The 57,671-nt window shown below is 52.5% G+C and carries 54 protein-coding genes (1 of these 54 cut by a window edge); 12 read left to right on the top strand and 42 right to left on the bottom strand.

Annotated features, from left to right (window positions below; translation table 11 throughout):
* Positions 1-464 carry the 5' portion of an acyltransferase gene (locus PSAB_RS04255; RefSeq protein WP_226991765.1) on the bottom strand. It extends 181 nt beyond the left edge of the window, so 464 of the gene's 645 nt are visible here — the first part of the coding sequence; it begins with the start codon at positions 462-464; its stop codon lies beyond the left edge, outside the window.
* 41 nt (positions 465-505) lie between these two features.
* Positions 506-1,684: a nucleotidyltransferase domain-containing protein gene (locus PSAB_RS04250; RefSeq protein ID WP_025333354.1), complete on the bottom strand. Its 1,179-nt coding sequence runs from the start codon at positions 1,682-1,684 to the stop codon at positions 506-508.
* Positions 1,685-2,098: 414 nt separating this feature from the next.
* On the opposite strand from PSAB_RS04250, the gene PSAB_RS04245 reads away from it, so the two are divergent.
* Entirely contained in the window at positions 2,099-2,758 is a 660-nt protein-coding gene (locus tag PSAB_RS04245; protein ID WP_025333353.1) for an acetyltransferase, read from the top strand.
* A gap of 14 nt (positions 2,759-2,772) precedes the next feature.
* On the top strand, positions 2,773-3,099 hold the full coding sequence (locus tag PSAB_RS04240; protein WP_144240471.1) for a hypothetical protein: 327 nt from the start codon (positions 2,773-2,775) through the stop codon (positions 3,097-3,099).
* 772 nt (positions 3,100-3,871) lie between these two features.
* Here PSAB_RS04240 and PSAB_RS04235 read toward each other — a convergent pair.
* From PSAB_RS04235 to PSAB_RS04180, 12 genes are all read right to left on the bottom strand, one after another.
* On the bottom strand, positions 3,872-5,035 hold the full coding sequence (locus PSAB_RS04235) for a DegT/DnrJ/EryC1/StrS family aminotransferase (protein ID WP_226991805.1): 1,164 nt from the start codon (positions 5,033-5,035) through the stop codon (positions 3,872-3,874).
* Positions 5,036-5,040: 5 nt separating this feature from the next.
* Positions 5,041-5,655 (bottom strand): sugar transferase, encoded by a 615-nt coding sequence (locus PSAB_RS04230; protein WP_025333349.1) that lies wholly within the window; start codon positions 5,653-5,655, stop codon positions 5,041-5,043.
* Positions 5,656-5,660: 5 nt separating this feature from the next.
* The gene (locus PSAB_RS04225; RefSeq protein WP_025333348.1) at positions 5,661-6,404 is read right to left on the bottom strand and encodes a glycosyltransferase family 32 protein; all 744 of its coding nucleotides are present in this window, start codon (positions 6,402-6,404) and stop codon (positions 5,661-5,663) included.
* Between the two features lie 12 nt (positions 6,405-6,416).
* Positions 6,417-7,490, bottom strand: coding sequence for an EpsG family protein (locus tag PSAB_RS04220; protein ID WP_025333347.1), 1,074 nt, complete (start codon positions 7,488-7,490; stop codon positions 6,417-6,419).
* On the bottom strand, positions 7,487-8,434 hold the full coding sequence (locus PSAB_RS04215) for a glycosyltransferase family A protein (RefSeq protein WP_025333346.1): 948 nt from the start codon (positions 8,432-8,434) through the stop codon (positions 7,487-7,489). The genes PSAB_RS04220 and PSAB_RS04215 overlap by 4 nt, the downstream gene beginning before the upstream one ends.
* 5 nt (positions 8,435-8,439) lie before the next feature.
* Positions 8,440-9,558, bottom strand: a complete 1,119-nt coding sequence (locus tag PSAB_RS04210) for a glycosyltransferase family 1 protein (protein WP_038596516.1) — start codon at positions 9,556-9,558, stop codon at positions 8,440-8,442.
* Positions 9,461-10,636, bottom strand: a complete 1,176-nt coding sequence (locus tag PSAB_RS24435; protein WP_025333345.1) for a glycosyltransferase — start codon at positions 10,634-10,636, stop codon at positions 9,461-9,463. Before PSAB_RS24435 ends, PSAB_RS04210 begins: the two co-directional genes overlap by 98 nt.
* Positions 10,599-11,774 carry a glycosyltransferase family 4 protein gene (locus tag PSAB_RS04200; RefSeq protein WP_025333344.1) on the bottom strand — a complete coding sequence of 392 codons (1,176 nt, stop codon included), beginning with the start codon at positions 11,772-11,774 and terminating at the stop codon, positions 10,599-10,601. Before PSAB_RS04200 ends, PSAB_RS24435 begins: the two co-directional genes overlap by 38 nt.
* A gap of 23 nt (positions 11,775-11,797) precedes the next feature.
* Entirely contained in the window at positions 11,798-13,642 is a 1,845-nt protein-coding gene (locus tag PSAB_RS04195; RefSeq protein ID WP_025333343.1) for a polysaccharide biosynthesis protein, read from the bottom strand.
* Between the two features lie 52 nt (positions 13,643-13,694).
* Positions 13,695-14,333 (bottom strand): CpsD/CapB family tyrosine-protein kinase, encoded by a 639-nt coding sequence (locus PSAB_RS04190; RefSeq protein WP_025333342.1) that lies wholly within the window; start codon positions 14,331-14,333, stop codon positions 13,695-13,697.
* Between the two features lie 10 nt (positions 14,334-14,343).
* Positions 14,344-15,090 (bottom strand): YveK family protein, encoded by a 747-nt coding sequence (locus tag PSAB_RS04185; protein ID WP_025333341.1) that lies wholly within the window; start codon positions 15,088-15,090, stop codon positions 14,344-14,346.
* Positions 15,091-15,293: 203 nt separating this feature from the next.
* Positions 15,294-17,432, bottom strand: a complete 2,139-nt coding sequence (locus tag PSAB_RS04180) for a right-handed parallel beta-helix repeat-containing protein (protein ID WP_158442553.1) — start codon at positions 17,430-17,432, stop codon at positions 15,294-15,296.
* Between the two features lie 257 nt (positions 17,433-17,689).
* Here PSAB_RS04180 and PSAB_RS04175 point away from each other — a divergent pair, with 257 nt between their 5' ends.
* Positions 17,690-21,808, top strand: a complete 4,119-nt coding sequence (locus PSAB_RS04175) for an S-layer homology domain-containing protein (protein WP_025333339.1) — start codon at positions 17,690-17,692, stop codon at positions 21,806-21,808.
* Between the two features lie 32 nt (positions 21,809-21,840).
* Here PSAB_RS04175 and PSAB_RS04170 read toward each other — a convergent pair whose 3' ends face one another.
* Entirely contained in the window at positions 21,841-22,158 is a 318-nt protein-coding gene (locus tag PSAB_RS04170; RefSeq protein WP_025333338.1) for a hypothetical protein, read from the bottom strand.
* Between the two features lie 299 nt (positions 22,159-22,457).
* Here PSAB_RS04170 and PSAB_RS04165 point away from each other — a divergent pair, with 299 nt between their 5' ends.
* Entirely contained in the window at positions 22,458-24,161 is a 1,704-nt protein-coding gene (locus tag PSAB_RS04165; RefSeq protein WP_025333337.1) for an ABC transporter ATP-binding protein, read from the top strand.
* Positions 24,162-24,234: 73 nt separating this feature from the next.
* Here PSAB_RS04165 and PSAB_RS26335 read toward each other — a convergent pair whose 3' ends face one another.
* The 4 genes from PSAB_RS26335 to PSAB_RS04150 form a co-directional block, all read right to left on the bottom strand.
* Positions 24,235-24,369, bottom strand: a complete 135-nt coding sequence (locus tag PSAB_RS26335; protein WP_264370891.1) for a hypothetical protein — start codon at positions 24,367-24,369, stop codon at positions 24,235-24,237.
* Between the two features lie 199 nt (positions 24,370-24,568).
* Positions 24,569-25,483 carry a phosphoenolpyruvate carboxykinase (ATP) gene (locus PSAB_RS04160; protein WP_025333336.1) on the bottom strand — a complete coding sequence of 305 codons (915 nt, stop codon included), beginning with the start codon at positions 25,481-25,483 and terminating at the stop codon, positions 24,569-24,571.
* Positions 25,480-27,447: an asparagine synthetase B family protein gene (locus PSAB_RS04155; RefSeq protein ID WP_025333335.1), complete on the bottom strand. Its 1,968-nt coding sequence runs from the start codon at positions 27,445-27,447 to the stop codon at positions 25,480-25,482. The genes PSAB_RS04160 and PSAB_RS04155 overlap by 4 nt, the downstream gene beginning before the upstream one ends.
* Before the next feature lie 127 nt (positions 27,448-27,574).
* The gene (locus PSAB_RS04150) at positions 27,575-29,065 is read right to left on the bottom strand and encodes a class I adenylate-forming enzyme family protein (RefSeq protein ID WP_025333334.1); all 1,491 of its coding nucleotides are present in this window, start codon (positions 29,063-29,065) and stop codon (positions 27,575-27,577) included.
* Between the two features lie 295 nt (positions 29,066-29,360).
* On the opposite strand from PSAB_RS04150, the gene PSAB_RS04145 reads away from it, so the two are divergent.
* A complete protein-coding gene (locus PSAB_RS04145) occupies positions 29,361-30,893 on the top strand; it encodes an acetate--CoA ligase (RefSeq protein WP_420835629.1) in 1,533 nt (510 codons plus the stop codon).
* Positions 30,894-31,001: 108 nt separating this feature from the next.
* On the opposite strand, the gene PSAB_RS04140 is transcribed toward PSAB_RS04145, so the two are convergent.
* Complete coding sequence (locus PSAB_RS04140) at positions 31,002-32,423, bottom strand: NAD-dependent malic enzyme (protein WP_025333332.1); 1,422 nt, start codon at positions 32,421-32,423, stop codon at positions 31,002-31,004.
* 293 nt (positions 32,424-32,716) lie between these two features.
* Here PSAB_RS04140 and alsS point away from each other — a divergent pair, with 293 nt between their 5' ends.
* Both alsS and budA read left to right on the top strand, forming a co-directional pair.
* The gene (gene alsS / locus PSAB_RS04135) at positions 32,717-34,411 is read left to right on the top strand and encodes an acetolactate synthase AlsS (RefSeq protein ID WP_025333331.1); all 1,695 of its coding nucleotides are present in this window, start codon (positions 32,717-32,719) and stop codon (positions 34,409-34,411) included.
* 42 nt (positions 34,412-34,453) lie between these two features.
* On the top strand, positions 34,454-35,170 hold the full coding sequence (budA, locus tag PSAB_RS04130; protein WP_025333330.1) for an acetolactate decarboxylase: 717 nt from the start codon (positions 34,454-34,456) through the stop codon (positions 35,168-35,170).
* A gap of 105 nt (positions 35,171-35,275) precedes the next feature.
* Here the strand turns inward: budA and PSAB_RS04125 are convergent, their stop codons facing one another.
* Positions 35,276-36,418, bottom strand: coding sequence for a S1C family serine protease (locus PSAB_RS04125; RefSeq protein ID WP_025333329.1), 1,143 nt, complete (start codon positions 36,416-36,418; stop codon positions 35,276-35,278).
* A gap of 13 nt (positions 36,419-36,431) precedes the next feature.
* On the bottom strand, positions 36,432-37,667 hold the full coding sequence (locus PSAB_RS04120) for an FxLYD domain-containing protein (RefSeq protein ID WP_025333328.1): 1,236 nt from the start codon (positions 37,665-37,667) through the stop codon (positions 36,432-36,434).
* Positions 37,668-37,814: 147 nt separating this feature from the next.
* On the opposite strand from PSAB_RS04120, the gene PSAB_RS26515 reads away from it, so the two are divergent.
* Positions 37,815-38,003: a DUF6544 family protein gene (locus tag PSAB_RS26515; RefSeq protein WP_420835622.1), complete on the top strand. Its 189-nt coding sequence runs from the start codon at positions 37,815-37,817 to the stop codon at positions 38,001-38,003.
* Here the strand turns inward: PSAB_RS26515 and PSAB_RS04115 are convergent.
* From PSAB_RS04115 to PSAB_RS04065, 11 genes are all read right to left on the bottom strand, one after another.
* The gene (locus PSAB_RS04115) at positions 37,963-38,226 is read right to left on the bottom strand and encodes a zinc ribbon domain-containing protein (protein WP_025333327.1); all 264 of its coding nucleotides are present in this window, start codon (positions 38,224-38,226) and stop codon (positions 37,963-37,965) included. The genes PSAB_RS26515 and PSAB_RS04115 overlap by 41 nt on opposite strands.
* A gap of 30 nt (positions 38,227-38,256) precedes the next feature.
* Positions 38,257-38,784, bottom strand: coding sequence for a GNAT family N-acetyltransferase (locus tag PSAB_RS04110; protein WP_025333326.1), 528 nt, complete (start codon positions 38,782-38,784; stop codon positions 38,257-38,259).
* A gap of 31 nt (positions 38,785-38,815) precedes the next feature.
* Entirely contained in the window at positions 38,816-39,202 is a 387-nt protein-coding gene (locus PSAB_RS04105; protein WP_025333325.1) for an iron chaperone, read from the bottom strand.
* A 34-nt stretch (positions 39,203-39,236) separates the two neighbouring features.
* Positions 39,237-39,992: a CPBP family glutamic-type intramembrane protease gene (locus tag PSAB_RS04100; RefSeq protein WP_025333324.1), complete on the bottom strand. Its 756-nt coding sequence runs from the start codon at positions 39,990-39,992 to the stop codon at positions 39,237-39,239.
* A 122-nt stretch (positions 39,993-40,114) separates the two neighbouring features.
* Positions 40,115-41,296, bottom strand: coding sequence for a YhgE/Pip domain-containing protein (locus PSAB_RS04095; RefSeq protein WP_025333323.1), 1,182 nt, complete (start codon positions 41,294-41,296; stop codon positions 40,115-40,117).
* 13 nt (positions 41,297-41,309) lie between these two features.
* On the bottom strand, positions 41,310-41,813 hold the full coding sequence (locus PSAB_RS04090; protein WP_025333322.1) for a hypothetical protein: 504 nt from the start codon (positions 41,811-41,813) through the stop codon (positions 41,310-41,312).
* A gap of 142 nt (positions 41,814-41,955) precedes the next feature.
* The gene (locus PSAB_RS04085; RefSeq protein WP_025333321.1) at positions 41,956-43,908 is read right to left on the bottom strand and encodes a DUF4077 domain-containing protein; all 1,953 of its coding nucleotides are present in this window, start codon (positions 43,906-43,908) and stop codon (positions 41,956-41,958) included.
* A 118-nt stretch (positions 43,909-44,026) separates the two neighbouring features.
* The gene (locus tag PSAB_RS04080) at positions 44,027-44,332 is read right to left on the bottom strand and encodes a hypothetical protein (protein WP_025333320.1); all 306 of its coding nucleotides are present in this window, start codon (positions 44,330-44,332) and stop codon (positions 44,027-44,029) included.
* A gap of 177 nt (positions 44,333-44,509) precedes the next feature.
* Positions 44,510-45,073, bottom strand: coding sequence for an NAD(P)H-dependent oxidoreductase (locus PSAB_RS04075; protein WP_264370890.1), 564 nt, complete (start codon positions 45,071-45,073; stop codon positions 44,510-44,512).
* Positions 45,024-45,224: an NAD(P)H-dependent oxidoreductase gene (locus tag PSAB_RS26330; protein ID WP_038595536.1), complete on the bottom strand. Its 201-nt coding sequence runs from the start codon at positions 45,222-45,224 to the stop codon at positions 45,024-45,026. Before PSAB_RS26330 ends, PSAB_RS04075 begins: the two co-directional genes overlap by 50 nt.
* 16 nt (positions 45,225-45,240) lie before the next feature.
* Positions 45,241-46,158 carry a DMT family transporter gene (locus tag PSAB_RS04065; RefSeq protein ID WP_025333319.1) on the bottom strand — a complete coding sequence of 306 codons (918 nt, stop codon included), beginning with the start codon at positions 46,156-46,158 and terminating at the stop codon, positions 45,241-45,243.
* 124 nt (positions 46,159-46,282) lie between these two features.
* On the opposite strand from PSAB_RS04065, the gene PSAB_RS04060 reads away from it, so the two are divergent.
* Positions 46,283-47,158 carry a LysR family transcriptional regulator gene (locus PSAB_RS04060; RefSeq protein ID WP_025333318.1) on the top strand — a complete coding sequence of 292 codons (876 nt, stop codon included), beginning with the start codon at positions 46,283-46,285 and terminating at the stop codon, positions 47,156-47,158.
* Positions 47,159-47,355: 197 nt separating this feature from the next.
* Here PSAB_RS04060 and PSAB_RS04055 read toward each other — a convergent pair whose 3' ends face one another.
* The 4 genes from PSAB_RS04055 to PSAB_RS04040 all read right to left on the bottom strand — a co-directional run bounded on the left by PSAB_RS04055 (position 47,356) and on the right by PSAB_RS04040 (position 50,196).
* Positions 47,356-48,411 (bottom strand): LLM class flavin-dependent oxidoreductase, encoded by a 1,056-nt coding sequence (locus PSAB_RS04055; protein WP_025333317.1) that lies wholly within the window; start codon positions 48,409-48,411, stop codon positions 47,356-47,358.
* 508 nt (positions 48,412-48,919) lie between these two features.
* Positions 48,920-49,339: a GNAT family N-acetyltransferase gene (locus tag PSAB_RS04050; protein ID WP_025333316.1), complete on the bottom strand. Its 420-nt coding sequence runs from the start codon at positions 49,337-49,339 to the stop codon at positions 48,920-48,922.
* 102 nt (positions 49,340-49,441) lie between these two features.
* Entirely contained in the window at positions 49,442-49,858 is a 417-nt protein-coding gene (locus tag PSAB_RS04045; protein ID WP_025333315.1) for a hypothetical protein, read from the bottom strand.
* Positions 49,855-50,196, bottom strand: a complete 342-nt coding sequence (locus PSAB_RS04040; RefSeq protein ID WP_025333314.1) for an antibiotic biosynthesis monooxygenase family protein — start codon at positions 50,194-50,196, stop codon at positions 49,855-49,857. The genes PSAB_RS04045 and PSAB_RS04040 overlap by 4 nt, the downstream gene beginning before the upstream one ends.
* Before the next feature lie 108 nt (positions 50,197-50,304).
* Between PSAB_RS04040 and PSAB_RS04035 the strand changes: the two genes are divergently transcribed.
* Both PSAB_RS04035 and PSAB_RS26055 read left to right on the top strand, forming a co-directional pair.
* Complete coding sequence (locus tag PSAB_RS04035) at positions 50,305-51,306, top strand: phosphotransferase enzyme family protein (protein WP_025333313.1); 1,002 nt, start codon at positions 50,305-50,307, stop codon at positions 51,304-51,306.
* A 129-nt stretch (positions 51,307-51,435) separates the two neighbouring features.
* The gene (locus PSAB_RS26055) at positions 51,436-51,558 is read left to right on the top strand and encodes a putative holin-like toxin (protein ID WP_338045071.1); all 123 of its coding nucleotides are present in this window, start codon (positions 51,436-51,438) and stop codon (positions 51,556-51,558) included.
* Positions 51,559-52,094: 536 nt separating this feature from the next.
* On the opposite strand, the gene PSAB_RS04030 is transcribed toward PSAB_RS26055, so the two are convergent.
* Both PSAB_RS04030 and PSAB_RS04025 read right to left on the bottom strand, forming a co-directional pair.
* A complete protein-coding gene (locus tag PSAB_RS04030) occupies positions 52,095-53,561 on the bottom strand; it encodes a DHA2 family efflux MFS transporter permease subunit (protein WP_025333312.1) in 1,467 nt (488 codons plus the stop codon).
* Entirely contained in the window at positions 53,561-54,433 is an 873-nt protein-coding gene (locus PSAB_RS04025; RefSeq protein WP_025333311.1) for an SDR family NAD(P)-dependent oxidoreductase, read from the bottom strand. The genes PSAB_RS04030 and PSAB_RS04025 overlap by 1 nt, the downstream gene beginning before the upstream one ends.
* A 192-nt stretch (positions 54,434-54,625) precedes the next feature.
* Between PSAB_RS04025 and PSAB_RS04020 the strand changes: the two genes are divergently transcribed.
* On the top strand, positions 54,626-55,081 hold the full coding sequence (locus tag PSAB_RS04020) for a MarR family winged helix-turn-helix transcriptional regulator (protein ID WP_038596502.1): 456 nt from the start codon (positions 54,626-54,628) through the stop codon (positions 55,079-55,081).
* A gap of 234 nt (positions 55,082-55,315) precedes the next feature.
* On the opposite strand, the gene PSAB_RS04015 is transcribed toward PSAB_RS04020, so the two are convergent.
* From PSAB_RS04015 to PSAB_RS26050, 3 genes are all read right to left on the bottom strand, one after another.
* On the bottom strand, positions 55,316-55,942 hold the full coding sequence (locus tag PSAB_RS04015; protein WP_025333309.1) for a type 1 glutamine amidotransferase family protein: 627 nt from the start codon (positions 55,940-55,942) through the stop codon (positions 55,316-55,318).
* A 113-nt stretch (positions 55,943-56,055) separates the two neighbouring features.
* Positions 56,056-57,018 carry a helix-turn-helix transcriptional regulator gene (locus PSAB_RS04010; RefSeq protein WP_025333308.1) on the bottom strand — a complete coding sequence of 321 codons (963 nt, stop codon included), beginning with the start codon at positions 57,016-57,018 and terminating at the stop codon, positions 56,056-56,058.
* 325 nt (positions 57,019-57,343) lie between these two features.
* Positions 57,344-57,511: an NAD(P)H-dependent oxidoreductase gene (locus tag PSAB_RS26050; RefSeq protein WP_226991764.1), complete on the bottom strand. Its 168-nt coding sequence runs from the start codon at positions 57,509-57,511 to the stop codon at positions 57,344-57,346.
* Positions 57,512-57,671: the final 160 nt, after the last annotated feature.

Genomic DNA, 57,671 nt, shown 5'->3' with positions numbered 1-57,671 from the left:
TTCGCTCCAATCCATACATGGCTGCCGATAATGACCTCATCCTGAATCAGCGGGCTATCCGAATCCGGCTTGTAATTGTGGTCATGATCGTTAATGCAGACGTTAGGAGCGATCTTCACATAATCGCCGATCGTGATGCGGTGAACACAGTTGATCGTGCAGTTATCGTTGATGAACGTTTTGTTCCCCAGCGTCAGCTCGCCGCCGTGATCCAGCCGGATGCTGACATTTTTGCGGATAAATACGAAGCTGCCGAGCTTCAGCCTGGATTTCCGGTTGAAGATTTCGATGGTGCTGTTGCCCTGCATGGAGAACGGAGCATAGGAAATGCTGCCGAAATACAAGAGCTTATAGAACAGCCCCCGCAAAAATCCGGTGAAATGAGACAGGTTCATGGCCAGCGTACTTAACAGACCCCGTTCGCGGTACTGGCTGCGGACCGTCCTTAGCACTTTTCCAATCATCTGAAGCCTCATCTCCCTTCGGTAAACGGCCAAAGCCGAAATCAGGTAAAGCGTTTGCTCTTTCGCCAAGCCCATAGAAAGGGCCGGAGCGGAACATACAGGAAATGCAGCGGTTTGGGCAGCGGCAGCGTTTCGGCATCCTCCGGATAAGGAAAGAGGAAGCTCAGGACGAACACGAGCTTCTGGACCGGTGAGAACAGCGCGAATTGATGCCGCTTGTGATAAGACGCCACATCCTCGGGAACGGGAAGCGAATGCAGGTTAATCATCCGTTCCAGATAAAACATCGCGCCCTGCGCCATCGCCCGCGATTTCGGAGCGCGTTCCATTCGCTCAAGGCCTTCCGCGATCTCGGCGTCCAGCAGCTCCCGGGCCAGGGTCAGCGCCTGCCCCCCGACATGGTAGTAGCGGTGCTTGCGGAGCAGAGCGGTCAGCCTTCTGGCGTCCGGCCGCTGCAGCAGCAGCTGCTTAATATCGAGCAGCCACCGCAGTCTCGACCAGCCGTGCCTCGCCCCGTGGGAGACGAGGAACAGGAACAGGTCTTCCTTCCCCAAATAGGCAACCGGCCGGCCAGTCAGCTTGCTTAGGCGTCTTCGTTCCCACAGCTCCTCGAAATCGGGTTCGCCGGAAGGTGCCGGATTCAGCCTCCAATGAAGCTCCACCTTGACCCCTTTTTTCGGATGGGTGAAGGTCGTGTGGTGATGCCGCCATTTCCAGTCGTTCAGAACGGTATGGATATAATCGTCCTTGATATACCCCAGACTGGTCAGCATCATCTCCGCGCCCGGCAGCTGGGCCAGCGGAATCAGGAGATCCAGATCGCAGGAGGTGCGCATGGAGATGTCCCCGTACAGATCTTTGGCAATGACCGGCCCCTTCAGAAAAAGCGCGCGGATATTTCTCCGGGCCAGCTCCCCACCCAGAAATTCCATTTCAGCGCTTAGATGAAGCATCTGGAACGTGTTCCGGCTGTAGTGGGCATACAGGCAACCTGTCACTTCCCCCGGCACCGCCTCCCCCAGACTCTTCATCCGGGGATAGAGATTGGGATATACGCGATGATGCAGCGCAAGCTTGACGAACTCCTCCCAGTCCGCCTCGCGGAACAAGTCTGGGAAGCGGACCGGCAGATCCTCGGCCTTCTCCGCCGCGAGAATCGCCAGGAGAAGACGCATTTCGGTTGACAGGGCTTCCGTCTTCAGCGCAAATGGATTTCCCATGGGATATCTCCTTACCATCGATAACATAGCGAATGAGTACATAACGAACGAGAATATGGAATGAGAGCATAGCGAACGAGTGCATGGAATGAGAGCATAGTGAACGAGTTCATAGAACAAGAGCATAGTGAACGAGCACATAGAATGAGAGCATAGCGAACGAGTACTTAGAATGAGAGCATAGCGAACGAGTACTTAGAATGAGAGCATAGCGAACGGAAATCGTTATTTTTGTTCTATTTAACGAACGCAAGTAAAGCGTAACACTCCTGCCTGAAAGTTGTCAATTGCTAAGTTGCAAAAACCGTAAATTGGCCCGGAGCGTGTGCTATATTGAAACTAGAAGAAATATAAGACCAAATGATAAGCGCCCGGCTTATAAATTCTTATATTTTAAAAAGGGGGACTTGAGCCTTGAAGAATAACATTGTCGTATTCGGAGCGGGAGGGCATGCCAAAGCGGTAATCGATACTGTTGAGCGGCATGGGCAATACCGGATCGCGGGGCTGCTCGACAGCTACAAGGCTGCTGGCACCGACGTGTACGGATACCGGATTCTTGGAAGCGAACAATACCTTGCCGATCACCGGGAGGAAATAGACGGCGTCATCGTCGCCATCGGAGACAACTGGGCCCGCGCGGGCATCGTCGCCCGGATCACTTCCCATTGCCCGGATATTCCCTTCGTTACCGCTGTCCATCCGGGCGCCTGGATCGCAAGGGGAGCCGTGCTGGGACAAGGCACCGTTCTGATGGCGGGGGCGGTCGTTAACAGCGACACGGTCATCGGCGAACACTGCGTGCTGTATCCAAACGCATCGGTCGATCACGACAGCCGGACCGGGGATTATGTCACGCTGGCTCCGGGCGCCACGACGGGCGGGAATGTGACGATCGGCGATTTTTCCGTGCTCTCGCTGGGAGCGAACGCCATTCACTCCGTCCGCATCGGGGAGCACACAGTCATTGGGGCGGGGGCGACTGTTCTCTCCGATATCGGCGGGTACGCGGTGGCCTACGGAACGCCTGCCGTCGTCGTAAGATCGCGCGCCGCGGGCGAGCGGTATTTGTAGTTGTAGCGGCGGGGGTGCATGGGGCGGGTGAGGCCGTAGGCGAGATGCGCGGAGCGGGGATGTACGGGACGGCGGGGATGTACGGGTGGCTCCGCAAGATCCGGTTGGTGTCGTTATGTTTAGTGCTCCATCAAGATCGTGCGCCGCGAGCGGACGGGATTTGTAGTTGGGGCGGCGGGGATAGCGGGGCGGCTGCACCGCAGGAGTCCGCAGACGAGATGCGCGGGGTGGCTGTACCGCAGGAGGCCGTAGGCGAGGGCGGCTGCACCGCAGGAGGCCGTGGCTGCAAAGATGCACGGGGCGCGGGGCCGTACCGCAAGATCCCGTGGGTTACGGATTAGTTCAGCGCTCTTGCTTGCAAACCAGCGAATGTGCAGGTTTTTTCAGGCAAAAACGTGGGTTAGTGGGAAAAACCTGCTATCGTGCAGGAACTTCAGGACTATGCCTCCTGCAATGGGTGTTGAACCGGAAATAACTGCATAATAGCAGGTATCCCAGCCAGTGAAAGCTCCAAGGCCGGCAAAAGATGTACAATTTCAGGTTTTCAGGGTCATTTGGTTCGTTTGGGTCATTTGGTTCGTTTCATTCAAGTGGTTTGTTCGGTCCATCACGCCTCGCTGCTGCTCGTACCGGATACATTTTTGCTCGTTGCTCCGTTTCCCACTTCCGCCCCGGTACGATTCTGTCCATCCCCGATCCCGCAAGTTCCCGTTTCCGCCCCTCCCGGCCTCCGCACAGCGGGTTCGACCCGTCGCTATTCCGCATGTCCGGGATTCCGCCCATGCGGATTTAGTCCGTTCCCGGTGTCCACCTGCTACGAACTCCACCCTCCCGGTCTCTTCTCAGCGGGTTCGACCCGTCCCCTAATCCGCATGTCTGGGCTTCCGCCCATGCGGATTTAGTCCGTTCCCGGTTTTCACCTGCTACGAACTCCCCTCCCTGGCTCCACACAGCGGGTTCTGCCCGTCCCTGACTTCCGCCCCTCCCCGCTTCCGCCAGCCACTTCCGCCCCTCCCGCGCCCGCTGCCGATTCGGCCGGTCCCTGCCCATCGCTTCCGCCAGCCACGGCTTTGCTCCTCACGGTCTTCACGCGCCTGTACATCCCCGGCACGCCTAACGGGCAGGGTTCGCTACCTTTTCCAGCGAGCGCCAGATGCTGTCGATCACCCGCTGCTGCTGCTCTGCGCTCAGGCTCGATCCGGAAGGAAGGCAAATGCCGGATTGGAACAGGCGCTCGGACACGCACAGCGTCCCGCTGTGCGGATAGAAGCGCGAGCCCGCGAAGACCGGCTGAAGATGCAGCGGCTTCCACAGCGGCCGGGCTTCGATATTGTCAGCGGCAAGCGCCGCAAGCAGGTCGCTGATGTTCACCCCGGCTTTCTCTTCATCAAGGGTGAGGGCGGTCAGCCACCGGTTCGAGCGCGTACTCGGCAGTTCCGGCATGAACTCGATGCCCTTCAGCTCGCCGAAAGCCGTCCGGTAGTTCTCGAACACGGCTCTCCTGGCCTCCACCCGCTCTTCCAGAACCTGAAGCTGGGCCCGGCCCACTCCCGCGAGGAGATTGCTGAGCCGGTAATTGTAGCCCATGACGCTGTGCTGGTAATGCGGCGCCTGATCCCTTGCCTGCGTCGCCAGGAAGCGCGCCTTGTTTAGCGCCTCCTCGTCGTCAGATACGATCATGCCTCCGCCGGAGGTCGTAATAATTTTGTTGCCGTTGAACGAGTAGATGCCGAACTTGCCGAAGGTGCCGCTCGCCTTGCCTTCATAGGTGGAGCCCAGCGATTCCGCGGCATCCTCAATCACCGGCACCTCATACCGGTTGCACAGGGCCAAAATCTCCTTCATCCGGGCGCTCTGCCCGTACAGATGAACGACGATGACCGCCTTGGGGAGACGGCCCTCCCGGTCGGCGTCCTCGAAGGCTTTTGTCAGCGCATCGACAGACATGTTCCAGGTCTCCGGCTCCGAATCGATGAAGACCGGCTCAGCCCCGACATAAAGCACGGGATTGGCGCTCGCTATGAAAGTAAAGCTGGAGCAGAATACCCGGTCGCCGGGCCCGATATCCAGCAGGCGGAGCGCGATATGAATGGCTGCCGTGCCCGAACTCAGCGCAGCGGCTCCGAGAGAGCCGGTATATTCGGCAATCTCCCTTTCGAAGGCGTCGACATTGGGGCCGAGCGGGGCAATCCAGTTCGTATCGAACGCTTCATCGATATATAATTGCTCCCGGCCGCTCATATGGGGCGGGGACAGAAAGATCCGTTCTTGTGCCATTCTCATCAACCTCGACTTCCTTCTTCTTTGTTCACGCCTCCCTGAAATACGGGCATGGTCACATGATTTCCACTGCTGATGCCCTCCGATTTGACGACTTTCAGCAGGGTCAAGGCCAGAATTTTCAGATCCAGAGCGAAGCTCCGGTGATCGACATACCACGTATCCAGCTTGAATTTCTCCTCCCAGGAAATGGCGTTGCGTCCGTTCACCTGGGCCCAGCCGGTGATTCCCGGCTTCACCAGATGCCGCCTGGCCTGCTCTTCCGAATACAGCGGCAGATAGCTCATAAGCAGCGGCCTGGGACCGACAAGGCTGATGTCTCCCTTGACCACATTCCACAGCTGGGGAAGCTCATCAAGGCTGTATTTGCGGAGAAACTGTCCAAACGGCGTCAGGCGGATATGGTCGGACAGCAGCTGCCCCGAACCGTCCCGCTCATCCGTCATCGTCCTGAATTTATAGACATGGAACGGATGGCCGTGCAGACCGGGCCTCTGCTGCTTGAACAGAACCGGCGAGCCGAGCTTCAGCCGGACCAGCAGCGCCGTAACCGCGATAACCGGAGAGAACAAGAGCAATACCGTGAGCGACACGGCGAGATCAAACCCTCTTTTCATCCTCTTCACGACCCTTGAGAAAATAATTTTCGCATTCTTGCGATATTGTCCGGACCTACCACACGGCTGACCGTCCGCTTCACACCGCTCCTGATCCTGACGCGAAGCGGCAGCCAGGACTGCGCGAAATGGTGAATCGTATAGCTGTCCCCGGTCAGATAGCTTCCCCCGTTGATGTAGTCGTATGGGCTGAAGTAGGTCCTCGGGAAAAAGCTCACGCCATTCGCCGTCACCTGATACTGCCCGTTCAGCTCCAAACCGTGCCGCGTGCAAATCCCGCTGATTACCGCTGTGTTCGTCGTCGTATCGGGTGAGCCGTCCGGCAGCAGAAAGCTCCGAGTCTCGTAATAATCCAGAAGCTCCTTGATCCAGGGATGCCCCGCGACCGCGCCCATCGTGCCGGATTGCAGAAAATGCCCGTCCTCGAAGCCCGAGAAAGCCCCCAGCTCCAGAAAACGGTCCAGCGGTCTGATGACCTCAACATCCGTGTCCAGGTAGACTCCGCCGTGGTCGTATAAGGCCTGCAGCCGGGCGTAGTCGCTGACAAACGCGTATTTTCGCCGCTCATAGGCTTCCCGCACATACCGGTTGACCGTGACATCGAAGTTGTCCTCGTTCCATTCCACGAACTTATATTCAGGCAGGTGCTTATGCCAGCTTCTAATGCACTTCCTTAGCTTTCCCGGCTTCTCGCCGCGGCCGAACCAGCAGTAGTGGACAACCTTGGGGATTTTCTCCGAAGAATTCATCCGGCTGCCTCCTTAATTGAACCAAGTAATGAAATTGCTTCGATATTCGATGCCGAGCGTAAGCACATTTTCATAAAAGAAATAGACCAGATACACGCCAAGCAGCAGCATATAGACCAGCTTCTGATCCTTTTTCCGGAACGCCTTGACGATCCAGGCCACAAGCAAAACCTGATAAAGGTTAAAATAGATCGCCAGCCTTGCGAAAATCCAGTTCTGGGTAGAAATCAGCATCAGGACAAAGCCGATCAAAGACATGTTGACGATCACATCGCTATCGGAAAAGATGGCTCTCAGCTTCTGCCTACCGAGATAAGCGGCCACCAGCGGCAGTCCGTAGAAGAGCACCCGCAGCATGTTGGCGCCACCCTCCGAGAACGTTTCATACTTGCCGTAGTTCGTGTCCTTGATCGCCGAGAACAGCAGCTCCGAAAATTGATTGAAGCCAAAGACGATAATAACCGCAACTCCCAGCAGCAGCAGGGTCGACAGGGTCCAGGCCTTCCGGCGGACTAGAAAATAAATGGGAATAAGGACCAGGGCGCTCTGGTGAAACAAGGCGGCGAACAGGACAACCGGGAAATACCGCTTCCAGTCCCCCGCAAAAAGATATTTCGAAGCCGCAAAGACGATCGAAGCCGCCAGATACTGCCGGATTCCGTTCATCGAGACAATAAACGAGCCGGAAGTAATATAGATAAACACGCCAAGCTCGAACAGCCGGGCATATTTGTAGAGCACCATAATAATGAGCATGTTGGTGACAAACGCCGTAATCAGGATCATGTATTGCGGGTTGCTCGTGTACATCTTCAAGATTTTTTGAAAAATATTGAACCCGATGTCGCCCGTCTTCCAGATATACTCCCAGGTAAAATCCACGGTCCGGTAGGTACGGATATACGTTTCCGTGTCTCCGATGTTCTTTCTCAGCCCGGAAATGAGGCAGAACCACAGCGCCGTCAGAATGAACAGCAGACGGTTCGGCCTGACGCCTGCCGGCAGCGCACCGCTTGGCATCGAGAAGTACCTGGCCGACAGCGAGAGCAGAAAAGCGAACGCCAAGTGAATCCATAACACGGTCATTGCGCGTCACGCTCCTGCAGCAGCCTGGCCGGGCTCGGAGCTTCCGGCGCGGAGACCGGAGCGGAGCGCTGCGTCCGCCGGATGTACAGGTACAGCAAGAGTCCGAGCGGCGACGCGAGCAGCGTCACTCCCTTGCGGGGCGACTCTGCGACAAACCTGCGGTTCCCCATAATCAGGCTGCTCGACACATAATGAACGGCTTCGCGGAACCGTTCTTTGAACGACGGCGCGTACTGCATCGCCACTTTCCGAAAAAAAGCAAAGCCCTGCGGGTTCCTGCGGTATTGGTTCAGCATGTTCAGGCTGGAGCCGTCGGTCCGGTATTCCACATGGCAGAGCACCTCGTTCATAACCAGCAGCGGAAGCTGCTGATCGATCAGCAAGTATTTATACGACAGCGGAACATACCGCTCGCCCGGAAAAATCGGATACGGCGGAACGCCGCTTGTCACCTGCGTGCGGTAGACCAGCTTTTTGTCGCCCTTGACCTTCCATTTGGCGTACAGGCCGCTCAGCGTCGACGCCTTCAGGTTCCCCGGCATTTCCGTCCCGATCACCTCTCCGTCCGGCGAGGCGTCCAGCCCCACGATGCCCGCATATTCCAGGCTTCCGTGCTTCTTCCAGAACGAAATGATTTGGTCCACCGCGTCATCGGCCAAATAATCATCGGAGTCGATGCATACGTTAAGCTCCGTGTCGATCCGTTCATAGGCGGCGTTATGCGCGCCGTGCATCCCCTGATTGTCCTGGTAGTGGTAGCGGATCGGAACCTTGCCCTCCCAGGTCCACTCCTCAACCAGCTCCCGGGTCCGGTCCGTCGAGCCGTCGTCGATAATCAGCCAGACAAAGTCCCGGCACGACTGCCTGATCAGGCTCTGGTAGCATAAATGCAGCGTATGGGCTCTATTGTAGGTTGGAGTAAAGACCGTTAGCGTTGGCGCCATTGTGCTCACCTCTGATTAAGAATCGGCTGACATTCCGTATGGTAAAAAGAAGCCAGCCACTCCGCGGTCTTCGCGGAGTCATACCCGCTCTCGCGAAGCTGCTCCGATGTATCCGCACGCTCGCAGGAGCTGTCCAGAATCTCCTGCGCCCAGGTATCGACCGGCTCCTGAAGACCGATGAACCGTACCCTGCCCGTCAAATCCGATTCCCGGGTAATCGAGCTTGAAGCGATGCACCTCAGTCCGGCTGCCTGCGCTTCCACCAGAACGACGGGCAGCCCTTCAAACAAGGACGGGAACAAGAACAGGTCCATGCCCTGCATCAGCCTCGGAATATCCGAACGGACGCCCAGGAAGGCGACATGGTCCTGTAATCCGAGCTGTTTAACTTTTTGCCGGATCGCCGGCTCCAGATAGCCCTCACCGACCAGAACGAGAAGCGCATTAGGGTTCCGCAGATAAACGCTGTGAAAAATATCAATCAGAAACGTATGGTTCTTCTGCTCGTTGAACCGCCCGACGTGGCCGATTACGAGGCGATCGCCCGCCTGAAGCTCGCTTCTCACCTGCTCACGGACGCCCGCGTCAAAGGCAAATTCCCGAAGGTTGATCGCGTTATTCATCACGACGAGAGCGCTCTCCCTCGCGGTGCCGAACAGCCAGCGTCCCGCCTTCTTCGAGCAGGCAAAGTACCGGTTCGGATTATCCTTCATCACCGCTTTGGCGTATACGCGGAAGGGAAATTTCAGATCCAGCTTCAGATCGCTAAGGTGGCTGTGGGCAATCCGGCACGGAATCCCCGCTCTTTTGGCGGCCCTCAGTACAAAGCTGCTGTTCTCGTTGATGTGGGAATGAACCACCCGGTATTCCGGGTGCGCGTTAAAGAATTCCCTCAGCCTTCCAAAATACCGCCGGTAATTCCCCGGCTTGATCGGCGGCATCCGGTAGATAACACCGCCCATGGCCTCGATTTCATCGTCGTAATGCCCCCTTTCCTCCCGGTGCACCATGAAATCAAACTGAATATCATCGCGGTCCATCTGGCGATAGTAGTTCATGAGCATCGTTTCCAGTCCGCCCCTGTTCATGACGGTGACGACCTGAAGAATTCGAACGGGCCCCATTGTCCGCACCTCCCGTCTTCCTCATTCGCAATCGGTTGATCGCGATCAGCATGAGATACATTCCTGCAGCCATTTTCCATTTCCCCATCAGAAAGAAGATTTTCCAGGCCCCCGCGCAGTACCGCAGTTCAAATCCGGCAAAGGAGGCGGCGACGTCGGGCTTTGCAACCAGCGCGCGAATCTCTCTGATTTTGCCGAATGCCGAAGCCCTGTTGTCCTCGCTAATGATATTGAGGCCGAGCCCCAGCGTATTGACGCAGATCCGGTTATGCAGCGCCGCCGTATATTCCTCTGGCAGCCCGCGCTCGCGGATATAGGCTTCCATGTGTGCGTACAGATTGTTGAATTTGCTCTCCAGCAAAGGGTTATGGCGTGAGGTGATGGAGGAAGCGTTGACCTTCCAGTAATGATAGAACGGGCGGCCCAGGAAGACGAAGGAACGGGCATGGTGGCATACCTGGATATTGAAGAGCGAATCCTCGTTGGTGCCGATCGTTTCAAGGTTGATAAAAGAGGCCGCCGCCCTCTTGATCAAATCCGCACGGTACAGCTTCCCCCATACGGTGCCCCAGGCGTCCAGATACTCGGGCTCCGCCAATTCCTCTCCCAGCGGGCCGAACAGCCGCCTCGTAATCCGGTCCTGGACCTCTTGGTGACGGTATACCTTCATGTCCGGAAGCGGAAAGATTTTCTCTTTCGCATGCGTCCCGAATTCGCGCATATACGTGCACATGACGATATCCGCCTCTTCCATCTCCGCCGCTTCGCGCATCTTCATGAACATCTCGCGCTCCACCCAATCATCCGGATCGACAAAGGCGATGTACCTTCCTCTTGCGCGGCCGATCCCTTCATTGCGGGCGGAAGATACGCCGCCGTTGTCCCGGTTGACCGGAATGATGCGGCTGTCCCGGCCGGCATAATCCAGGAGGATGGAGAGGCTGCCGTCCGCCGATCCGTCATTGACGGCGATAATCTCCAGATCGCTGAAGGTTTGGTTCAGCAGACTGTCCAGGCAGCGCGGCAAATAGGCCTCCATATTATATATGGGCACGATAACGCTGATTTCCGGTTTCATCGCTCTCCTCCTCCCGCATATGCCCTATGTAGATGGAGCTCAGCTCCCTGACGACCGACTTCAACTGATACGTCTGGATAAGCTCCAGACTCTTGTTCCCCATCAGGCTCCGCAAACCGGCGGACAAGCTGAGCTCAAACATATACTCAGCCAGCCTGTCTTCCTGCCCGGGACCGGGCTCCACAAGATACCCGTTCTCCCCGGGCTTCACAAGCTCCGCATGTCCCCGGTTTCTTGTGGCGATAATGGGGAGGCCGCAGGCCATCGCCTCCATAATATTGACCGGCAGCCCCTCCCGCAGGCTTGAGGAAACCGCCGCGTCGCACAAGGGCAGCAGCCGGTCGATGTCTCGCCGGTAGCCGAGAAACTCGACCCGTCCGGCGACCCCTAGCTCCGCCGCCAGCTGGCGGCACTGCTCCTGCAGCGGCCCCTCTCCCGCGAGCAGCAGCCGGATTGCGGCTCCCTGATCCTGGGCCCGGGCTAACGCTCGGATAAGGAGCTGATGGTTCTTGTTGCCGTTGAACTCCCCGGCGTAGAACATCAGCACATCCTCCGCTGCGTAGGGGGATTGCTGCCGTAGCCTGAGCTTTTCAGCAGGGGCGGCGGGCCTGAATTTGTCGGTATCCACGCCTACGCCGTGCACATGCTCGATCCGCCCGGCTTTGAACCTCCGCCCCGCGGCCAGCCGGTAATCTTCTTCATTGATGGTAATCAGACAGTCTGTCAGCCGCGACAGGCCCCTCTCGACCGGATAATAGAGCAGCCAGCTTGCAAGCGAAGATCCCTTGCAGAAATGAAAGCCGTGGGCGGTGTACAGCATCCGGGTTCCCTTCTTGCGCGAACCCGCCGCGGCCAGACGGGCCAGGACCCCGCCCATCGGCGTATGCGCATGAACCAGGTCATAATCGTTGGTCCTTATAATTTCCTTCAGCTCGCGGTAAGCCGCCCAATTCCCGCCGCGCAGCGGAGACCGTTCAATGGGGATATTGAACTTCCTGTCGGTGAAAGGCAGATCAAGCTCGCCGCGCGCCGCGACATGAACCTCCCAGCCCCGCTGTTTAAACCATTCCATGACAGGCAGATGAAAGGCTCTGAAATGAAAGTCGACGGTTGCGCAAAACAACACTTTTCGGGACATGGGCGGCCTTCCTTTCCTTGGCTCTACACAACCGTCGCTTTTTTCACAGGAACCTTCTCGAAGCGGTTGTTGGCGATATCCAGCAGCAGGCTTCTCAGCTCTTCGATGGACAGCGAATCATAGGCCTCTAGCAGGTGATTGATGGCTTCAAAGTTCACTTCATAGGACTTGCCGACATAAATCTTGGGGTAGACCTGAACATCATGAACCTCTGTATCTCTCAGAAGCTCCTCGTACAGCTTCTCTCCCGGTCTCATGCCGGTGAATTCGATGCCGATTTCCTGGGCGGAGTAGCCCGACATGCGGATGAGATTTTTGGCCAAATCGACAATCTTGACCGGCTCTCCCATATCCAGCACGAAAATCTCTCCCCCGCGCGCCAGCGCGCCCGCCTGTATGACCAGCCGCGATGCCTCGGGAATCGTCATGAAATAACGGACCATATCCGGATGGGTAACGGTCACCGGCCCGCCTTGTTCAATCTGTTTGCGGAACAGCGGGATGACGCTGCCGCGGCTTCCCAGCACATTGCCGAACCGGACGGCGACAAACTTGGTTGCGCTGAACCGGTCCATATGCTGGATAATCATCTCGGCGATCCGTTTGGTCGATCCCATGACGCTGGTCGGATTGACCGCTTTGTCCGTGGAGATCATGACAAACGTTCCCACTCCCGTCAGGCTCGACGCCTCGGCGATATTCATCGTGCCGATAATGTTGTTCTTGACCGCTTCCTCGGGATTGCGCTGCATCAGCGGCACATGTTTGTGGGCGGCGGCGTGATAGACAACATCCGGCTGATGAAATTTCATCAGGGTCATAATTTTGCTCTCATCCTGCAGATCCGCAATCTCGGTATAGAATTGGATGCCCGAGTCCCGGAACATCGCTTTGAGCTCGATTTCAATCGTATAGATGCTGTTCTCCCCATGGCCGAGCAGCACCAGCTTTTTGGGCTTGAATCTGGAAATCTGCCTGCATACCTCCGAGCCGATGGAACCGCCCGCTCCCGTGACGAGCACAACCTTGCCCGTTACATACCCGGAAATACTGTCAAGATCCAGGCGCACCGGCTCTCTGCCGAGCAGATCCTCAACCTGAACGTCCCGGAACTGGCTGACCGCCACTTTGCCGCTCGCAATATCCTCAAGCATCGGAATCGTCTGAGTCTTGGCCGAGGTCTTGGCGCATTCTTCGTAAATCGCCTTCAGCCGGGCTTTGGGCAGGGAAGGAATCGCGATGACGATATGCTCCACCTGATACCGCCCCGCTACGTATTCAATATCCTTGATTCGGCCGGCAACAGGAATCCCCATAATATCAAGGCCAAGCTTGCTCAAATGATCGTCGACAAAAGCGACCGGTTTCAGCTCCTTATCTGCTCCGGACAGAAGCTGCCTGGCAACCATGGTTCCGGCCGACCCTGCGCCGATGATCAGCGTCCGTTTGGCGCCGTCCGGCGCGCTGCCCGTCTCCTGCTTGGCATGTGCGGTTCTGAGCACCCGCCAGCAAAACCGCGACCCGCCGATCAGCATCATATGAAGCATCCAGGTGACCAGCAGCAGCCGGTACTGAACGTCGTACGAGAAGACGAACTGTACGGTGGCCGCCGCAAGCAAGGAGAAGGACACCACCTTCGCAATGAGGAGGCTTTCTTCAACGCCGGCATACTTCCAGGCTTTGCGGTAGAGATGGTACACAAATGCGAAGATGTGATGACTGAGGAGCAACGTAACCGAACTGATAATCACCGGATATGTAAAGACGTCGAGAGTAGCGTTAACCAGAAAGCTGCTTGCGAAGATGGCCGTAAGCACAATAAACGAATCCAGCACAATTAAAACGGATAGCCGATGCTTATAAAGCAACGTTCACCCAACTCCTTCCCCAAAAGAAATGAACTGCGCATTCGTCCTGTTCCTAACTCCGGTTAAGCACGGTGCCCAAGAGGTTCACCTTTCCAAAATCGAGCAGACGCTTCGCTTCAATCGCTTTCTTCTGCTGCGTCTTTCCGCTGCGCAGAACGAGCACGGCTCCGTCGCACCGGCCTGCCAGCGCGATCGCGTCGGGCGTATCGAGTACCGCCGGGCTGTCGATCAGGATGACCGTATATTTGGCTTTGGCCCGCTCCAATAGCTCCTCCATCACCCGGGAGTCCAGCAGATCGGCCGTTCCCGGCATGGGCGACCCGCCGGGAATGACGGCCAGCCCCTCAATGCTCGTCGGATACACGATTTCGTCAAAATCAATCCCGGTAGCCAGCCCGTCGGAGAGCCCGGGCCATTGCTTGATGCCGAACACCTGGTTCAGAACCGGGTTCCTGACATTGCCATCCACAAGGAGCACTTTATCCCCCCGCTGGGCGAAGCTTACCGCCAGGTTCGCGGCCGAGGTCGATTTCCCTTCCCCGGGCGAAGGAGAGGTAATGACCAGCGACAGCCGCTCTTTTTTTCCCGACGCTATCCGAATGTTGTTCCGTATCCTTCTGTACTGCTCGGAAGCCGCCGCGGTGGGAATGTGATGGACGAGAAGACAGCCGTACGCCGCACGCGAATCCAACTTTCTCTCCCTATGAGCCAATAGCCTCACCCCGTATATACTCATTTTTTCTTCGGGAATTGCCCGAGAAGTTCTTACGCTGGAATTTGGAGACCTGACCCAGTGAATCGACGCCAAGTATCCGTTCAATGTCTTCCTCGGAGCGCAGGGTGTCGTCCAGCGAATCCAGAAGGAAGGCCAGCCCCAAACCAATGACAAGACCGGCAAACAGCCCCACCTTCAGCGCACGGTCGCTCGGCGGATTAATCGGCGCAGGATTAGGAGCTTCGGCCGCTTCCGTAAGCATATTGATTCCGGTAAAGCCCATGCGCTTGTTTACTTCATCGGCGAACACGCGAACGACGGCATTGGCGAGCTGCGGCGCGACCGCAGGGTCGGGGTCAACAACTGAAATGAGCGTAATGATGGAATTGTCTACACTGTCCACGCTGATCTGGCCGCGCAGGCCTTCAGGCGATCTCGGGATACCGGTCTCCCGGATCACTCGTTCCAGAACAACAGGCTCCCGAATGAACACTTTGATTGTGCTGAGCTGCTCGGGTGTAGTTGCGGGAATCATGATTCTTGCCGAAGAAGAGTACAGGGGCACTTCCGGCTGAGAGCTGTACAGCCCCCCCAGCACGGCAAAAAGGAGGGTTGGCAGGAGAATAATCCATATTCTCCGTTTGATGACTAAAGCCCATTCTTTCAAGTTGATTTCCTTGACCGGGGCTCTCGCTGGAGGTTCTTTTTCGTATGCCGTGTTCTCATCTTCCATGTTCTCACCCACTTTAAAGAGTAACGTAATAAAGAACGTTGTGCGTTAATTTTAGTTCTTTATATAGAACGTGTCAACTATTATCCCCTTAATTTCGGTGATTTTGTTTGTTATAAAGATCAGTTCCTGTTCGTTCATACGCACCAAAAAAAGCGGCTTCCACTCATCACAGGAATGACAAATGGAGCCGCTTCTTCGCCCGGTCAATATTTAAGCTGCTTCAGTATATTGTTATTGACTCTATCATTCGCTTTCAGAGAGAGCCGCGCATTAACTAGGATATTGCCTTCGATTTGATAGGGAGGCGCATTTACTCCGGCATACTCCGTCGAGATCCCCACGGCCTGCAGGTTGCTCGTAATCTTGTTCTTCCGGATTACCGCGCCCAGCACATCATACGGTTCGTTCCGCTTCCAATAATCGCCTATTTTGATCAACTCCGTGCCCTTGGAAGTCAGATGCTCCGCGTTCACCACATTGTTCTCCACAAGAACGCTCTGCGCCGCTTGAATGCTGACAGCCTGCATGCTGCCCGGCAGCTCGAAGGTAGAATTCTTCACGGCCAGCTTTAACTGCTTGTTCTCGGCGTACAGCGTGCCCGCCCCATCCGTATTCCCTCTAAACGTGCAGCCGTCAAACATGTACTCTCCGGCCAGAACGGCTGAAAGAGTCCCAAATTTCCCGCTTTCCGCCGCCTCGAAGCGGCTGTTCTTGTAGATTCCCGGCGGCAGGGACAGCCCGTAAGCGGCATTGTAGCCAATCACCTTCAACTGATCGAACACGCTTCCCGGGGCGGCGTTCCCCGAAACACTACGTAAAGAGGGCTCCCCGGTAATCGTAACATTGCTGAGGCGCACCGGCTGATTGTTGACGCTAAGCCCTGCATCCACTTTTTGCGTAATGGCGATGTCGACATTGGACACCTTGATTCCGAACGCCTGTTTCGCGCTTAAAGCAAGTGTGCCGTTCGTAATCTTCATTCCATCAATCACAATATTCGGCCCTTCGAAAAAGGTGACGGAATCGTTCATGCTGTTATTTTGCAGGGTTGCATCACGGTAAGCATAAATGCGCGTACCATCAAATTGGTTGCCGGAAATCCAGGCGCCGCGAAACGGCTCGGATACAGCAAGTCCAATGGCTCCCCTGGAGGCAAAATGATTCCCGTCCACCCAGGCGTTCCGCCCGTCGTACAGAATGGCGTCATAGGCGGCGTTGTTGTAGAACTGATTGTTCCTGATCGTAATGTTCGTGTTCAGATTGCCGTTCTCCCCGTATCCGCCCTCCACATCAACGCCGGACTGCGGGGCCGTTCCTTTGATATCGTGGAGCAGATTCCCGGTAATCAGCACATTGTCGGCTCCGCCGACCGTGATGCCCTGGCGCCGGTTGAACGCGGACTCCGAGTTTCGTACCGTAATGTTCCGGCTGACGACCCGGTTCCACACCTCCAGATAGCCGCCCTTGGATGACGCCTGATTCAGCACAAGATGACAATAGGCGGCTTCGGGAGGAATGGCAATTTGATCGCGGGCCTTGGCCGATATTTTCTTGATGAATTTGCCGCCGCTTTGGTAGAAATAGACTTCGAACGTATACGGCAGCTTTTTGACGTTTGAGATTTCGATAGTTTTTTCCGTTTGAAGAATGGGAGCGGTCAGCGGAATTGGTGTCTGGGTGCGAATTTTGTTCTTGTTGTTCACGGCCTGGCCTTTGGCGCCCAGCGCTCCGGAAACAAAGCCTTTCTCATACAGGTCTTTAATCAACGTGCCAACGCCGCCGATCGTCATCCCGTCACCGGTAAAATTAACGGTCTTGACGCCGTCGACCACAACATTGGACGCTCCCTCCATCAAAATGCCGTATCCGTTCTCGTGCGTCCCCGCACTATGCGGGCTGTCCTTTTTGGAGAAATCATGCTGGTTCTTGTCTCCGCTGTAGGTTCCTCCCTTTAAGGTAACATTGTCCACACCGTAGCCAAGATACATCGTTTCGTACCGCTCTTTTCCGTTGGCCTCCTTCTGCAGCACGGCGTCATCCGGCAACACAAACGTCATATCGCTGACCATGTTAATGCGGCTGTCCTTATCAATCAGGTAGGTGCCGGACGGAAGCGTCACAGCTTGAACCCCGCTCTTATGCAGCGTGCTTAAAGCCGCGTTGATGCCTTTGGTCGTTTCCGCCGGATGGGTTTCGTCATTATAAATCTGCCACTTGGACAGCTCGATCATCACCGGAGGCTGCGGTTCGGATGAATCCTGACCATAGATCTGGGGCGGCCCCCCTGAAAGCAGCAGCAAAACAAACAAAGGCAGAAGAAATCTCCATAAAGCTTTGCTCATTCCCATTTCGTCCTCCCACTTCAAGATTCAATGTCTATATCAAACGTTCTTTAAAACGAACTATGCTATTTTAGACTATCACGTTTTTTTTCGAATGGAAAGGCTTAAGTCCCACTCAGCAAAAACGGTTCTTTAGACCTGCTCTTTTTCCTCCAAATCTCCTGTTTTCCGTCTTCAATCCTTTATAGCGAATTCCGATAAACTATGTCAGGCAACAATTCCGATTACAAATTACCTCAACAGAAGGGATAATCCGCATGAAAAAAATAGCAGGAACTCTCACATTGCTTCTGATCGCCGCCCTGCTGACGCCAAGCTTTCCCCGGGCGGAGGCAGCCGGTCCGGCGTTGTTCTCCGACATTTCGTCCAAGCACTGGGCGCAAAAAGAGATCTACCGCCTGAAAGATGAGCGGCTGATCGGCGGGTACAACGACGGAACCTTCCGTCCGGACAATCCAATCACCCGGGCCGAAGCCGTAAAAATCATCGTTCAGGCAAGTCAGCTTGACATCGACCCGAATGATGGCGTTCCGCAGGCGATTTCCGATGTGACGCCGGCCTATTGGGCCTATCCGTACATCGAAGCCGCGAAGAAGTCCAATCTCATCACCGGCTATATGGACGGCTCGTTCCGTCCCGGCGAGACGCTGACCCGGGCCGACAGCGCCGTGCTTCTCGCGCGCGCCTTCGATCTGGACAGCCAGGGGGCGAATGATGCGGCCCTCGCCTCCGACGTCGGCAACCACTGGGCGGCTTCGTCCATCGACAAGCTCTTAACGAACGGCATCGCAGTCGGAGACGAGAACGGCAAATTCCAGCCGTCCAAAAAGGTAACCCGGTCCGAATTCGCGGCCCTGCTCGCAAGAACGCTCTACCAGGATCTGCGGTACGGCGACACCGGATCACAAGAGGCATCGACGGCCTCCAGTCCGTCCGCTTCGCCGGAAGGCGTATCCGCGAGCGAACCTCCCGCCGCTGTTGCGATGGCCGCCATTGGCGGCGGCGGAACCGGAGGCGGGGGTGCTTCGGCTCCTTCGGCTGAACCGTCCCTTGAACCGACCGCAGCCCCGTCGCCCGGTACGACGCCCGGACCCGTACCGACGCCGACTCCCGCGCCGACAGCCGCGCGGACGCCTGCACCGACACTTGCACCGGCGCCTGCACCGACACCGGCACCGACACCGGCGCCTGCACCAACACCGACACCGGCGCCTGCACCAACACCGGCACCGGCGCCAACCCTGGCACCGACGCCTGCGCCAACGCCTGCGCCGACATCTGCTCCCAGCCCAACGACTGTGCTGAAGGAAGTGTACGGATTGAAGCCGCTCAGCGGTCCGACCAGCCTATCTTTTAGCTGGACCAATCCGGCGTATGCCGATTTTAAAGCCGTTAACATTTATAAAGAAGGAAGCCTGAAGAAATCGACAACCGGTACGTTCTACCAGGAAACCGGTCTTCTTCCCGCCACAACCTACCATTTTGTCCTCAAAACCGTTAATCTGAACGGCATGGAGTCCGCAGGCACCGAATTAAGCATGACGACAACGACTGCCAGCCTTCCATCCCCTCCGGCCGGACTGTCCGCCTCCGCTACGGACAGCGCGGCGCTGTTAAACTGGACGGAGAGCGGCGAGAGCGGCATTATCGGCTACAATATCTATGTGGACGACTTAAAGAATAATACCGATACGGTAACCGGCGTCACCTACAAGCTGAACGGATTGAAGAATGGCCAAACCTACAAGATGTATGTGACCGCTGTGAATGACGCCCTGCTGGAATCGAAGCCCTCCATCGCAGTATCGGTCACACCGCTCGCTCCGGATTACGCGGAGCCCGAAGAAATCAGCGGGCTGACTGCTGTGGACGATGGCACATCGGTAACGCTAACCTGGAATAATCCCGTCTCTCCGGGCTTTGACCGGGTGGATATTTACCTGGGCGGCGTGCTGATTGGCTCTTCGAAGGACGGCAGATTCAAAGCGGAAGGACTGTCCGGGGCGACTGAATATTCCTTCACGCTCAAAACGGTCTATACGGTTGTGAAGACTTCAAGCGGCATTGATCTTTCCATCCGGACGAAAGACATTACCCCGCCGGCCGTTCCCGCGGAGGTAACTGCAACAGGCGGTCCAAGCAAAGTTTCCGTCTCCTGGGCAGCCGGCAAGGAAAGCGATCTGGCCGGATACAACGTCTACGTGAACGGGCAAAAAAAGAACGCCGCGCCGCTCGCGCAGAACTTTTACGAAGCGAAAGGCCTGGATTTCGGCGTCTCGTACAGCATCCAGGTCGAAGCCGTTGACACCAGCGGCAACCGCTCACCCCTGAGCGCGCCCGTGACGGCCTCTCCCACGCACTATCTGATTGAACTGGCACGCTGGGGAATCTATAACGACGGCACGCATCCGGTGGAGACCGTCAAGGGCATTAACAACGCCTTGGTCTGGGCCCGCCAGAAAGGCATCACGGCAACAACACTGCCGGCCGGAACCTATCTGATTGACAAGGCAAGCCGGATCAACATGGTCGGCGATATGCTGTTTGACCTGCCGATGGATGCCGTCCTGCAGAAAGAAACCAACGGCAAGGAACGTTACGATGTCATGTATGTCGGGTACGGCGCGAACAATGTAACGCTTCGCGGCGGAACCTACCTTGGCGACAAGCTGACCCACGACTATTCCCAGCGGGACCCTTATAATACGGGCACTCACGAAGGCGGATACGGCATATTCGTCGAAGGCGCCAAGAACACGACGATAGATGGAGTCAAAGCGATGAATTTCACCGGCGACGGGCTGGTGCTTGGCGGCTTTGGCACCATGTTCAAGGATCTCTACGCCGCCAGCTTTGTGTCCGGCGGAATCAGCGCAACCGGCCAGCCGGTCAGCGACAGCGCTAAGGTCCGGACCAAAGACGGCATTTATTTTAACAACGCCATCTTCAAGACCGAGCGGACCTTCGAAATATCCAATATTGCCAATCTGCCTGTCAGCTTCACCGTGTATTTCTATCGCGCGGACGGTTCCTTCATCAAGAATCAGCAAGCTATAGCCAGAGAAATCATGACGATACCGGATGGCGCGGCTTACTTCCACCTTGTCTTCAATAAAGCCACGTCCAACGGCGCTTACCTGGAAGCCTGGAACCGGACCGTAACCCAGAATGCGGTCGTTAAGAACTCCGAGTTCGCCTTTAACCGCCGCCAGGGCATTACAGTCGGAGGGGCCGACAATGCGCTGATTATAAACAACGTCCTGCATGATATGAAAGGCATCGCGCCCCAGTCGGGGATTGACGTCGAGGGCGGATACGGACAGAACGGAAACCTGAACACCAATATTTTCATTAAAAACAACGAATTCTATAATAATGCGGTTTATGACGTTATCCTGTATGACGGGCATGACGCAACCGTTGAGGGCAACCATCTCGCTTCCAAAGGCATCATCGGCCTTGCCATATCGGAGCCGTTTAAGAACGCCAAGATCGTTAACAATCATTTTGACGGAACCCGGATCATGGCCTATCACGACGCCACTTTCCTCAATAACCGGATGAATGATTCCGGCACCTTCTTCCAAGGGCCCAATATCATCATCGACGGTATGGAGATCACCAACGGAAAGCTGTCCGTCAGCGCCAAGAATCCGAAAGGCATTAAAGTTTCCAATGTGAATATCCGGATTACCAAGAAGGTGGACGCGGGCTTTGCCCTAAGCGGAGAAGCCATTGACGTGTCCAACGTGACCATAACCGGGGAAGCCGCACTGGCCAGCTTCAACGGCAGCCCGAAACCGGGATCGACCTTCGATAATATCAAAGTGCTCGGATTCAACTCCGCGCAAGGCATGACTTTACCGCAGGGAACGTACACGAACTCTGTATTTGAAGCGGCGGACGGCAGCCGGTTCGGTTCCCCCATTGTTGCCAATGGCGTATACAGCTTCGATAATTGCACCTTTACCTCGAACGCCACCGGCAACACCGCTCTTATCGCAAGCCATGCCAATCTGGACCTGAAGATCACGAACTCCAAGTTCAACGTCAACGGGGATGCTTCAGCCATTACGGTTGAAACGGCCAACCGGGTCGTGCTCGAAAATAATACGGTGACGGCCATGAAGCTGGCCCGGACTTCGGTCGAACTGATCAAAATCAACGACTACTGGAAACGTAACGATCCCGCCGATGTCTTCAACGTCTCGATTATCGGCAATACGGTGTCCTCCAACATCGCCGCCATAGGCATTTCCACCATCTATGCGGGTGTGAATGCGCCTCCGTATACCGTCAAGAATAATATCCTGAATAAAGCCATACTTGCTCTGAAGAGCAATGACGTACAGAGCGGCAATATCCTGAACAAGTAAAAAAAATGGCCCGGGGCATCCCGGGCCATTTCTCATTTATAACTGTAATACTTTTTCCATAGCTTGTAGGAATCATGCTCATTGTCCTCCCACCAATCCTTCTCATCATCGCAGTCCCTGCCTTTTAGCCAACTTAACCAATTACCGGAAGTGTTGCTGCCGCTGTGGGACGTTGTTGCTTCCTTGTCAAACCAGGAAGCAATCACGTTGGTCAGTGAGGATAAAAAGGAGGTCGCATAAGAAGAGGAATACTTCGCTTCTGCCGGGCCGGAGGATGCATAGGCAGAGGCCGGCAGCATAATCGCGCTGGCGAGCAGCACAATCAGCGTTAGCCGAGCGTATTTCTTCATACACGTTACCATACTTCCAAGTCCTCTCTTTCACATAGTCTAAATGAACTACAAAGTGGTTCTTTATAAAGAATATTATGGAATCCGGAATTTGTAAATACATAACATAAGAGCAATCCGCCAAGCCGTAAAATCTCACACTTGATTTTTGATTGATCTTTGATAGACTTCACCTTAAGACCAGAGACATATTCCAAGTATTTACTTCCAGATGTTTTTTACAGCGAACGAACCCACACTTTAGTCCCTGCCTTACCCGTAACTATTTCCAGTAATCCGGCAGATTGGGGAGATTACGCATGAACAAACTCAGGCATCTCTTTAACACCGATATTTACCGCTGGCTGACGCAGTGCATGAAGGGAAAATGGGGTGCGCTGTCCGGGATCATCCTTTTAAATGTCGTCATTTCCCTGAGCGGAGCGGCCCTCGCCGTCGCCTCCAAGCAGGTCATCGATCATGCCGTACAGAGCAGCATGCGCCTAAGCGGAGTCTACGCCATAGCCTTTGCCTTGATTCTGATTCTCCAGCTGGGCCTTTCCTCCTTGCTGACCCTGAGAACCGTTAGACTGAGAGAGACGGTAGCCAATGATTTGCAGCATCGCTTCATGGACCGGCTGTACCGGACGGAGTGGAGCGCTGCCGGCAAATACCACAGCGGCGATCTGCTGACCCATCTGACAAGCGATGCCGCCAATGTTACCGACGGATTGATCAATACCCTGCCGAACATCGTCGCCTTGATTGTCCAGTTCGCGGCCGCCTTCCTTACATTGCTCTACTTTGACAAAACGCTGGCGCTATTCGCCTTCGTGCTCGGGCCCGTGTCCGTAATCATCAGCTGGTATATCGGCCGCAAGCTGAAGAGGATGCAGCATCAGATCCAGTCCGCCGAAAGCCGCTATCGTTCCCTGCTGCATGAATGCATCCAGAACCTGCTGATTGTCAAAACGTTCGAGAATGAACAAAACAGTCTGGAGAAAGTGCAGGCCTCCCAGCAGAACCGATTGTTCTGGATACTGAAACGCACGCGCTTTAACGCGGCGGCCGACCTGACCATGGGAATCGGCTACCGGCTCGGCTTCTTCCTTGCCTTCATCTGGGGCGCATTCCGCATATCCACCGGGGCCGCAAGCTTCGGGATGTTTACCGCGTTCTTGCAGCTTGTCGGGCAGATTCAGGGACCGCTTGAAGGCTTGGCCCGCACGTTCCCAGTCCTCATCGCCATGATCACCTCGGCGGAGCGGCTGATCGTATTTCAACAGCTGCAGCCGGAAGCCAAAAAAGAGCTTCCTTCGTCTGTTGACAAGGAAAGCCTGTCTGAACTGCGCATGGAGCATGTCGCCTATAGCTATGAATCAAGCAAGCCGATTCTCACCGACGTTAATCTTCGCATAAAGCCCGGCGAGCTTGTGGCCCTGATCGGGACCTCGGGAGAAGGCAAAACCACACTCCTCCGGCTTCTGCTGGCATTGCTCGAACCGCAGAGCGGAAACATCAGCATCATCGGCAAGAACCGCGAACCCCTCCGTCTTTCGGCCGATACAAGGTCTTATTTTTCCTATGTGCCGCAAGGCAACACACTCTTCTCCGGCACGATCGAAGGCAATCTGCGAATCGGCAATCCTGCGGCCACCGATGAGGAAATCCGTGCCGCCCTTGACACAGCCTGTGCTTCAAGCTTTATAGAGAAGCTTCCGCACGGCATTCATACGGTTATCGGCGAGCACGGCTCCGGCTTATCCGAAGGCCAGGCCCAGCGAATCGCCATTGCCCGCGCCCTGCTGCGGCCGGCGCCGATCCTCCTGCTCGACGAGGCTACATCGGCTCTGGATATGGATACGGAGTGGGCGGTCCTGCAAAATATCCGGAATGCCGAGCCCCCGAGAACATGCATCGCCATCACGCACCGCCTGTCCGTATTCGATGTCTGCGACCATATTTACCGGCTGTCCGGCGGCGTCTTATATGAACAAAAAGAGCTTGTCACTCAAAGCAAGTGACAAGCTCTTCCTATCAACATTAAAGGAGACCTCAAACCGTAAACCGTTTGAGGTCTCCTTCGTTTAAAATCAATTAGCTGAAAGAGTAAAAAATATGCGTTCCGTCCGTCCAGGTGGCGTCAACCTTAGGGGTAATTTTCGTGCCATACTCAGTGCCGCTCACCTTCAGTTCCTTCACTTCTGGCTTTTCCCACACCTTTTTAATCATATACTCCACCTCCTGATATTTAAATATCGCCATTGCCCCGCACATTCCCTGTTAACCTCGATGTCACTGGCAATATTTGATATTACAATACAATAGATAATTCAAAAAATCAAGAATTTTCGGACGTTATTGCGAACGATTTCGGCATAACCAATTCCATAAATTCAATAAAATGACATAAAAATTTACTATTACCCAATTATAAAACGCTTAAATTATGAATTATGTCCTTGATTTGTTCATCAACCGTAAAACCATTCTCCGGACGTTCGATATGGAAAACACGGATCCGGGCGGCAAGCGCAGAGCACCGCATAAAATGTTCTCCCTGCTTACCCATCAGCTCCACAAACTCGGATCGATAAATATTCCTTAATACGGCCATCAGCTTATCCGGTCCTTTCACCTCGGAGACAATGACCTCCGCTCCCGGATGAGTGGACAATTCAAAGAGGGCGTCAAGCCTTCGGGGGGCCTCGATAAACCCGCTGTCCATCGATACATGATACTTATCCCTTATACCCGGAATTCGTTCCAATGAATCCACACTGCCAAAAATCTGCTCGGCCGTATCCCGCCACAGCTTTTGTCTGGGAAAGGCGGGCATAATCCACGGATCACCGTTTTCGTCCTCCTGGAGCGCCGCGATATCATCCGCCAGAAAAGCGCAGCCGCGCTGGATCAATGCCGCTGTAAGTGTAGACTTGCCCGCACCCGAATGCCCGGTCACGATCATATGCTTGCCCTCCAGCGCCAGCGCGCTGCCGTGAACCGGAAGCAGGCCGCGCTGGAACAGGAGCACACCCATGCAGGTACCCAGAATGAACAGCACATGGGCACCCGGCTCGCAGCCTTCGGTTCGTTCCGCCAGAATCTGTGTGCCGCCCGTTACGAGAAAGGTGCCGATATCCTTGACGCGAAAGGCAAAACCGTCGTCTCCGACAAGAGTGTACCCATAAGAACCCGGAGGACCGGGCATGTCGACAGGCACCTTTCCCTCACGGATATAGACCTCCGGCTCCCCGTCCGCGGGCAGCAGCCCTTCGAGCAGGAAATTAGAAGCGATATTCAGGCCAAACGCCTTATAACGAAACTCGAAATCGGGATCGCTCATTGTACCACCTCGGGTGTCGGATTAAATGCTCTTAGAAATCTGGCGAAAATAACGGTAATGACAATCGACCGGATCAGATTTTCATCATTCTCGCTTGCGTCCCGGCTGGCCCTGGCAAGCTTCTCCTTCAGCTTATCCTTGTCCACGTATGGGTCCAGGCCGCCTTGCGCAAGCGCCCTCTCCGCTTCGGCGAGAACCCCGGACCACTGCGGAGCAAGCCTGTAGATCCAGTCCGCGCTTTGCTGCCCCTTGGTCCGGATATTGAGCCGGATCGGGTCCGGAAGGATGCCTTTCATGGCCCGCCGCAGCAAATAACGGTCCTGTCCGTTCCGTACAAACTGCTCGGGGGGAATGGCCATGCAGAATTCGAAGACCCGCTTATCCCGGGATGGATCGCGGATCGTAATTCCATGGGCCAGTGATAACTTGGTCTCCACCGCTCCTATATGCGCAAAAGGCAGAGGGCTCGTTCTAGCCTTTCGGTCTTCCTCATAGTCCGGAAAACGGCTGATCAGCGTATTGGCTCCTATCCGGTCGAGAGCTTGGACTACACCCCATTTCTGGATTAGCGACCTCTTGATCACCATGTTCTCAAAGCGATCGAACGTACGAAGCTCCCTTCGGTGCTTCCACACGCTCAAACGGTATGGCATGACTACGGGAATTGCGCTTTTCAGCACCTTCCTTACCGGCGCCTTCGCCAATTTGCTGAACTGATAGATTTCCCTGGCCGCCGCAGCGATTCTTCCTTGTCTGTACAGCGTCGCTAGTTGAACCCCGAAATTGCCGTATGAGATCGTGCTGTTTCCGGTCTGGCCGTTCAGCATCACCGTACATTTTTGGCCGGCGGCCATCTTCAGGAAGGAGTGATACCAGGTCATGTTCTGAAAGATTTTATAAGGCTGCTCAAAGATTCGAAGCAGTTCATCGGCGTCGGTCAGGCAATCCTTGCCGGGGAAGCTTCCGTAAGTGATATCGATGTTGGGATAAGCTTGTCCGATCAGCTCCACTTCACGGGATTCGTTGTAGATGGCCGTTCCGGACGGCCGCCCGCTGAACCCGGACACCGGGACGGAGGTGAAGCCGTACAGCTTTTTCCCCTGATCCGCGAGCAATGGGGCCGCAACCGAGGCAATCGAACCGGAATCCATCCCGCCGCTCAGAAAAATCCCGGTCTCGCCCGCGCTTCTCAGCCGGCACGCCACCGCTTCGGAGAAGCACCGGTTAAAGGCCTCGACATACTCTTTGTCACTGCCATACACGATCGGCTTGATGTCCTTCAGCGGCTCCCAATACCTTTTTGTGACCAGACCCTTCATATTGACGATTCCATAGTGAGCGGGCGGCAGCTGGTAAATCCCCCGGTAAACGGTGCCTTCACATTCCAGTTCATGCTGTATTCCGTCAATCGATAAAAAATCGGTGATCCACTTCTCATTCAGCTCGCCCGGCTTACCGGACAGACTGAGTAAGGGGGTCTCTACGGTGCAGAAGGCAAAATAACCGTTCTCGGACGTATAGTACAGCGTCCTCGATCCCATGGCGTCGCGGGCGACAAACAGCTCCTCCTTGCCGATATCCCAAATCGCAAACGCGTAATCGCCGACAAGATGCAGGGGGCAGGCGTGCCCCCAGGACTCGTAAGCCCGGATAATCAGCTCGCTGTCGGTTATAACGTCCGAAGACCCGTCTTTAAGGTTGAACTGCTCCAGCAGCTCCGCCCGGTTGTCAATGATCGCATCCGCCGTAATGGCCAGGGTGCCGACTGAGTTTAAGCGAGGTAGCTCCTCCCTTGTCGATTCAGGGGTGTTGTACTGAATGCCGCAGCCCAGATGCACAGACGAATCGGCCCATTCCGCGGCCCGGTCAAACGCGAAGACTTTCAATTTTCCGAAAATGGACGCGCCGTCCGGGGCGGCATCCGTATCCATTCCAAACCTGTAAAATCCACTGATCGCACCCATCCTGACCCTCCCGATCTGAAGCTTAACGCCCGATAATGCCAGGCGGCACAATTGCTTGCATCCAAGATTTGTACTTAATGTATCATCTTTTTCGTGCTTTATAAAGAACAAAGTCTCCAAACCAGGCTCAACAACATTTATCGCGTTCCATTTCAGCGGGAGATATTGTTTCTCCGCCCCGCGAGATGCGTTTCATTCGGTCGGTGATTTTCAGCTGGCCCCTGTCATCCAAAAATCCCAAATCCCCGGATTTGTACCAGCCGTCTTCCGTGAACGAAGAGCCATTCTGCTTCTCCGTATAATAGCGCATGACCCGGTGGCTCCGGATATGAATTTCGCCTTGCTCGAGGCAGGAAAGGACCGCCCCCGTATCCGGATTCACGATGCGGACCTGCACTCCGCGGTCCACCTTTCCCCCATGGATCCAGTCTCCGGCTTCAAATTCGCCGGGATCGATGCGCCCGCTGAGCAGATTGGAGTAGTTCAGCAGTTTGAACAGCATGGACAACGCCGCATTCTTTCGGCGATTCACGAAGCAGACGCCGTTCGAAACCGAGCCTGCTTCGGACGATCCGTAGCTGACCATGAAGAACACGAGCTTCAATTGCGGGTCATGGATTATATTTTTCAGCAAAGCGCTGTTCTCCGCCGGCGACGTAAACACAACGCCGAGGAGTGACGACAAGCTGCAGCCTTCCCGTCCCGGAACGGCAAGCAGGCGCTGAATCATAAACGGGGTTCCTGACAGGATCGAACACTTCTCCCGCTCCAGCATCGATAAAGCGTTCACAGGATGGAAATGGCTGAGCATGACGATCCGGATATTGCAGGCTTTCAGTCCGGTAAATATCGCGGCAAAGCCGCCCAGATGGTGCAGAGGAAGCAGGTTCATGAGTGAGAATTTCCGGATGATGCGGTCACTTAGACGGGTAAGCCACTCGGCTGCTCTGCTGCGCTGCGCGAAGCCGCCTTCCGATACCAGAAAAGATGAGGTTGTACGAAGGACGCCCTTGGGCCGTCCCGTCGTTCCCGAGGTGTAAAGAAGAATTAGCGGATCTTCAGACCTTACCGCTTGGCAGGCTTCCAGGAACTCCCCTTCCCGGATTTGGCCGGCCAGCGCATATAGATCCGAAAAAGGAAGAAACGGCAGTTCGGTCTCCTCATCCCCGCCCGCCACGAATACATGGGAAGGAATCCACGGGTGTTCCTGGTCCGATTCGGCGATCAGTTCCCGGACAAGCGCGGGATAGCACTGGCCATACCCTTCCGTTCCGATAATCAAGACTTCAGGCTTGGCATCGTCCAGATAACCCCGGAGCTCATTCTTTTTGGAGTATGCATTTAGCGGAACGATGATGGCGCCGATACAGGCCGCACCGAACATCGCCAGGATCATCTCCATTCTTCCCTGCATGAGCAGCGCGATCCGGTCGCCCTTTGCCACTCCAAGGCGCAGCAAACCTTTGGCCAAAGCGGAGGCGTTCTCCCACATGTCGGACCAGGTGTAATGCTGCTCCCATTCCGGGTAGCTGTAGGCTATATCTCGAGGGGCGCAGGCCGCCCGCTTCCTGAGCAGCTCCGAAACCGTATCTCTGCTGGACCCCTGTGTATTCTCCATGATCCGTTCCCCCAATGTACGATGGATTATTCGGACTTGTATTAATGTATCATCTTCAATGTACTCTATAAAGAACGAGAACGTTTATTATAAAGCTCACGTCCGGATAGCTGCACCAAGAATATTTTTTATATCGACATTTAAATTAGCATCTGGTACTAAGAGTTCATGCTACAATAAGAGAGAACACCAGCTGTACTTTTATGAATGAAGACACCTTGCGCCTATGAAGGAGATGTTGGTATTGGATTATAAGCAATGGATAGCTCCGGAGCGTTACAATATTACGTCGGAGATGGAACGCCATCCTTCCGGCAAGCTTGCATTGAAATGGTTAAGCGACAAAGGGGAATATGAGGAAATTACGTATGGTGACCTGCTGAAGCGGGCCAATCGGCTGGCCGGCGGGCTGGCGGAGCTTGGGCTGCGCCAGGGCGACCGGGTGCTCGTTATGGTTCCGCGCCGGATTATCGCCTATGTGATCTACCTGGCATGCCTGAAGCTTGGGCTCGTCATCATTCCTTCGTCGGAAATGCTGCGCGCGAAGGATCTGTCCTACCGCCTTCGCCACTCTGAAACCAGAGCCGTGATCTGCTGGTCGGAGGCTACGGGAGAAGTGAATAAAATCGCGGAGGATCTTCCGGCTCTTGATTTCCGTCTCTCGGTGTCCGAGGACGCCGGAGAAGCCGAAGAAGGCTGGCTGGAGCTGAACGAGCTGATGGAAGGCCAGCCGGATACTTATGCCGCCGTTACCACCGGCCGGGATGACATGGCGATCCTCGCCTACACTTCCGGTACCACCGGCAACCCGAAGGCGGTCGCCCATACCCACGGCTGGGGCTACGCGCATTTGCGCATCACCTCGCTGTGGCTCGACATCCGGGAATCGGATACGGTATGGGCCACGGCTGCTCCAGGCTGGCAAAAGTGGATCTGGAGCCCGTTCCTGTCCGTGCTGGGCAACGGAGCCACCGGCTTTGTCTACAACGGTTCGTTTCATCCGAACCGGTATTTGCAGCTGATTCAGGACCGGGAAATCCACGTCCTGTGCTGTACGCCGACGGAGTACCGGCTTATGGCCAAGATTGACGGACTCGGCCGGTACGACCTCTCCCGCCTCCGCTGCGCGGTGTCTGCCGGGGAGCCTCTGAACCAGGAGGTCATCAACGAGTTCAACCGCCATTTCGGCATCACGATCCGGGACGGCTACGGCCAGACGGAAAGCACGCTGCTGATCGGTACGCTGAAGGACATGCCGATCCGGATCGGCTCCATGGGCCGGGCGACGGCGCAGGGCATGATCGAAGTGGTGGACGAGAACGGCATCCCGCTTCCTCCGGGAGAGGTCGGCGACATTGCTGTGCATGTGAACATGCCGGCTCTGTTCAAGACCTACTACAAAGACCCGGAACGCAAAGCGAGCGTCACGCACGGCGATTACTTTATTACCGGCGACCGGGCATCCAAGGACGAGGACGGCTACTTCTGGTTTGAGGGCCGGGGCGACGATATTATAATCAGCTCCGGCTACACGATCGGCCCCTTTGAGGTAGAGGAAGCGCTCATGAAGCATCCCCTCGTCAAAGAATGCGCGGTCGTAGCCAGTCCCGACGAAATCCGGGGCCATGTGGTCAAAGCCTTTGTCGTTCTGCGGGATGAGAGCGCCGCTTCGCCGGAGCTGGTGAAGGAGCTGCAGGCCCACACCAAGCAAATTACGGCTCCTTATAAATACCCGCGCAAAATCGAGTTCGTCTCCGACCTTCCGAAGACAAGCTCGGGCAAAATCCGCCGGGTCGAGCTGCGGGCGAGGGAATTTGCTCACGCCTGAGTAACTAAAGCTTCCGGCTTTAGTCCGCTTGAATACCAACAGCCCAGTCAGGCATCAGGCCTGGCGGGGCTGTTTTTGCTTGTCTTTTTTTGCCGGTTTGCCGCTGCTTTATTTCTCCTGCCTCCCCGCAAAATCCGGAGGTATCCGGCGCGCCGATCCGGTACGGATGGCCGCTTCAATGACAGCGGCTCGCACGTGCTCAACCACTTTTTCATTAAAAATGCTGGGGATAATGTACAGCTCGTTGAGCTCATCGGGCTGAACAACCGCCGCGATCGCCTGGGCAGCCGCCAGCTTCATCTCCAGATTCACGGTCCGTGCCCGGCAGTCAAGCGCGCCGCGGAAGATCCCGGGGAAGCACAGCACATTGTTGATCTGGTTCGGATAGTCGCTCCTTCCCGTCGCCAGAACGCGCACATGCGGCTCGGCCAGCTCCGGCTGGATTTCGGGGATCGGATTGGCCATCGCGAAGATGATGCTCTCCGGAGCCATGCTCCGGACATGCTCGACGCTCAGAATACCGGCGCCCGCCACCCCGATGAACACATCGGCCCCTTTTACCGCTTCCCCCAGCAGGCCCGTTATCCCTTCCGGATTGGTAGATTCGGCAAGCAGCCGCCATTCTTCGTTGGTGTAGGGCATGTTCTTGCAGAGAATGCCCTCCTTGTCCACCGCGCAGACATGTCCCGCTCCGGCCGACAGCAGCAGATTGCAGATGGAGACGCCTGCCGCGCCGATTCCGGCAACGACGATCCGGGCGGTCTCAAATGGCTTGCCGACCACTTTGAGCGCGTTCAGCAGTCCTGCCAGAACGACGACCGCCGTCCCGTGCTGGTCGTCATGGAAGACGGGGATATCCAGCGCCTCCGCCAGCCGGCGCTCAATGCCGAAGCAGCGGGGCGAGGAAATATCCTCCAGGTTGATACCGCCGAAGCCGGGGGCGACCGCTTTGACGATTCGGACGATTTCATCCGGATCTTTCGTATCGAGACAGAGCGGAAAAGCGTCGATTCCCGCCAGCTGCTTGAACAGCATCGCCTTGCCTTCCATCACAGGCATAGCCGCTTCCGGTCCGATGTCTCCGAGGCCAAGCACCGCCGTTCCATCCGTCACAACCGCCACCGTGTTGCGCTTCATCGTCAATGTATACGCTTTCGATTTATCCTCCGCGATAGCCAGGCTGACGCGCGCCACCCCCGGCGTATAGACCTGGGACAAATCCTCGCGGTTCTTGATCGGCAGCTTCGGGTTGACCTCGATCTTGCCGCCAAGATGGGCAAGGAACGTCCGGTCGGATACATTGACCACTTTAATCCCGGGCATGCCGGACAGCACGCGGATGATTTCCTCGTTGCCGGCGTCCTGCACGTTGACCGTAATGTCCCGGGTCGTGATCTCCCTGCCCGCGCGGATCACGTCGATGGCGACAATATCCCCGCCAGCCGCGGCAATCGCGGAAGCGACATCTCCGAAAGAAGCGACCGATTTCTCGATATCCAGCCGGATAATCATCGTAGTTGCAATCGTCATGGTAAGCCCCCTTTTGTCCTGTGACTCCTGCTTTCACTATACCATAGACAACGCTTTCATAGGACTGTGCCGGCCATGGATTTATCAAATTTTAATGATTGAACTAGATACTTCGCCAAGAGCATTAATGTAAACTTATGTTATTTATAACAATAGATGTTTGAAATTTCTTCACTTGATTTTACTTTTTTTGGTAATATAATAGGTGTTGGCATTGCGCTTTCTGTATATTCATGGAAATTTTGAAAAGGAAATGGATTTTCAAAGATTTCAGAGACAAGGAGATGGATAGGATGAGTGCGGAAGCAGAATCAACTCTCTCTACGGCGATCGCCGCGACAAATGGTGCCAATCTGGTTGTTGACAGTTTGATATCGCAAGGGGTTCGGTACATTTTCGGAATTCCCGGAGCAAAAATCGACGCCGTATTTGACGTTTTGCGGGAACGAGGCCCGGAACTTATTGTTTGCCGGCATGAGCAGAACGCCGCTTTTATGGCGGCGGCTGTCGGACGCCTGACCGGAAAGCCGGGGGTATGCCTGGTCACTTCCGGCCCTGGGGCTTCCAATCTGGTCACGGGGCTCGCGACGGCCAACTCCGAAAGCGACCCGGTTGTGGCGCTGGCGGGAGCCGTCTCCCGGGCAGACCGGTTAAAGCATACGCATCAATCGATGGACAATGCCGGCCTGTTCAAACCGGTCACCAAATACAGCGTGGAAGTCGAACATCCGGACAATATCGCCGAAGCGATTACCAACGCGTTCCGCGAGGCTTCCACCGCCCAGCCGGGAGCGGCCTTCGTCAGCCTGCCGATGGATGTCCTTCACGGCGAAGCAGCCCCTTTCAGCTTCGGGCCCCTGAACACCCCTCAGCTTGGGACCGCCCCCTCCGTCCTTATCGAAGCGGCTGCAGACAAACTGCGCAACGCCAAACTCCCGGTTATTCTGCTCGGTATGAAGGCAAGCTCGCCGGAAGTGACCTCCGCGATCCGGAATCTCATCCGGGGCACTGACATTCCGGTTGTTGAAACCTTTCAGGCCGCCGGCGTCATCTCACGCGACCTGGAAGAGCATTTTATGGGCAGAGTCGGTCTATTCTCGAACCAGCCCGGCGATCTTCTGTTGAAAGAAGCCGATGCCGTATTAACGATCGGCTATAATCCGATAGAATACGATCCCTACCTGTGGAATCGCGAAGGCGTCCGGCAGGTGTATCATTTGGATAACCGGCATGCCGACTTCGATCAGGATTATCAGCCGGTGATCGAATTAATCGGCAACATTGCGCTGACTGTCGAAGCATTAACCTCCCATTTGGCCAGTTATCACCTCCCCCCGGAATCGCTCTCCTTGCTGAACGGGCTTCGGCAGAAGCTGGATCAGGACGGAACCGGCGTCCGCTCTCCCCACGCCGAGCGGGTTCACCCGCTGGATTTCATTCTCACCCTGCGCAAGCTCATTGACGACCAGGTAACGGTCACCTGCGATGTCGGTTCGCACTATATCTGGATGGCGCGCTACTTCCGGTGCTATGAGCCCCGCCGGCTGCTCTTCAGCAACGGCATGCAGACCCTCGGCGTAGCAATGCCTTGGGCCATTGCCGCGGCGCTGGTGCGTCCGGGCGAAAAAGTCGTTTCCATATCCGGGGACGGCGGGTTCCTCTTCTCCTCGATGGAGCTGGAAACGGCGGTCCGCCTGAAGCTTCCGCTTGTGCATATCGTTTGGAGCGACGGATCCTATAATATGGTCGCCTTCCAGCAAATAGGCAAATACGGCAGAACCTCAGGCGTAGACTTTGGCAGCATTGACGTTGTCCAGTATGCCGAAAGCTTCGGCGCGGTGGGGCTGCGGGTCAACAAGCCGGAACAGCTCGAAGAAGTGCTGCGCTGCGCGCTCGACCAAATCGGCCCCGTGGTTGTCGATATCCCGATTGACTACCGGGACAGCGGCAAACTCGGGGAAAAGCTGCTGCCTGATAAAGCAAACTGATATGATCATTTCATACCATCCAGAAAAAGGAGCTGCAGACAAATGGATAATCATGTAATCTACCAAGCCTCGACTATGATTGCACTGCTTAGCGGACTGTATGACGGGACGGTCACTTTTGGAGAGCTCCAAAAGCACGGGGATTTCGGTATCGGCACGTTTCATGAGCTGGACGGCGAGATGATCGCCTTTGACGATCAATTCTTTCATTTGTATCCGGACGGAACCGCCAAAAAAGTCAGTCTTGACGAAACCACACCGTTCTCTACCGTGACTTTTTTTGAAAAACAGCAGACCTCCCGGTTGAATAAGGCGGTTACCCGTCCCGAGCTGGAGAAGGTGCTGGACGGGCTGGTTGAAAGCCCGAATCTGTTTCATGCCATCCGGATCGACGGACATTTCCGGGAGGTCAATACCCGCACGGTCCCGCATCAGGCTAAACCGTATCCGCCCTTTGTGGAAGTGACAAAGTCCCAGCCTTCCTTTCATTTTGCCGATGTGGACGGTGTGATTGCCGGTTTCTGGACGCCCGCTTTCGCGCAAGGGATTGGAGTGGCCGGGTATCATCTGCATTTTATCAATGAGGCTCGCAACGGTGGTGGACATGTGCTGGATTTTGTCCTTGAAGGAGGTGATATTTCCATTTGCAGCGGCCGTGATTTCCAGCTGGCCCTTCCACATGATGACATGTACCTGAAACAGGATCTATCCGTTGCCAACCTGGAAGGCGATATTATGATCGCCGAAGGCTCTTACTAAAGAGGCTGGCGTTCGCCAAACCGCAGCTTTCATTACCGACGATGCTAACACTTAGAGCCATAGCCCGCCTTCTCACGCCTGAAAAAGCGGGGCTATGGCCCCTTTTTAATCCACTTTCTTGCCTTTACCGTGCAAAATCTTCAGCTTGCCGTTCTCTACCCCCACCGAATAGCTCATCTGGTACGTCTGATACACGGTTCCCGTGTCCCGGCGTTCTTCCGCCGTAATATCGACCGTAACCAAGGCTCCGTCCCCCTGCTCCTCAGCCGATAGGGTACCGACAGAAATATAGCCGGTCTCCAGATAGCCGCTTCGGAAATCTTCATAAGCGGTCCCGCTCTGCCATTCGCTGCCAAGCAGGGAGTACGCCGTCACATAATCGCCGTCATTCAGGCTCTGATAGAAGGACGCCACGAGGCTCCGGCTGCCCTCTAGCCCATCGCTTTCAGCCGTATCGTAGCCGCCGCCGCTTGCACCCGGCAGCTCGGCCATCGGCCGCTGCGACCATTCTTCCGCCTGCTTCAACACATTCGCAATCGGAATGCTGAACCCGATGCCCGCTTCCTCTGTTGCGGCGGCAGAGTTGATTCCCAGCACCTCGCCGGTATCGGCACTCACCAGCGGCCCGCCGCTGTTGCCGTGGGTGATCGGAGCCGAAATCTGGTACAGATTACTGTAGCTATAAGGCTCGATGTCGAAGCTGCGGCCCACACCGCTGATAATACCGGTCGTTACCGTATTCTCCAGGCCCAGCGGACTGCCCAGAGCCAGAACTTCGTCTCCGACCTCAGCCTTACCGCTGCGGGCAAGCGGAAGCGGCTGGGTGTCCTTAAGCTCCGGCACACGTACGACTGCCACATCCAAATCCGTGCCGATACCGATTACCTGTCCTGTGTATTCCCGGTGGTCCATCGTACGCACCATAACCTCCCGCGAGCCAGCCACCACATGGGCGTTCGTCAGCAGATCTCCTTTGGCGTTGTACAAAAAGCCCGAGCCAAGCCCGTCCCCGCTCTCTATCGTGACGACGCGCTTCTGGCTGTCTTCGATAATCTCTTTACGCGTCTTCTTCGCATTAACGGCCGTCTTCGGCGCAGCGGCCGCTTGCGCCTTGACCTGTCCCGTCGCCAGCAGCGGCCCCCCGCTGAGCTGACGCTCGGTCCAAAGATGAATGCCGTATGCGCCTACAGCTCCTAAACCTATGATCAGCATGCTGAAAAATACGCTTATCGCAGTTCCTTTACGCATGTTATTCCGCCCCCTACTCCAAATACCAGGTCGCATTGGCCACGGAAACCTTGGCCTTGCTGTATACCCCGTAATACGAAGCGGAAAAATCCCCCGACTCTCCCGGCTCCAGACGATAGGGAGATACGCTCGCATATGTATTCCCCAGATAAGCCCCCGATAAATCGTAAATATCGAGACTGATGCTTACAGATTCAATCGGCCGCGTCGCCTTGTTGGTAACCGTTCCGCTGATTTGCAAATCGCCGTAATCGTCCAGAACCACCTGCAGCCCGGATACCTCCACAGCCGCCATCCGGTTATTCAAGTCTTCCTCCGCGGCTTTCTGCTCGGCGAGCCGGATGCGGTTCGCCTCCGCCTCTTCGAACTCCTGCTTGGCCTGTACGATCTGCTCCCGGTACGCCGTCAGCTTCTCGTTGTCCGCGGCGTACAGCAGGCCGCCGTCCACCTCATCCAAGGCCCCGGCAAAGTCCTTGTCCCTAAGCTTCTTCTCGGCTGCCGCATAGCTGATCCCGACAATTTTGCCGATGATCTGCGCCTTTACCGCGGCCGCCTCTTGACCGGAAAGTCCGTTAAGCGAGTCCAGCTTCTCCGCCAAGGCGTCCACCGTATGAAGCTTGTCCAGTCCGCTCTTCACCTTCATTACCGTAAGCTTCACCTGATCCGCCGCCAGCTCCTTCTTGAGCGGCGCAAACAGCGGTTCCTCCCGCTCGCTTACCGCGGCGGCGATTTGCTTCAGCGCCTTTTCTCCGGAATCCAGCTTCTGCGCCTTCAACTGCTCCGCGGCCTCCTTCAGCTGGCTCTGCAGTCCCGCCGCCTTGGCCGCAAGGTCGCGGTCCCGGCGCAGAGCGGCGAAACCGGGACGCTTCGCCGAAGCCTCATCCAGCAGCTTGACCGCCTGCGAATATCGCCCGGCCAAGGCCTCCTTCTTTGCCTGCTGGTGCAGTGCCGCCACCGTCCGGTTCACGGACTGTTCATGGCTGTAATACAGCATGAGACCAAGACCTACGCATCCCGCAAACAGCAGCGGAATCAGCCACTGAAAGACGCCTCCGGCTCCCGAGGCCTTATCTTCGCGCTTTGCCACCGGCTCTCCCTGCCGGTACGCCGGCGGCCGCTGCATTGCCTCCGCTCCCGCAGCCACCTCCAGAACCGCCTGCCGCACCTCCGCCGTCAGCAGTCTCGCGCCGCATTTGACGCATGTTTTTTGTTCCGGAGCGTTTTTCGCCCCGCACTGATGACAATACACCCTTGCTCCCCCCAAAAATCTTTATCTATCGAAACGCCGCGCTCCCCAAGCGAAGACTGTAAGAACTAAGGCGAATCTTGCCGGTTCTTAAGACCTATAGTCGATATCTATCACTATATCATATGTTCGAAGGGAATATATGGGTGGATGAGGATTGACAGCGCTCAATTATGCGACTGGGGCGGAGTGAACAAGGAGTTCAAAGCGTTTAACGGAATTCGTATTCCTTCAAGGTCGGATATCGTGTGGAAGGAAAAGACCGGAGATTTCACCTGGTTTCAGTGCGAGATTTCCATCAAGACCGCCACCGTTCGAGCTTATGAATATTTCGGGTAAAGAGGCCGACCAGAAACTTCGGAAATCCCATCTCCGCCATCTTCTGCTTTACTCTATCCTTCATTTGCTCCGCCGTCAGATCAGGCAGCGTAAACTCGCCGTTCTGGTAGCAGTGGCTGCAGTATTTTGGGCTTTTATCGCCGTTTTGCTCCGTACCGCCCCCCTGCTCGTCGCGGGATAACGGCATGCCGCAGCTCTGACAATTTTTATATGTTTTATCCAATTTAATCGCCCTTTCGAACTTTCTTCGCAATTATGTATTCCTCAACACGGTGATGAACCCGTCTAGAATTTGGTGGCTTATGTTGAAGCCTTTACCCTGATAAAAGTTCAGCGCAGCATCATTCCCGTTGGACACGAAAACAAACCGGTCGCGGATGGACTCGAACGAATTCAGCCAATCCATGGACCGTTGGAACAACACGCTGCCGATGCCCTTATTGCGATATCCCTCTTTTAAATAAAACTGGGAAAGACAGCCTACATCCTCATTGGCCACCGAATCCATATCAAAAAAAGTAGCAAATTCATTCGCATAAACCTCTTTCGGCGAAATATTGCTGTACACATATCCTGCCAGCTCATCCCCGTCTTTGGCCGCCAAAATAAAGTTGGCTTTCGCGCTTCGGACGGATGGAATCATACGGGTTTCAAAGCACATGCTGTCGAACAGCTCCGGACGGATCTGCGCTTTAGACTGCTGATAAGCCATTAATTCATTGCACAAATGCTTAATGCAGCCGATCTCCCCTTCGGAAATCACTTCATAACGAATACTCAAACGTATCTTCCTTTCGGTCTGCTTCATTATGTTACTTTTTCTTTTTCGATTTGGCTTCCGCCTTTGCGATGTTGCTTGCAGCCCGGTATTTTACGATTCGGCTGATGAGGTCATACGGGAGCGGCTCATCCATGGGAAATTGCAGGGTCCCCTTCGACTTGTGATATTTCTGTACTTCTTCCTGGAACGCTTCGATTCCGCTCGGGGCCGGATAGAAGCCGATATGCTTTTTGAACGCCGCAAAATGCACAAGATTGCCGTGGAGATCAAATGTAGGCATCTGGTAGCTGATCTTTTCCTTCGCGTCCGGCGCCGCCTCCTGAATCACTTTTCTTAACGTTTGAAGTGTTTCCTGAACCTCAGGAGCACAGGTTGAAATATACTCATCAATTGACCCGTATGTGATTTTTTCTTTCATGCAAATCCTTCTCCTTTCCGGGGTATGCCTCACATTACATAGACAGCGTCAGCACGCCAACGACAGTCATTACATCCATAATATAATGGACAATCATGATGGGAACAAGCCTTCTTATTTTTATGTAAATAAAGCCTACAGCAAGCGCCAGCGGAATCATTCCGAGAAAGTGCCAGATCATATAAGTTACATCCGAAAGGATAACCGGCAGTGTAAAATGCTGAAACGCCAGAAAAAAACACGGCAGCACCAGCGCCTTCCCGGTTGATTTCCAGACCGCTTCAAAACGGGGCAAGCAAAACCCCATGTATGTAGGTACTTCCACGAGCGCATTGGTCAAGGGGAACAAAATAAATGCCGCGACAGCCGCCCACAAAGGCAAGGGCTGAATCATTTGATCCGGCGGCGTCAGACTGCCGTAGATGAAATAACCGACTCCGCTGAGCCCGATGAATCCGGCGACCCCCGCTGCGATAAACACCCACCAAATTTGCTTGATATCTTTCAGCAGCTTCGATTTCTCAAAATGAATAATGTCCAGGTAGCTCTTCCCCTCGGCCTTCGCAAAGATTGACAGCAGCACAAAGCAGATCAAATTGGCGGCAACGGCAAAAAAAGGCCACCATGCCACCGACTCCTGCCAGGTAACCCGGTAAATGAGCACAAACATAAGCTGCACCAAGGCAAAGCATACGGTTCGTGCAGCGACCATCAAGAGCGGCCGGTTTACCGGGACTGCCGGCGTGCCGATCCTCTTCTTCAAGCCTTGCGATTGCAATTGCGCCTCCATATAAATCCCCCTTAAATGTACGGGACGTGAAGCGCTGACCCTTGTTAAGGAATCAGCGCCCGTCCTTGACTCATAATGGTTTCATTCTATCGCATCCCCGGTAATCCGTGTATCACCGGCGGTTAAATGGCGTTTGTGGCCAAATCTCCTTCAGAGTCTCTTTCAGCTTCAGAGACCTTGTTCAGACCCTCCTGTTTCTTGAGGAATGTAATCACGACCGTAATGCTGACGCTGACCAGAATCGTCAAGAGCAGCAGCCAGACATCCTTCGCCGTATCCTGTCCGCCAAATTGCAGATTCATGATCCCTTCAACCGCAGGGGTGGCAGGCAGGAAGCTGCCGAGCGATTGATAGAAATGGCTCAGCATTTGCCGCGGCACGATCGTTCCGGAAGTGACAAGCTGCATGGACAGCATCGTCATGTTGATGAACATGCCCGCCATCCCGAATATCGTCAGGAATAGCTGCGCGACGAACAGGAAGGTCAGCATCGTCAGGAAATGGAACATCCAGAACAATCCAAAGCCGCTTTCCATTTGCCCGCCGAATACCGCGATCAGCGAAGAGCCGACGATGGAGATCAGAGCCGCGGCGAATCCGTTAATCAGCAAGCGGAATCTGAAATGCTGCCATTTGGTCAGCGCGGACCCGACCGCTTCCGAAGCCTGGTGGATATTCATCGCCATCAGCATGGAACCGACATAGGAAGCCAGCACGAGCATCATGGGAACCATCTGATTATGCATGCCATTTACCGGATTCAGGGATTTCACATCCGAACCGATCTTGTTCAACAGGCTCTCGGCGGTTTGCGACGCTTGATTCGAAGGAAGCTTCAACTGCTCCAGGACCATCTGTGTTCCTTGAAGCGAAGCGTTGCGGTTCATTTCATTCGTAACCTTCGTGATGACCGTTTGCATTACGCTCTTGGTAAGCTGCGGATTGGATTCATTGATGCTGTAAGTCAGCACGGCCTGCGTGCCGGGAGTGGTTAACTTTTCGCCAAATTGATCCGGAATCGTCAGGATTAAATGGACATTGCGGTGCACAAGGCCGTCCATGGCCTGTTCTTTGGACATTGCCGTTACTTCAAAAGGCAGAGTGCCGCTTAGCTGATTTTCAATATTTTTCCCGAACTCGCCGTCTTCGTTCACGATCGCAACCTTCAAATGGTCGGTCCGGTCCAGCACACCGTCATAGGCCGTCATCCATACGAGGCAAAAAATAAGCTGAGCCATCAGGGCCACTACCACGGCAAGAATCGTTTGAGGCTTTTTCACATACGTCTTTACGAGATTTTTCATACAAATCGCTCCTTTATCCTGTTAATTTCTTTGTCCAGATGAGCTGGACGATCCCCGTCAAGAAGAGTACGGTTCCCGCGGACATTTCTACATTCCACTGTGTTTCAACGGAAAGAAATGAACCGGTAACCCCAATGAGCACCAACGCGAATCCGAGCGCATACGCCGATATATCCCCGGAAGAACCCGCCAAAGTCATGAAAAACACGCCAACCGACATCGACAAAATGCTGGGGAAAATATGCTCATACTCAAAACTTTTAAGAATGAAATAGCTTGAGGTGATCAAGATGATCTGCTGTGCATATAAACCGTAAACCCAGCGTTTGCGCCCACTGCTGAATTCGCCTTCTTCCCGAGCCCGCGTCTTCATCATGATGATTGCCGCGAGAACCGCCGTTAAAAATACGACGAAGTACGGCTTGGTAATGTCCGTAAATTGAGCGATCCACGCGTAAGAAAACCAACTGAAGCCAAGGAGCATTCGCAGCGCCGCGGAACGCACCGATCGTTTCACCGTCTCACCTCCTTCCCGGTCTTAAGCCCAAGTCTAGGGGACCCACGGCCCGGGAGATAGAGACGAACGTACATAACTTTCGGGTATACATAAAAAAGCATGATGTACGGTTAAGTACACCATGCTTTCTGGGCAGCTTGTCTTATAATAAAAGCTTTTCCTGCGCCAGTTTGACGGCCTGAATGCGGTTCTCCACGTTCAGCTTCGAATAAATAATGGATACATAATTCTTGATGGTGCTTTCGGAGAAATGCATCTTGAGGGCAATGTCCTTGTACTTTAGTCCATCCGAAAGGTACCTGATGATCTCGAGCTCCTTCCCGGTCAAGGAATATACTGCCCCTGCTTCATCCGCTTTCGCCGGCTTCCGTTTGGACGCAGGGCTTTCCGGGGAACCCGTTTCTTGCGGCAGACCTTCTCTCAGCTCTTTGACCAGCAGTTTCGCCGTCTCCATCGTGATCAGCGTTCCGCCGCCGCAGACGATACGAATCGCTTCGGCCAGGTGCTTCGGCTGCACACTCTTCAAGAAGTAACCATCCGCTCCGAGCGCGATGGCTTCTGACGCATGCTCAACGTCTTGAAAGGTGGTGAGCATCATGACATGGACCTGGGGCCAGCGCTCCTTGATCACCCTTGTCGCCTCGATCCCATTCATCTTTGGCATATGAATATCCATAAGGATCAGATCAGGCGCTTCGCGCTCGCACAGCTCGATGGCCGCTTCCCCGTTTCCGGCAATGCCCGCCACCTGCAGGTCGGGTTCCATACCCAGCAGCAGGCTGAAGCTTTCGGCGATCAGCTCCTGGTCTTCGGCAATGAGCAGCCGAATGACGGTATCCTTCAGCCCCCCCTTAATGGGCAGCGTACAGATCAACCGCACACCCTGCCCGAACCCGCTTGAAACCTGCAGGGTCCCGTGAAGTGATTCTATCCGCTCCTTCATCGTGCCCAGGCCAAAGCCGTAGGGAACGTCACCTGAGCTTATGCCCGAGCCGTTGTCGCTGATTTCAAGACCGATTTGATTCGGTTCATAGCTGAGCCGGACCTGGATGGCATCCGCCTGCCCGTGGCGAATCGCATTCGTCATGGCCTCTTGAGCGCATCTTAGCAGGACAAGCTGGTGCCGGACCGGCAGCTCGATCCGTTCTCCGGCTGTGCCGAACTGCACGGCTGTCCCTGTATTGTCGCTAAGCTCCTTCGCGAGCCGCTCCATTTGAGCCTCCAAAGGCTCAAGGCTAGACGTTTTGTTCGTCTGATGAACGTGGTCGCGAATATCCTCCAATCCTTGTCTGGCGGTGTGAAGCAGGTTGTCCATCCGTTTGGAATGATCCTCCCCGGCCTGCGCCTTGACCAGCTCCATTCCGGCAATCAGCGAGGTCAGCGTATGGCCGATCGTATCGTGAAGTTCTTGCGAGATCCGGTTTCTTTCTTCAAGAATCGTTAGCTTCTCTACCTGCTTGGCGTAATCCGTAAGCGCCTTGTTCTGCTCGGATATGAGATGAAGCTGGCTGTTATTCTCATGCAGCAGCTCCTGCATTTCTTTATTGTGGTCGATGAAGTGATAAAAGCGTTTGCCGATTTGCGTGACTCCCCATAGAACAAGGGTTGTCTGCAGCACGAAGATGATCGGAGCATTGGCCTGATTGCTTTCGATATGAGGAAAAAAGGCATTTTTCCAGAATATAAACCCGAGCGCCGTAGCGATTGCGGTAGCAATTCCGGTGATTAGAATGAGAGTTCCATCCAGATAGATCAACGAAAGGGCAAGATTGATATAAACGAGCTGATAAACAATCGGATAATCGTTAAAAATGTAGATTTCATACATCACCAAAAAGAGCATGCCGAGCATCACTTCGTATTTCACCGCTTTTTCAAGCCTCGGGAAGAGGAGAAAGACGAAGGTAATCCCGATAAACGTTAAATCGGCGGCCGCAAACTTCAAGTTAATGCTGTCCAGTAAGGAAAAGTTCGTGGAAATGTTCAATTCACCCAGGATGAAGAGGAACAACGACAACAGGAGCATCAGGTGATTTTTCTGTGATTCAAGCTCCAGATGGGTAAAGCACTTTTCTTTGATCCACCGAACCGCCAATTTAACCGCCCCCAAAGATTTTCCCGGAGGAAAACGAAATATTCTGTCTTTATTGTATTGCAGTTTTCACACCGCGCAACAGGTTTCTTCGTTTCCCCGGGCTCTGGTAGGGTAATTCCTAAGACAACAAAACAATAACCAGCAGTTCAAAAAGCACCAAAGTGAGGATCGCTTCATCACTGGGCCCGTAAAAGGCACGAGGGTGGCCCGGATTTTTAACTCTCAAATACAGCATCCGGTCGTCACAGCCTACAATTACGCCTTCATGGACATGGCCTGACAATGTCTGAATACGTACGCGGCGATTGATGTACGTTCTGCAAATGTGATGGGTCCGATCCTTAATGGATTTTAAAGTCTGTACGCTGCTCGGATCTGCCTGGTAAAGAACCTGCTGCTGCATAGCCGGATATTGAACATTCATGAACATAACCTCCGTAAAAAAGCTTCATAATCATTCGTTCCATCCTATGCGGATACCCAGCCCAAGGTTCTGTCATTGCCCGGCCGCCGGCCGCAAACACTTCAGGAAATACGAAAAACAGCTCCATTAAAAGCAACAGACCGTCCGCCTCATGCTAGTCATGAGCGGACGGTCTGTTTATCTGTACTCCGTTTTTAACTGGTGATGCTCGTCATAATGAGAAGTAGGGTGATAGAGAATCGAAGGTATCGCGGAGAAATTTTGCAGCTGCTTCTTATATTCATCCAGGTACCGGATTCGGGCCTCCTCATCACGCGCGGGTGTCCAGGTGATAAAAGGCTCGACAGGCTCGAAGCCCGCAAAATAGAGCATCCCATGATGTATCGGATAAAGGATTTTTTCATGAATATCTCCGTCCATTCCGTATGGAGTAAATGCCTCTCTTGGAGACCCGGTTGTCGTGGAGACCATCGCTTTTCTGCCTTTCAGTCCGCCCTTATCATATCTCCCGATTCCCTGGCCATACACAAACCCCGAGGCAAACACCCGATCGAACCAGCCTTTCAGAATCGCAGGGACCGAGTACCACCTTAGAGGGAACTGAAAGATCACAAAGTCTGCCCAAAGCAGCTTTTCCTGCTCATCTCTAATATCCGGGGAAAAGGTGTTTGTTCTCGCAGCATGTCCCTGCTCAAGCTGATATTTTAAAAAAATCCGGGTTCTCCGCCTTGAGAAAATCATCGCGGTCCGCGGCCGCCTTGAACTTCATCGCATAGAGGTCGGACACTTGCACCTGATGACCTTCCGCGGTCAGAAAGGCAACGGCCAGATCCTTCAATGCTCCGTTGAATGACTTCGGTTCCGGGTGGGCGTAGACAATGAGTACGTTCATTACGGTTCGCCTCCTTTTAGCCTGCTATGGAGTTAGTTTTAGACTCCGCACTGGATTTATGAAATCCCGGTTTTCTTAGTATCTTTTTAATATCGATCTGGGCGGTTAACACACTGAGCAGCACCAGAGCGGCTCCCGCATAGCCTTGGAGGGAAAGGCTTTCACCCGCAAAAGCAAACGCGAACCATGCCGCAAAAACAGGCTCCAATGAAAAGAGCAGCCCCGTATGCGTTGGGGTCGTATATTTCTGGGCCGCCGTCTGGACGATAAAGCCAAATGCGCTGCAAAACAGACTCAACCCCAGAACCGAAACCCAAGCGTCTGCTGTGTCCGGAAGCTGCGGCTGCTCCAGCAAAGCGGAGAATACCAGCCCCCATGCTCCGGCGAACCCCAGCTGCAGAATGCCAAGAGTTAGGGAGTCCACGCTCTTTGTCAGCTTCCCCGTAACGACGATGTGAATGGCATACATCAACGCGCCCAGGATGCACAGCAAGTCCCCGCTGCTGATGACGAACCGGCTTGTTAACGTCAACAGTCCTATGCCCGTCAAAGCCAGAATCACGCCAACGATCACCCTGTTTTCGGGCATCCTTCTATACCGGACGGTGAGCAGCAGCGGCACAAATACGACCGTTAAACTTACCAGAAATCCGGCATTGGACGCCGATGTGGATTTCACGCCAAACGTAATCGCGGCGAATACGAGAAATAAAATCGTACCCTGCCAAAATGCATATTTTACCGTTTTGAAATCGGCATGAATGAGGCGCCTGTGAAAGACTATTCCGGATAAAATAAAGGCCAGTCCAAACCGCAAGGCAATCAGGTTAAATTCCTGTACATCCGTAAGCCCCATCTTCATGAACAAGTAGGATGAGCCCCAAAACATCGTCACGATCAACAGCATCACATTCGCTTTTAGCCCTGTGTTCATACAATACTTCCTTTCAGCCTGAGATATTGCTTACTTCGAAGTATACGTGTACATTTTATATAAAGAAAATGAATGTTATTCATGCCTTAGTTGAAAAAAAATAATACGAACAGGGTGATCGGAAATGTCACTGGCCAAGTATGAGATCTTTCAAGCGGTTGTAGAATTGGGGAGCCTGTCCCAAGCCGCGGCGGAACTGGGTTTTACCCAATCGGCCGTGAGCCATGCCATTGCCAGCCTGGAAGCGGAGTGGGGATTTTCAATCCTTAGCAGAGGGCGCGCCGGCGTCCATTTGACGAGCAGCGGAGAACTGATCCTGCCCTATATCCGTGAGATTTTGAAAGGGAACGAGCAGTTAAAGCAGCAAATTGCAAATATTAACGGGCTGGAAACAGGAACGGTGCGTATCGGCACGTTTGCGAGCGTGTCCATCCAGTGGCTGCCCCGAATCATGAGTTATTTTGCCGAAAGCCACCCCTCGATTGAAATGAAACTGCTGGAAGGAAGAAGCTATGAAGATATCGAGCACTGGATAGCCAGCGGCGCCGTTGATTTCGGCTTTCTCTCGCTGCCCGCGTCCAAGTCATTTGAAGTCATTCCATTGAAAAAAGACCGGATGGTGCTGATCGTTCCCGATAAACACCCTTTTGCCGCACTGAATGAAGTTCGTTTTGAACAAATCAGAGAGGAGCCGTTCATCCTGCCCAAGAAAAGCTGTGATAACGATGCGAGGCGTATCCTCAAAGAAAACAAGGTATCCCCCGCCATTAAATTCGAGTTCGAAGATGACCAGGCGATTATCTCCATGGTTCAAAATGGAATGGGCATCAGCATCCTTCCCGAAATGGTGCTGCATCAAGTCCCGAGCCATGTCTGCATCCTTGATCTGGAAGGCGACCATTACCGCTCCATCGGCATCGCGGCCCCATCCTTGAAATCCATGTCTCCTGCGGCAAGGAAAGTTGTTAAATATGTTCAGGCGTTTTTGAACGAGGATTAGCGCGTTACATCAACCTAAGAAGCATAGAAAAAAGACGCAGATTATCTAATCCGCGTTTCAATTGAAAGAGTATACTTACCTATAATATTCACGGCTTCGGGATAAGCCGCTTCGAGGGCCGCAATGCGTTTCATCAGTTTTTTCAACAAGACCGAAGCTTTGACCCCTAATTCATTCCTTTGTCCAAAGCGATTAGATCATTGATTATTAATTTCTAAGCGTGCTACTTCTTCTCGCACGCGAGGCGCAACTTCTGTTCCGAGTAGTCTAATCGCCTGCATAACATCCGCATGAGGCATCGTTCCGTGAGGCACATGCAAGAAAAATCTCGTAATCCCCACATGCTTGCGCAGATGAATGATTTTATTGGCAACCGTCTCTGGATCCCCCACATATAAGGCACCTTCAAAGCTGCACGCTGCATCATAATCCGAACGATGATAGGGAGGGATACCTTTCTCCCGCGCCCTCACATTCGTTCGAGCATACGTTGAAGGGAAAAACTTCTCAACGGCCATCTGCCTATTCTCTGCTATAAAACCATGGGAGTGCGACGCAACCGGCAACCGCGATACATCATAGCCTGCCTTAGCCGCCGATTCCTTGTAGAGCCGCACCTGCGACGCGTATTGCGATGGATTCACATTTCCGATAATTGCAAGAGCAAAAGGCAATCCTAATGACCCGGCGCGGATTGCAGACTCTGGACTCCCCGCACTGCCAATCCATACTGGTAATGGATTTTGCACCGGGCGTGGGTAAATACCCAGATTATGTATTACGGGTCGATGTTTGCCGCTCCAGGTTACTTTCTCCGACTCCTGAATTTTTAATAACAAGTCTAGTTTCTCATTGAATATTTCCTCATAGTCTTTTAGATCGTATCCGAATAACGGAAACGACTCTGTGAACGAACCACGACCTACCATAATCTCCGCACGTCCGTTCGAAATTCCGTCAAGCGTGGCAAAATCCTGAAAGACACGCACTGGATCGGATGACGATAGAATCATTACCGCACTGGTCAACCGAATCCTGGTCGTCAGGGATGCTGCCGCAGCCATTACAACCGCAGGCGATGAAGCAGCAAAATCATGCCGATGATGTTCACCCACGCCGAATACATCCAGTCCCACCTGATCAGCGAGCACAATTTCCTCCACCACTTCACGTAATCGCTCAGCGTGACTCATCGTCTCACCCGTCTCCACATCAGGCGTTGTCTCGACAAAGGTGCTTACACCAAGTTCCACTTTTCGTTTCCTCCTAATTAGTTAATCATAATATTCTATAACTTTATAATTAATTATTCAAAATTTTTAATAACAAATGTCTTATAGTAAAACATCAGCACCATATACCATTTGTTATAATCCTGATGATTCGGACTCAGGAGACCTTATTTGTAAAAAACAACGTGTTCCCTCCTTCCATCGGACTCAGATACAACTATTTGCGCCGAATCTCTTGTTTTGGAGCCTGTTTTGAGTAAATAAGGGCTATACAGTCCGAAACCCTAGGGAATCCTCTCCATCTATCTGCTTCCTCAGACCGGAGATTTGCCGCCAGCTTCCTTCAGATTCCACCTCACCCTTGCCTTGAGCTATGGTTACTACTGCCTTCACCATTCGGGACTTGAACCCTATAGATAGCGCCCATGCTGGGCGCACCAAAAAAGAGGGAACTTTGTCCCTCTCTGGAATGGTATATGCTCATATGAAGAGCGGCTAGTAATACCCGTCTTTCTTATTTCCATTACAACTATTTGTCCATAACCATGAACATCCCGGTCATTCCGGGCGAATGGTCTTTGAATCCGAACTTTTCGTAGAATTCATCTTTCCCATGTGATGCGAATAGACCGACAAAACCGGCTCCAGCACAATTAACATTGATATAGTTTAGCAGTTTATCGATAATTTCCTTGCCGATTCCCTTGTTTTGATGCTCAGGCAGTACAGCTACATCTTGGATATAATAGTACATTGCTCCATCGCCCACAATCCGTCCCATGCCGATTACGTTTCCATCACTTATTGCAATTACGCCATAGACTGAATTGGCAATGGACTGCTCTGTCATCTCTATATTAACTTTTCCCCATCCAACCGCTTCCCATAAAGTTTTATGTTCCAGAACAGTTGGCAGGCGTTCGATAATTTCGTATTGTTCGCTTAACATATCTAACCACCTCACTTTAGAATTGGTGGTCGTTCATACTTTGACAACCACCATGTATTACTTGCATTTTCTGATTGTAAACTCCATGTTGTTCATCCCCCTTCACATACTTATTTGTAGTTTTTTTATGATTCTTACCTGTTTGATCTTCCATTTGAAAAAAGATTGGCGAGTCATTTCAATAGCAAGGGCCCCACCAATAATCTGTCTGATTTGGTTGATTTGATTATAGTCAATATATTCGAAGTTATAGAGTAGTTCAGGTCGATTCGGGTTCATATGTGTGAATTCTCCGGAAAAATCCAGATCTTTCGTAGCATATTCATTATTGAAAAACCGCTGTAAGGTTTCTTTGTCTTGGCTCCTTATATTTAAATCAGAAAAATTACCTTCGATTGATTTCTGAATGATACGGTTCACCATTGATTTTGGAAGTTGGTCGGAGAAATAGTGATTTCCGGCCATAATTATTATAAAAATGGATACAAGTGATAGTATTATTACTTTTTTTATATTCATAAGTTGTCCGTACTTGATGCTTCATATCCGTAATCTCGTTCCACCTTGCAAACTCTCGTTTTATATTTGAGATACCATTCTGACATTCCTTTACGTTGTGCAATTAGATGTCTCTCGTTTTGTTTCCATTTTTGTATTGCTTCGAGAGAATCCCAATATGACACAGTGATGCCTAAACCTTCTCGTGCACTTTCTACTCCCAAAAACCCAGGTTGGGTTGATGCAAGCCTCACCATTTCATCTGCCATTTCAGCATAACCATTATCCCCTTCTGTTCGTTCAGAAGTGAAAATTACCGCATAGTAAGGTGGCTGTGGTGTTTGGGCAATACCGCTCATATAAATCCTCCGTTTTATAAAAATGTAATTTAACATAGCCTATACTTTAAAAGGGTTTACGATACATCAAGCAGAAAATAAGGATTAATCTTAGAGAGGAGAAACGACTTGGAACAGGAAATTGAATCCAAATTTATTGCTGAGATTGTACGATACGGAGCATCCTTATATGACACATCCGTAGAGGAACTGACCAGCATTGGCGGTTCCATGAATTTTGTATACGAATACCAAAGAAATGGACACCCGTATATTCTACGGTTTACGCCGACTGAACACCGCAGTATGGATTTAGTCAAAGGCGAATTAGATTGGCTACTATACTTGCATTGTAACGGTCTCTCTGTATCTATACCAGTTGAATCCACACAAAAAAATTTAGTTGAATATGTCCATGTAAATGATTCCTCTTTTATCGTCACCTCTTTTCTTAAAGCAAAGGGAAAAGCCGTTTCTTACCCTGACTGCCTTCATGACCATGAGCTGTATTATAAATGCGGTGCAGCCGTTGGGAAATTACATGCTTTCTCCAAGGCTTATACCCCTTCAACTCAGACCATACAGCGTAAAGACTGGCACCACAATTTTTACTTGATGAATATGCACAAGTTTATTCCTGCTGATCAAACAAAGGTAATTCTAGGCTGTACGAACACTATTTCCTTAATTAAAGAATTGCCGATTGATGCTGAATCCTATGGATTGACTCACGGGGATATTCATGTTGGAAATTTGAGGGTAAATGAGAGCGGGATTACGTTGTTTGACTTCGATGAAGCCCAGTACAGCTGGTTTGTTGATGATATTGTCACTCAGCTATACTATCTGGTTTATGTGTACGGCGGGGATGACGGAAGAGAGCTGCGCGAATCCCAGGCGGCCCGTTTTATGGAGCATTTTATGAAGGGTTACACTCTCGAGAATACGATTGATGATTATTGGATTAAAAAGATCCCGTGGTTTCTGCTTCTTCGGGAAATCATTGTCTACATCGGCATGTACAAAAATCATCCTGATCTATCTAAGTTAAATCAATGGGGCAAAGATTATATTGCCGAAGCCAAAATAAGAATTGAAAATGGCATTCCCATTGTTGATATTTGGAATTGATGCATGCAACAAAAAAAGAGGGGCGGCGCCTCTCCATTTAAGTAATATAGAGTACTCGACATGCACTGGGAGTATATTCCTTAAATTTCCTTCTCGTGCTATAATCGCAGAAGCAATAGAAAGGCTGATATGGGCGGTCGGCTAATCTCCCGGAAGGGAGGTGATGCCATGGAGGTTTATCAAGCGCTGTCGTTAATGTTCATGTTTGGCATGTTCATTTTGGCTCTGCTGAGTTACCTCAAAAAGAAATAGACCGCCCCGGTCAAAGGATGCGGTCTATTTCGTGAGGCCTACCTTGTAAGCCGCCGCCCTTAAAAGCGGCTATTGCTCGGAGAGTCGTGTTACAGCACGGCTCTCTTTGCATTGTACGCTGTTTCTGCGCTCATTATACCACATTTTGAATTCAAATATATTACTTAATATATTACTTAATATATTACAAAAGGTCAGATCGTCATTGGCCTTTCAAAAATATTTCAAACTCGCGCTTTGTTTGCTGATATTAACTGAGTATCCGCAGATTTCCCAGGCCCTAAAAAGGGCAAGGCTAAGGGAAACTTAGGATAGCGAAAAAAGTGTCGATCTTTCGATAGCGAACAAACCCTTGATACACAAAAAGTTATTAGCTCATCAATCCCTCACTAACAGATCTACCGTTTTCACATGTGTTGGGTAAGCAGAGTCAACATATGAATAAGTGAAGTCTGATTGAGGGTACACGAAAATAACTCTCGCGATCCCATACATGATCTGTTGTTAAATTCGCCTTATCCGTATATATCTCCAATTCAGGCCTTCCTACCGGTTCCAGCCTGTATCAACTCACCTTGCAAAGCGACTTCAGGCTGCTTCGTTTTCTTAATGAAGAAGGACATCACGAGCCCGATTGCTCCAAAAATAATAACGGCTAAATAGGCATCGTTCATCCCCGCTATAGAGGCCTTCTGCAGCAATTGCGCCTGATCGTGAATCACTCCTTCGGCAGCTATCCTAACCGCATGAAACTGCGCCCGGTTGGTTAGAATCGTGACCAGAAGCGCTGTGCCAATAGCACCCGACACCTGCTTGACCGTATTGGAAATGGCGGTTCCGTGAGCATGGTACGAAGCCGGAAGCTGGTTAAGCCCCGCGGTTGTAATCGGCATCATGAACATTGCCATTCCGATTCGTCTGCCGGTGGACAATAGCAGAAGATAGGTATAGCTTGTGGAGTCCGTTAACGAAGTAAAGCCGATCGTTGTCACAATCGTAATGGCGATGCCGATGACCGACAGCCATCTTGCTCCAAACCTGTCGAACAGTCGGCCCGCAACGGGCATAAGCAAGCCCATAAGCAAAGCGCCCGGCAGCATCAAAATTCCGGCTTCAAATGCCGTATAGTGCCTCATGTTCTGCAAATAGATTGGAAGCAGCATCATATCCGCATACATGACCACCGTCACAACAACATTAATAAGGGTAGTCAGCGTAAACATGTTGTATTTGAATGCTTTCAGTTCCAGCAAGGGATTTTTGCTTTTAAGCTGGGTTACTGAAAACAGAACCAGCGAGATCAAGCCAACGAGCAAGGTTACAATCACTTCGGTCGCTGTCCAGCCGATTGCGCCTGCTCTGCTGAATCCATATAGTAAAGTGCCGAATCCAACAGTGGACAAAATCATGCCGGCAATATCCAGCTTGGGATAGGCCCGCTCCGTTACATTTTTCAAGTAAAAAAAGGCCAGAAGGATAACCAGCGCCGCAAACGGAATAATGACATAGAACAGCGAGCGCCAGACGTAATGATCAAGCATATACCCGGCATAGGCCGGACCGATTGCAGGGGCAAAGATAATGGCTACTCCAATAAGCCCCATTGCGCCTCCACGCTTCTCCTCAGGATAGATGGCAAGCACAACATTCATCAACAGCGGCATTATGATGCCTGCTCCTGCAGCCTGCACAAGACGCCCGATGAGCAGCAGTTCAAAGCCAGGAGCTACTCCAGATACAACAGATCCGGCAAGAAACGCAAGCATAGCTGAAAGGAATAATTCACGGGTCGTAAAGCGCTGCATTAGATAGGCTGTTATAGGAATAAAAACTCCATTTACCAGCATGTACCCTGTTGTCAGCCATTGAGCCGTTGTGGCCGCGATGTTAAAGTCTGTTATTAACTCTGGAATAGCCACACTCATAATCGTCTGATTCAGAACGGCTATGAAAGCGCCCAATATCATGATGAACAACAGAGGTCCTTTATTAATCTTGTTCATTAATTCAGCACTCCTTTTTGTTCCAAAAGATCTGCGGTTGCCCTCCATAACTTGTTCTGCATTTCAGTATCCCCGCCCGGGCTCACAGGCCCAATGGAATCCCCGGTTCCAACGTTAAAATATCCTCCCGTCACCTTCTGGTACTTCGGGTCCACAACCAACCGGGTGATGATTTCAGCTCCTTTACGCGGGTCGCCAATATGGAGTAATTTTAAGATGCGTTCAAGTATGGGCGCGAACCAAAGCTCACGTCCAAGTCCTGTAACATTGAACCCGGGGTTCAATGCATTTACACTGATTCCGGTTCCGGTTAACCGGCGGCCCAGTTCAGCTGTGAACATAATATTGAGGAGCTTGGTTTTTCCGTAGATGGCAGATGAGCCTCTGGCTGTAAATGGAGTGGTATCGGTTAAATCACCCGGCAGCTTTAGAATCCCGTGATTTCGCGAGGCTTCTGAAGCCACATTTACAATTCTGGCCTTTCCCGCGTTCCTTAAGGATGGTTCCAGCACTTGTGTCAATAACCATGGTGCCAAGTAGTTCACCGCAATCATTTCAGGAAATCCCTCAGAGGTACTCCGCTGTTCAAAGGCATGGAGCCCTGCATTGTTCACTAGCACATCAATCTTGGGAAAAGCAGCTGTAATTTCCTGTCCAACACGTTTCACATCCTTCATCAGGGACAAGTCCCCATAAAAGAAATCTACTTTTGTTGAAGGTGAGCTTTCTTTGATCCATTGCCTTGTTGCCTCAGCCTTCTCCTTACTTCTGGCCGTCATGACAAGGTGAGCACCGCGTTTCGCCAAATCCATGGCAACAATTCGCCCCAGCCCGCTAGTTGCTCCAGTGATGACGACGATGGGTTTAGTCATAATAATTCTCCTCTGTGTGGTATACTTTTTTGTGCAATAATTCCTAAGCTCTAGAAAAATGGCTACGGTCAATATTTGATTGACATATGTCAACTATATTGATTTAATGGATATATGTCAACTACTTATACAAATTTAATCTTATCGATAGAGGATGTGGGCAAAGCAGTGGAACATAATCAAGATCATGACATGGGCAAAAATGAGATAAGAGAGCAATTGGAACTACAGCTTGGCGAACAGCTTCATGCGCTTATCAGCGCCTCCCATGCGCTAAGTGTCAGAACTGCAGGACGTTTCGATCCTTCCATCCAGCCTGCGGCCTTCCATATTATTCGTTGGCTCTATTCCTACGGACCAACAAGCGCTGCCGCTCTCGCGGAATCCACAGCCATGGACCGCAGCTCCGTTAGCCGCCTTGTTAAACAGCTTGAGACTTTAGGTTATGTGAATAGAGAAAATTCGCCCGATGATGGACGAGGGGTCCTTCTGTCTCTCACTGAGCTCGGACACCAAATGACCATTCATGCCCTTAAGGAGAAAGAAACCGCATTCTATGAGCGAATTTCCAATTGGGACAATGATCAGCTTGAAGCATTCATTACGATGCTTAGAAAATTTAATGGATTGGATCAGCTTCACGCGTGAAAAAAGAACCCTCATCTCCACTTCATGGGTGGATTTGAAGGTTCTTTTGCTTGGAATATGGGACTCGCTTATTCATGGATTCTGGCAAAAGATAAGGAGGAAAAAGTCATACCACTCAATCGTACTGCCAATAAAAGCGAGATAGAACATATAAAAGCTTCCGATGATCTGCATAACAATTAAAATTTTAGACATTTCCGTGATAAGCATCTGACCAAGGACGAGTGTGAACCTTCATTGGATTGAAATCATCAATTCATAGAAATATTTGGATTCATGAGACTTATTAAGACGATACCAGGCATCTAATGTTTTTGAAGAAAACACACCCAGAGCTCTCAAGACGTGTACAGAAAACTCCAACGGAGCTATTCCAGATGCAGTGATCAGTTTTCCATCAGTTACAGCAGACTCCATTTTGTAATACTTTTCGCCCGTGTAAGTGGGACAGATCATTTTAAGGTATTCCAAATCATTGCTTGTATGCCAACGCGAATTCAGCAATCCTGTCTGGGCAAGTGCCATTGTAGCACCACAAATTGCGGCAACCAATACACCTTTCTTTAAACACTTCTCAACGATTTTTAAGATGGGTTGGTGAATTGCTTCTAACCATGTCTCTCCACCGGGTAAAATCAGTGCATCTGTGCTTTCAATGCTGCACTCATCCAGTTTGATGTCAGGCAGTATTTTCAATCCGCCCATTGTAGTCACAGGAGTTTTTTCAATTCCCACGGTAACTATTTTTGATGGGGACAGCCCCTTTTCATAATATCTTCCCGAGTTCAGCTCGGCAGTTAAGTAACCTATTTCCCAGTCTGACATTGTGTCAAACACATAAAGATATACCGTATTATTCATTTGTAAGTTCTCCTCATTTTACAATTCATCAAGTGATACCAATCATTCATCGGTAATCAATGATTATCACCATTATAAAATAGCTTCACTGACATCTGCTGTCAGTGAAGCTATTAAAGTTGATAGTATTCCATTAACTCCGACGCAATAGCAACAAGTTTTCCCTTCAAACTCTGTGGTTCGATTACTTGAATGGATTTCCCGTAGGATAGGAGAAAATTAGGGACATATGTATGAATTGATTTTTCCTCAAGTAAAAAGATTGCTTGATTTGATGTCCGCTCTTTCAGATGATGCCCCAAAAACCAATGCAGGCATAAGTCATCCAATGCCTCTGACCTGCCTTCGATAATTAAAGAAATTAACCCGTCCTTGCACGCTAAATCTGGTAACAGATTTTGCATAAAAAATTCACGGGCCGAAAATGCTTCGGAACGCTTAAATATGATTTGAGTACGCTTGATTTGTAGAATCCGTTCTGCCCGGAAGCTGCGAATCTCATTCCTTAGGTGGCAAAATGCAACAGTATACCATTTATTGTTCCAGTAAACCATTCCATAGGGGTCTATCACCCTATTCTTGGGTTGTTCTTCCTGCCTTGTGCGATAATCAATTTCTACAGAGAATTGGTTTGCTACAGCCTGCTCCAATTCCGCCAATACTGGCTGAACAGAAGGGTTTCCCATGCGGTTTATAACTTCAAATCCGGCTAAATAACGGCTTAGTCTACTTTCCTGCTCCTGATTCGAATACATTTTCAATTTTGATGTCGCATTGCCTAATGCCTCACTCAAAGGGTATCCGGCTTCTTTTGCAAAAACAGCAGCATGAAGGAGTGCCTTTTTTTCCTCAATATTAAATAGCAGAGGTGCTCTAATAAAATGATTCAGCAAGCTATACCCACCATTATGACCTGTGTCGGATATTATAGGCACTCCACTGGCACATAGTGCATCAATGTACCGATAAACTGTCCTTATATTTATTTCTAACTTTTCGGATATTTGTTTTGCAGTCATTTTTACGCCCGAATTCAGCATCCATAGAATTGCCAGCATATTATCCTTTTTTGGCATAACATGAACCCTCTTCTTTTATTAAACCTCAATATTTTATAAATAATTTAGAAATAAGGGATACAAATATTTTAATAACTATTCCTACATGTACTTTATAATAATAATCTTCTTTTTTCTACAGCCAACCTTTTTCCTTCCAGAATTTAAAGTCAGCCAAGTCTTGAGGTGCATTTGAAAATGCTGTTTGCTGCATTTTAAATGCTAATAGTTTTAACAACGATGGCTTTACGGGGCTTGCATCAATTAATTTTTTGTAGAATACCTAGCATAAAAGACAACAGCGAAGCAACGAAGCTAAGACCAACTGCTCCCGTTGACACTACTACCATTGCTTTTTTTCCATGGAAATCTGGTCGATGGCAGCGGTAAGCAAAGCGGTCCAAAAAGTTCTTTCATCATTCTTTTCATTCAATTCTCTTTCTATTTGATTAACAGTCCTATACGTATTTCCATTTGTTTTAGGACTCCCGATTATTGCAAGTATTTTCAATCTTCACACCTCCTTGGCTTATTAATGTTTCAACTTTCAAAAAGAAAAGGCATGATAGTAATCACTCTCACGCCTTAACTCCAATATATTCCATTCAATCAACCATTGTAAAATTTGCATCTTCGATTCATTCGATAGAGCCTTGAAGATTTCGATTGGT

This window comes from Paenibacillus sabinae T27, from assembly GCF_000612505.1.
Lineage (GTDB): Bacteria > Bacillota > Bacilli > Paenibacillales > Paenibacillaceae > Paenibacillus_AQ > Paenibacillus_AQ sabinae.
The sequence above is the reverse complement of the archived record's forward strand: the minus strand, read 5'-3'. Positions and strand labels throughout refer to the sequence as shown.

Excerpts from the sequence above, each read along its gene's own strand:
- PSAB_RS04250 (WP_025333354.1), bottom strand. The coding sequence starts at position 1,684 with ATGGGAAATCCATTTGCGCTGAAGACGGAAGCCCTGTCAACCGAAATG.
- PSAB_RS04235 (WP_226991805.1), bottom strand. The coding sequence starts at position 5,035 with ATGGCACAAGAACGGATCTTTCTGTCCCCGCCCCATATGAGCGGCCGG.
- PSAB_RS04230 (WP_025333349.1), bottom strand. The coding sequence starts at position 5,655 with ATGAAAAGAGGGTTTGATCTCGCCGTGTCGCTCACGGTATTGCTCTTG.
- PSAB_RS04225 (WP_025333348.1), bottom strand. The coding sequence starts at position 6,404 with ATGAATTCTTCGGAGAAAATCCCCAAGGTTGTCCACTACTGCTGGTTC.
- PSAB_RS04220 (WP_025333347.1), bottom strand. The coding sequence starts at position 7,490 with ATGACCGTGTTATGGATTCACTTGGCGTTCGCTTTTCTGCTCTCGCTG.
- PSAB_RS04215 (WP_025333346.1), bottom strand. The coding sequence starts at position 8,434 with ATGGCGCCAACGCTAACGGTCTTTACTCCAACCTACAATAGAGCCCAT.
- PSAB_RS04210 (WP_038596516.1), bottom strand. The coding sequence starts at position 9,558 with ATGGGGCCCGTTCGAATTCTTCAGGTCGTCACCGTCATGAACAGGGGC.
- PSAB_RS24435 (WP_025333345.1), bottom strand. The coding sequence starts at position 10,636 with ATGAAACCGGAAATCAGCGTTATCGTGCCCATATATAATATGGAGGCC.
- PSAB_RS04200 (WP_025333344.1), bottom strand. The coding sequence starts at position 11,774 with ATGTCCCGAAAAGTGTTGTTTTGCGCAACCGTCGACTTTCATTTCAGA.
- PSAB_RS04185 (WP_025333341.1), bottom strand. The coding sequence starts at position 15,090 with ATGGAAGATGAGAACACGGCATACGAAAAAGAACCTCCAGCGAGAGCC.
- PSAB_RS04180 (WP_158442553.1), bottom strand. The coding sequence starts at position 17,432 with ATGAGCAAAGCTTTATGGAGATTTCTTCTGCCTTTGTTTGTTTTGCTG.
- PSAB_RS04175 (WP_025333339.1), top strand. The coding sequence starts at position 17,690 with ATGAAAAAAATAGCAGGAACTCTCACATTGCTTCTGATCGCCGCCCTG.
- PSAB_RS04170 (WP_025333338.1), bottom strand. The coding sequence starts at position 22,158 with ATGAAGAAATACGCTCGGCTAACGCTGATTGTGCTGCTCGCCAGCGCG.
- PSAB_RS04165 (WP_025333337.1), top strand. The coding sequence starts at position 22,458 with ATGAACAAACTCAGGCATCTCTTTAACACCGATATTTACCGCTGGCTG.
- PSAB_RS26335 (WP_264370891.1), bottom strand. The coding sequence starts at position 24,369 with ATGATTAAAAAGGTGTGGGAAAAGCCAGAAGTGAAGGAACTGAAGGTG.
- PSAB_RS04160 (WP_025333336.1), bottom strand. The coding sequence starts at position 25,483 with ATGAGCGATCCCGATTTCGAGTTTCGTTATAAGGCGTTTGGCCTGAAT.
- PSAB_RS04155 (WP_025333335.1), bottom strand. The coding sequence starts at position 27,447 with ATGGGTGCGATCAGTGGATTTTACAGGTTTGGAATGGATACGGATGCC.
- PSAB_RS04150 (WP_025333334.1), bottom strand. The coding sequence starts at position 29,065 with ATGGAGAATACACAGGGGTCCAGCAGAGATACGGTTTCGGAGCTGCTC.
- PSAB_RS04145 (WP_420835629.1), top strand. The coding sequence starts at position 29,361 with ATGGAACGCCATCCTTCCGGCAAGCTTGCATTGAAATGGTTAAGCGAC.
- PSAB_RS04140 (WP_025333332.1), bottom strand. The coding sequence starts at position 32,423 with ATGACGATTGCAACTACGATGATTATCCGGCTGGATATCGAGAAATCG.
- alsS (WP_025333331.1), top strand. The coding sequence starts at position 32,717 with ATGAGTGCGGAAGCAGAATCAACTCTCTCTACGGCGATCGCCGCGACA.
- budA (WP_025333330.1), top strand. The coding sequence starts at position 34,454 with ATGGATAATCATGTAATCTACCAAGCCTCGACTATGATTGCACTGCTT.
- PSAB_RS04125 (WP_025333329.1), bottom strand. The coding sequence starts at position 36,418 with ATGCGTAAAGGAACTGCGATAAGCGTATTTTTCAGCATGCTGATCATA.
- PSAB_RS26515 (WP_420835622.1), top strand. The coding sequence starts at position 37,815 with ATGAGGATTGACAGCGCTCAATTATGCGACTGGGGCGGAGTGAACAAG.
- PSAB_RS04105 (WP_025333325.1), bottom strand. The coding sequence starts at position 39,202 with ATGAAAGAAAAAATCACATACGGGTCAATTGATGAGTATATTTCAACC.
- PSAB_RS04100 (WP_025333324.1), bottom strand. The coding sequence starts at position 39,992 with ATGGAGGCGCAATTGCAATCGCAAGGCTTGAAGAAGAGGATCGGCACG.
- PSAB_RS04095 (WP_025333323.1), bottom strand. The coding sequence starts at position 41,296 with ATGAAAAATCTCGTAAAGACGTATGTGAAAAAGCCTCAAACGATTCTT.
- PSAB_RS04080 (WP_025333320.1), bottom strand. The coding sequence starts at position 44,332 with ATGAATGTTCAATATCCGGCTATGCAGCAGCAGGTTCTTTACCAGGCA.
- PSAB_RS04075 (WP_264370890.1), bottom strand. The coding sequence starts at position 45,073 with ATGATTTTCTCAAGGCGGAGAACCCGGATTTTTTTAAAATATCAGCTT.
- PSAB_RS26330 (WP_038595536.1), bottom strand. The coding sequence starts at position 45,224 with ATGAACGTACTCATTGTCTACGCCCACCCGGAACCGAAGTCATTCAAC.
- PSAB_RS04065 (WP_025333319.1), bottom strand. The coding sequence starts at position 46,158 with ATGAACACAGGGCTAAAAGCGAATGTGATGCTGTTGATCGTGACGATG.
- PSAB_RS04060 (WP_025333318.1), top strand. The coding sequence starts at position 46,283 with ATGTCACTGGCCAAGTATGAGATCTTTCAAGCGGTTGTAGAATTGGGG.
- PSAB_RS04050 (WP_025333316.1), bottom strand. The coding sequence starts at position 49,339 with ATGTTAAGCGAACAATACGAAATTATCGAACGCCTGCCAACTGTTCTG.
- PSAB_RS04045 (WP_025333315.1), bottom strand. The coding sequence starts at position 49,858 with ATGAATATAAAAAAAGTAATAATACTATCACTTGTATCCATTTTTATA.
- PSAB_RS04040 (WP_025333314.1), bottom strand. The coding sequence starts at position 50,196 with ATGAGCGGTATTGCCCAAACACCACAGCCACCTTACTATGCGGTAATT.
- PSAB_RS26055 (WP_338045071.1), top strand. The coding sequence starts at position 51,436 with ATGGGCGGTCGGCTAATCTCCCGGAAGGGAGGTGATGCCATGGAGGTT.
- PSAB_RS04030 (WP_025333312.1), bottom strand. The coding sequence starts at position 53,561 with ATGAACAAGATTAATAAAGGACCTCTGTTGTTCATCATGATATTGGGC.
- PSAB_RS04025 (WP_025333311.1), bottom strand. The coding sequence starts at position 54,433 with ATGACTAAACCCATCGTCGTCATCACTGGAGCAACTAGCGGGCTGGGG.
- PSAB_RS04020 (WP_038596502.1), top strand. The coding sequence starts at position 54,626 with ATGGGCAAAAATGAGATAAGAGAGCAATTGGAACTACAGCTTGGCGAA.
- PSAB_RS04015 (WP_025333309.1), bottom strand. The coding sequence starts at position 55,942 with ATGAATAATACGGTATATCTTTATGTGTTTGACACAATGTCAGACTGG.
- PSAB_RS04010 (WP_025333308.1), bottom strand. The coding sequence starts at position 57,018 with ATGCCAAAAAAGGATAATATGCTGGCAATTCTATGGATGCTGAATTCG.